Source organism: Streptomyces sp. BHT-5-2, from assembly GCF_019774615.1.
GTDB lineage: Bacteria > Actinomycetota > Actinomycetes > Streptomycetales > Streptomycetaceae > Streptomyces.
In genome coordinates this window covers 6,124,270-6,179,908 of sequence record NZ_CP081496.1, presented here as the reverse complement: position 1 = coordinate 6,179,908, position 55,639 = coordinate 6,124,270, and the positions used below count along the sequence as shown (strand labels likewise).

Sequence of the window (55,639 nt, the reverse complement as noted above, 5' to 3'; positions counted from 1 at the left end):
GCACAGATCGTCATGGGGGTGCCACCTCCAGTGGAGGGACGTTAGTTTTCGCACTTCCGGCCGATCAACGAGAGTTGCCGGTCTTCACGCATAAGGGTGGCCGTTGTCCGATTCGCCGGTGTGGGCAGGGGCGGCTGTGCTGCGAGTTTCAAGGATGTTTAAAGTTAGGCGGACCTAAGTTGCCGTCGGGTGGCCGGGCGGCCCCTGCCTGCCCGGCGGCACCCGCGTTTCGACCTGGAGTGACGTGATGCCCCTTCGCCGCCGCGGCGCCGCCGCCATAGCCATCGCCGCCGCCGGCGCCGTCGCGCTCGCCGGGTGCGGTGCGTCCGGCGCGGACGGCGGCAGCGACCGCGGGGCCGGCTCGAAGTCCGTGGCCCAGGGCGGCAAGGACTTCGGCAGGGCCGCCGACGAGACCGCGAAGATGGGCACCGACGCCGAGCCGGGCCAGTTCCCGCGCAGCGTCAGGCACGCCATGGGGACCACCACGATCCCGGCCGCGCCCAAGCGCGTGGTCGTCCTCGACGTCGGCGAGCTGGACAACGTCGTCTCGCTCGGCGTCAAGCCGGTCGGCTACGCGCCCACCGAGGGCGACGCCGCCGTCCCGGACTACCTGGCGAAGAACGCCGGCCACCCCAAGAGCGTCGGCACCGTCAACGGCCTCAACCTGGAGGCCATCCACGCCCTCAAGCCCGACCTCATCCTGGGCAGCAAGCTGCGCGCCGAGAAGCAGTACCAGCAGCTCAGCAAGATCGCTCCGACCGTCTTCTCGATCCGCCCCGGCTTCACCTGGAAGCAGAACTACCTGCTCAACGCCGCAGCCCTCGACAAGACCGCGGCGGCCGAGCACGAACTGGCCGACTACCAGGCCAAGGCGAGGAAGCTCGGCGAGGACCTCGGCCCCCGGAAGCCGACCGTGACGATGCTGCGCTACATGCCGCAGTTCACCCGCCTCTACGCCCAGCGCTCCTTCATCGGCACCATCCTCAAGGACGTCGGCCTGCCGCGGCCGAAGAACCAGCAGGTGGACGACCTCGCCACCGAGGTCAGCCCGGAGAACATCAACCAGGCCGACGCCGACTGGATCTTCACCGGCGTCTACGGCGACCCCAGGTCCACCAAGCGCGACACCGCCGAGCAGAACCCGCTGTGGAAGAACCTCAAGGCGGTCAAGGACGGCCACGCCAGGAACGTGCAGGACGAGACCTGGTACCTCGGCCTCGGCGTCACCGCGGCCGACAGCGTCCTCGCCGAGCTACGGTCCTTCCTCGTGAAGTAGCCGTCCCGCGAACCGGCTCGCTCGCCAAGTGGCCGACGGCGGCGGCCGGGTGGCGAGCGCCGCGGCCGGCGGCCGGTGGCCGGAAACCCCCGGCGCGCACCGGCCCGCGGCCCCCGCGCGCACCGCGGCCCGGCGCGCGGGCGCGGGGGAGAGGTAACCTTCCCCCCGTGCCCGCACTGTCTGAAGTCCTCGCCGCGCTCGACGTCCTCTGGCCCCCCGAGCGGGCCGAAGGATGGGACGCCGTCGGCACTGTCTGCGGCGACCCCGACGCCGAGGTCGGCCGGGTGCTGTTCGCGGTCGACCCGGTCCAGGAGATCGCCGACGAGGCCGTGCGGCTCGGCGCCGACCTGCTCGTCACCCATCACCCGCTCTACCTGCGCGGGACGACGACGGTCGCCGCCGGCACCTTCAAGGGAAAGGTCGTGCACACGCTCATCAAGCACGACATCGCCCTGCACGTCGCGCACACCAACGCCGACACCGCCGACCCGGGCGTCTCCGACGCCCTGGCCGGCGCGCTGGACCTGCGGATCCTGCGCCCCCTGGTGCCGGACCCGAGCGATCCGGCCGGCCGCCGCGGCCTGGGCCGGATCTGCGAACTCCCGCACCCGATGACGCTGGCCGAGCTGACCGCGTACGCCGCCGCCCGCCTGCCCGCCACCGCGCAGGGCATCCGGGCGGCCGGCGACCCGGACCGCGAGATCCGCACCCTGGCGGTCTCCGGCGGCTCCGGCGACAGCCTCTTCGACGACGTACGGGCGGCCGGCGTGGACGCGTTCCTCACCGCCGACCTGCGCCACCACCCGGCCTCCGAGGCCATGCAGACCACCGGGCGGAACAGCCCGTTGGCACTGCTGGACGCGGCCCACTGGGCCACCGAATGGCCGTGGTGCGAGCAGGCCGCGGCCCAGCTCGACGCGGTCTCCGACCGGCACGGCTGGGGACTGCGCACGCACGTCTCCCGCACGGTCACCGACCCCTGGACGGCCCACGCGGCGTCCGCCCCGCCCACCAGCCCCGCTGACAACTCGCACACCACAGGAGCCCCCCGCTGAACGCCGCGCCCGCCGACCAGATCCGCCTTCTGGACGTCCAGAACCTCGACGTCCGGCTCACCCAGCTCGCGCACCGGCGCAAGAACCTCCCCGAGCTGGCCGAGCTGCAGACCTTGGAGGCCGACCTCACCCAGCAGCGCGATCTGCTCGTCGCCGCGCAGACCGAGGAGAGCGACACCAGCCGCGAGCAGACCAAGGCGGAGCAGGACGTCGACCAGGTCCGCCAGCGCGCCGCCCGCGACCAGAAGCGCCTCGACTCCGGCGCCGTGACCTCCCCCAAGGACCTGGAGAGCCTCCAGCGCGAACTGGCCTCGCTGGCCAAGCGCCAGGGCGACCTGGAGGACGTCGTCCTGGAGGTCATGGAGCGCCGCGAGGCCGCCCAGGAGCGGGTCCGCGAGCTGACCGAGCGGGTCGAGGCCATCCAGGCCAAGGTCGACGACGCCACCGCCCGCCGGGACGCCGCCCACGCCGAGATCGACGCCGAGGTCGCCACGGTCGACAAGGAGCGCGAGCTCACCGTCGCCGACATCCCCGAGGCGCTGATCGCGCTCTACGACCGCATCCGCGCCAAGCAGGGCGGCGTCGGCGCCGCCCGCCTCTACCAGCGCCGCTGTGAGGGCTGCCGGCTGGAGCTGGACATCACCGAGCTCAACGACGTGCGCCGGGCCGCCGCCGACGCCGTCGTCCGGTGCGAGAACTGCAGCCGCATCCTGGTCCGCACGCCCGACTCGGGGCTGTAGGCCGTGGCGCGTGAGCTGATCGTCGAGGCGGACGGCGGGTCCCGGGGCAACCCGGGGCCGGCCGGCTACGGCGCGGTGGTCCTCGACCCGGCGAGCGGCGAGGCGCTGGCCGAGGCCGCCGAGTTCATCGGGACGGCGACCAACAACGTCGCCGAGTACAAGGGCCTGCTGGCCGGGCTGCGCGCCGCGCACGCCCTGGACCCGGAGGCCGCCGTCCACGTCCGGATGGACTCCAAGCTCGTCGTCGAGCAGATGTCCGGCCGCTGGAAGATCAAGCACCCGGACATGAAGCCGCTGGCCGCCGCGGCCGCGGAGATCTTCCCGTCCGGCCGGGTCACCTACGAGTGGATCCCGCGCTCCCGTAACAAGCACGCCGACCGGCTCGCCAACGAGGCGATGGACGCGGGCAAGCGCGGCAAGCAGTGGGAGCCGCGCGACTCCCGGGCGGCGCTCGCCGGCCCGGCCGACGCGGAACCCGCCCGCAGCGCCGCGGCCCGCGCGGCGGACGCGGCCGCCGACGAGGCGGAGAGCGGCCCGAGCACGGCCGCGCCGCCGGTCGGCTGGGGCGCGCCCGACCTCGGCGTCCCCGCGACGTTCGTCCTGCTGCGGCACGGCGAGACCGCGCTGACACCGGAGAAGCGCTTCTCCGGCAGCGGCGGCACCGACCCCGAGCTCTCGGCCGCCGGCCGTCGCCAGGCCGAGGCGACCGCCGCCGCGCTCGCCGCCCGCGGCACCGTCCAGGCCGTGGTGAGCTCGCCGCTGCGCCGCTGCCAGGAGACCGCCGGGACGATCGCCGCCCGGCTCGGCCTGGACGTCCGCGTCGAGGACGGGCTCCGCGAGACCGACTTCGGCGCCTGGGAGGGGCTGACCTTCGCCGAGGTCCGCGAGCGGTACCCGGACGATCTGGACGCCTGGCTCCGCTCCGCCAAGGCGGAGCCCACCGGGGGCGGCGAGTCCTTCGCGGCGGTCGCCCGCCGGGTCGCGGTCACCCGCGACAAGCTGATCGCCCGGTACGCGGGCCGGACGGTCCTCCTGGTCACCCACGTCACCCCGGTCAAGACGCTGGTCCGGCTGGCCCTGGGCGCTCCGCCGGAGTCCCTGTTCCGCATGGAGCTGTCCGCGGCGTCGCTCTCCGCGGTGGCGTACTACGCGGACGGGAACGCGTCCGTGCGGTTGCTGAACGACACTTCACATTTGCGGTAGCGGAGGGGGCGGGGCCCTGTGGCCCGCCCCTACCGTCTTTTTGCGGCCCTCCCCGGGTCTCGGCCGCGGCCCAGCGCTGCCGCCTCCCGTGCCAGATGCTCGATGCGCGGCCAGTCCCTGGCGGCCAGCGCGTCCCCGGGGAGCATCCAGGTGCCGCCCACGCAGCCGACGTTGGGCAGGGCCAGGTACGAGGGGGCCGTGGCCGGGCCGATGCCGCCGGTCGGGCAGAAGCGGGCCTGCGGGAGCGGGGCGGCCAGCGACCTGAGGTAGGCGGTGCCGCCCGCCGCCTCCGCCGGGAAGAACTTCATGGCGGTGATCCCCTCGTCCAGCAGGGTCACCACCTCCGAGGCCGTCGAGACGCCCGGAAGGAACGGCAGCCCGGAGTCCCGCAGCGCGCCCAGCAGCCGGGGCGAGCAGCCCGGGCTCACCAGGAACCGTGCTCCGGCCGCCCCGGCCGCCGTGGCCTGCGCCGGGTCCAGTACGGTCCCGGCGCCGACCACCGCGTCCGGGACCTCCTCGGCGACGGCCCGGATCGCGTCCAGCGCGGCGGGCGTGCGCAGGGTCACCTCGATCGCCGGCAGTCCGCCGGCGACCAGCGCCCGGGCGAGCGGCACGGCGTCCGCCGCGTCCCGCAGGACCACGACCGGGAGGACCGGGGCGAGCCCGAGTACGGCGGGGAAGGGCACGGCGGAGCAGGCGGCGTCAGGCACGCCGCCCATACTGCGCCGGTCGAATCACCGTCCGCAATGTTCGTTGCACATGCTGCAACAGGGATGGATGCGGGTCAGCGGGAAACGGAGCGGGAACGGAGCAGGAAGCGGGGCAGGGGGAACAGCCGCCCCTCACAGCTCCGTGACGATCACATCCAGTGCCCACGGCTTGCCGGCCTTCGCCGGGGCCTGCGCCTCGACCGCGTAGCCCAGTCCGCGCAGCGTCTCCACCAGCTCCGCCGGGTCCGCCGGTTCGGCCCCGGCCACCAGTAGGTCCCGGACCAGCCGTCCCTTGGTCGCCTTGTTGAAGTGGCTGACCACCGACCGCTTCTCGACCCCGTTCACGATCTTCGACTGGAGCACCCGCACCGTCGCGGTCCGCTCCGCAAGCTCACCCTTGGGCTTCCACGCCGTCGCATACGCCGCCGACCGCAGATCCAGCACCAGCCCACCCGTCGCCCGACCACCGCCCCTGCCGGAGGCGCTTCGCGCCGCCCCTCCTGATGCGGCCGCCTCCGGCAGCACCTCCGCCATCGGGCCCCGCCAGTACGCCCCCAGCGCGCCCAGCCCCGGCAGCTTCACCCCCATCGAGCAGCGGTACGAAGGAATCCGGTCGTCGATCCGCACGGCGCCCCACAGCCCCGAGAACACCAGCAGCGACCGGGCGGCCCGCTCGTGCGCCGCCGCGTCCAGCGACGCCAGCCCGAGGGCGTCGTAGAGCACCCCGGTGTAGATCTCCCCGGCCGGCCGGGTGCCCGCGGTGCGCAGCCCCGCGTTCTTGGCCACCTCGCCCTTCAGGCCCTCGCTCAGGCCCAGCACCTCCCGGGCCTTGACCGCGTCGGCCGAGCACAGCTCGACCAGCTCCGCCAGCACCTCCGCCCGCGCCGCGGTCAGCCCCGGCAACGACAGCGTCCCCAGATCCAGCGCACTCCGGGAGGCGCCCCCTCGCGCCGCCTCGATCGGATCGGCCTTCCCCTCGGACGGCGGCAACAGCACGAGCACGGTGTTTCTCCTTCACGGCGGTACGAGCAGGGGTGCGGCCCCGCCGAAAAGCTTAGAAGCCCGGCCATCCCGGCGCGGCGCCCGCCCGGTGCCCGCACGCCGCGCCGGGAGCGCCCGGCGGCCATACGCTCGGTTCCATGCCCCGTCGCCATATGCATGTGACCGACGCAGCGGAGGCGCCCCTCCGGGCCGCCCTCCACGAGCTGCGCGTGCGGCTGGACGTCCCCGACCACTTCCCGCCCACCGCCCAGGCCGAGGCGGACAGCGCCGCCCGCGCCCCGCGCATCCCGGCCGGCGACGGCGAGGTGGCCACCGAGCACACCCTGTACGACGCCACCGACCTTCCCCTCTTCACCCTCGACCCGCCCGGCGCCCGCGATCTGGACCGGGCGATGTTCCTCGCCCGCCGCCGAGAGGGCGGCTACCGCGTCCACTACGCCGTCGCCGACATCGCCTCCTTCGTCACCCCCGGCGGCGCCCTGGACGCCGAGGCCCACCACCGGGTGGCCACCCTTTACTTCCCCGACGAGCGGATCCCGCTGTACCCCACCGTCCTCAGCGAGGGCGCCGCCGGCCTGCTGCCCGACCAGGACCGCCCGGCCGTCCTGTGGCAGTTCGAGCTGGACGCCGACGGCGCGCTGACCGGCACCTCCGTCCGCCGCGCCCTGGTCCGCTCCCGCGCCCGCCTGGACTACCCGGGCGTCCAGCACGTCCTCGACGACGGCACCGCCGAGGAGCCGCTCGGCCTGCTCCGCGAGATCGGGCGGCTCCGCGCGGAACAGGAGGCCGCCCGCGGCGCGGTCTCCCTCACCGTCCCCGAGCAGGAGATCCTCGAACGCGACGGCCGCTACACCCTCGCCTACCGCGCCCCGCTCCCGGCCGCCGCCTGGAACGCCCAGCTCTCCCTGCTCACCGGCATGGCCGCGGCCGAGCTGATGCTCGCCGCCGGTACCGGCATCCTGCGCACCCTGCCTTCCCCCAAGCTCTCGACTTCCCCTCCACTCTCAACTTCGTCCGAGCGGCGGGACCCCCGTGCGCAGGGGGGACCCCCCTCCCCGACCGGCTCGGTCGCCCGGCTCCGCCGCACCGCCCAGGCACTCGGTGTCGACTGGCCCCACCACACCTCGTACGCGGCGCTGATCCGCACCCTCGACCCGCACCGCGCCGCCCACGCCGCGTTCCTCCAGGAGTGCACCGCCCTGCTCCGCGGCGCCGGCTACACGGTCTTCGACGGCACCGCCCCACCGGCCGGCACCGTCGTGCACGCCGCGGTCGCCGCGCCCTACGCACATGCCACCGCGCCGCTGCGCCGGCTCGTCGACCGCTACACCTCCGAGCTGTGCCTGGCCGCCGCGGCCGGCCACGCCCCGCCCGCCTGGGTCCGCGCCGCCCTCCCCGCCCTCCCGCGCGACATGGAGACCGGCACCCAGCGCGCCAACCGGATCGAGCGGGCCTGCGTCGACCTCGTCGAGGCGGCCCTGCTGCGCGACCGCGTCGGCGAGACCTTCGAGGCCGTGGTCGTCGACCGCAACCACGACGACCCCAACCGGGGCACCGTCCACCTCCGTGAACCGGCCGTCATCGCCCCGGTCCGCACCGTCCCCACCGGCCCCCCACTACCCCTCGGCGGCTACCTCAGGGTCCGCCTCACCACCGCCGACCCCGGCCACGAACCGGTCCTCTTCACCCCGGCGTGACCGGTGTGCCCGGCGTGCCCGGCGTGACCGACTCCCCGTCGCCCACCCCAGCTGTTACCGCATCCACCGCATCCACCGCATCCATGGCCTCCCGTACGGCGCGTACCGCGCCCCGCGCGTCATCGGCATGGAACCGCACCGTCCGCACCGTCTCCCGTCGCCCCAGCAGCCGCACCGCGACGACCGGTTCGGCCAGCTCCAACGTCACCGACGTCTGCCCGCCGACGGCCAGCTCCAGCATCCCGTCGTCCTCCGCCCCGTCGTCCCCCGCTCCGGCCGCCCGCGCGCTCCGCCCGAACCGCAGGTCGTACCGCACCGACGCGATCCGCTCCAACGGAATCCGCACCGTCATCCGGGCACCGTCCCGCAGCACCACCCCGTCCGCCCCCACCACATGCGGCCGGGTCACCGCCGCGGCCTGGCTCCCCAGCACCATCAGCACGGTGTAGACGTCGACCACCAGCATCACCGCGTGCAGCCCCGGGGTGTCCCGCAGCAGCACGCTCACCCCGACCGTCTCCACCGCGAACACGAACGTCAGGCCGTACAGCAGCGCCGCCTGCGCCCCCGCGTACGGCAGCGCCCGCGCCCCCGCGGGCACCCCGACCCGCCGCCGCGCCACCCACCACACCAGACTCGCCAGCCACCGCCCTTCATGCCGAAGCAGCGACCGTACCCGCACCCCGACCCCGCGCCCGCTCATCCCTTTCCGCGCTCCCCGTCCCCTCATCGCTCCCCCTCCGCGATCATCCGCATGGCCATCCGCATCGCCTCCGCCTGCGCCGGCGCCAGCTCCATCACCAGCAGCTCCGCCCAGACCTCGGCCCCGCGCCCCGAGCCCTCCACGGCCCCGGCCGCGATCGCCGCCACCACCTCCTCGGGCACGCACTCCACCATCGCCCGCGCGGCCTCGGCCACCCGCGGATCGTCCACCGCCGCCCCCGCCAGCGCGTCCAGCAGCCCGTACGCCGCATACGCCCGCTCCATCGAGCCCGGCTCCGTGAACATCTCCCGCAGCGCCGCCGCCATCGCTCCCCGCGCCCGGCCGTCGCCCGACGCCTCCAGCAGCGCCAGGATCTCCCGCTCCCGCACCGCCATCGCCGGCTCCGGCCCGGGCAGCGCCGCCGACGTCCGCGCCATCTCCGCGAAGAGTTCCGCCAGTTGCTCCGACACCGGCCCCTCCTCCGGCAGCCCGCCCGGCTCCTCGGTACGCCGCAGCAGCTCCGCCAGCCGCGCCCGCCGGGCCCGCAGCGCCTCCTCCTGCCGCGCCAGGTCCGCGTCCAGCTCCGCCAGCACCTCCCGCAGCTCCCGACCGGCGTCGTCCGCCAGCACGTCCCGGACCTCCTCCAGCCCGAGCCCGAGCTCCGTCAGTCGCCGCACCCGCGCCAGCGCCACCGCGTCACGCAGCCCGTACTCCCGGTAGCCGTTCGCCCGCCGCTCCGGCTCCGGGAGCAGCCCGAGATGGTGGTAGTGCCGAATGGTCCGCGTGCTGACGCCGGCCATCCCGGCGAGTTCCCCGATACGCATGCGGCCAGTAGAAACGTTGCCGCAACGGCAAGGTCAAGCCGCCGGAATCCGCCAGGTAGCATGGTCGGCACGGCGGACGAGCCGGCCGGGCGGTCGCGTGGGGATCATCGATCCCCCCGAGGAACGTCCGGGCTCCACAGGGCAGGGTGGTGGGTAACGCCCACCCGGGGTGACCCGCGGGACAGTGCCACAGAAAGCAAACCGCCGGGGACCTCGGTCCTCGGTAAGGGTGAAACGGTGGTGTAAGAGACCACCAGTGCCCAGGGCGACCTGGGCAGCTAGGTAAACCCCACCCGGAGCAAGGTCAAGAGGGGCCATCGGCTGATGGCCCTGCGCGGACGATCGAGGGCTGCCCGCCCGAGTCCGCGGGTAGACCGCACGAGGCTGCCGGCAACGACAGCCCTAGATGGATGGCCGCCTCCCGGCCGACCGCAAGGTCGCCCGGAGACAAAACCCGGCGTATAGGCCGACTCGTCCGCCCCACCTTATTCCCGCAGGTCAGAGGGTATCTTCTCGGCTTGAACAACCTGTCGGGGTCGAATCCGGGGCGATTTCGGGGCGTGCAGGTGGCCGACATCGTGGACGTGTACGCCGAGTTTTGTCGTCCGCGTCCGGCCATGCGGGCCGGACGCAAGGCATTTCGGGCGTTTTCAGGGCTGGTGCACAGGCGTGCGCTGCGCCAACGGCGGCCAGGGCGGTGAGGGCAGGGCTGGCCAGTCCGGCACCGGCTCGCCCGACCACATCCCCGGTCGCGGCGGACACACGGGCCGCTTCCACAACAACTACGGCAGGCCCGGCGACGGCGGAACCCGGCCGGGCCCCGGCGCACTAACACTCCCCGACGGCACCGTCCTCACCGTCCCGGCCGGCATCGCCACCGGCGGTACCGGAGGAAAGGGCGGAGCGTGCGGAAACGGCGGAGGAGGCGCGGAGGGCTGGTCCAGCGGCTGGAACGCCAACGCCGGCATGGACGGCACCTCCGGCAGCAACGGTGGAGGCGGCCTGATGATCATCGCCTGGTGACACCAACTGACACACCACCAGTCCTGGTGGCGCCGGGAACCCCCAGCAACAGGGACTCGGCGTCACCAGCACCTCGGAGGCAAACAGGCTGATGACCTCGGCGAAAGGCTGGGCATCGCCGAGCACCGCTCCGCCGTCCTCGCCCGCCAGGGAGGCGGCGCTTACTGCCGCGCAACTCGGAACTCCTGATACAGCTCGGGAAGATGTCGCTCGCGGCGTACACGCCCCCCATCAGCTTCACCGCCCGCACCACCCGGCTCGCTCCGGAACCCGGCCCACCACGCGTCAGCGATGCCCCGCAACCGGTCCGCCTCGGCAGCAGAGGCAGGACGGACCGGGGCTCTGGCAGCCGTCACACGGCCGACTCCCCAAGGAGCGAGGGAAGTCGGGCGGCTAGTGTGGCTGGGGAGGGCTGACCCGTGATGTCCTCCCGCAAGAGGCCGGCCTGCTCGGCGAAGCGGGGTTCCCCGACGATGCGGGCGCAGGCGGCGGCCACGTCTTCCGGGCCCGTGCCGCCCTGGTCGAGGCGGATGCCCACGCCCGCTCGGGCCACGTGTGCCGCGTTGCTGAACTGATCGGTCGCGTAAGGGGTGACGACCTGCGGTACGCCCGCGCACATCGCCGTGAGGGAACTGCCAGACCCGCCGTGGTGGACCAGCACGTCGCACGCGGGCAGGACACCGTGCAGCGGGAGCCAGCCGATGTGCCGTACATCGGGACACAGCGTGCGGATGTGGGGGGCGAGCTCGTCGCCGACCGCGAGCACCACGTCGTTCCCTGCGGAGAGAAGAGTCGAAGCCAGCTCTGCGATGGACTCGGCGGCTCCTGGGTAGACACCGATCATGGTGCCGAAGGTGACACACACCCTCGGTCGTGCCGCCCGCGTCCGCACCCACGTGGGCAACCGTCCGCCGCCGTTGAACGGCGTGTACCGCATGTTCAGGTAGCGCTGGCTGTCTGTACGCGCTCCGGAGAGGGAGGGCGGGCACACGTCGATGTGCAGGCGCGGGTCGGGCGGTGCGGTGAGATCCAAGTCTGCGAGTTCGGGCTCGAGTTCGGCCGTCAGTCCGTCCATCATGCGCCCGGGTACGGGAAGTCCCCACTCGTGCACGATATGAGGGAGGCCGGCGGCGAACGCCGCGAGCCGTCCCGCGAAGTCGGTAGGTTCGCTCATCACTACGTCGGGTGAGAAGTCGTGCGTCAGCTCCCGTACGGCAGGGAGCGTCGCGACATTGGCTCTGGCGAATCCGCGGCCGCTGCGGTGCAGTTTGCCCTCGATATCGTTAGGGTCGGGCACCGGCCGACCCTGACGATCCTCGCCGATCATGCGGCGCATGTCGATGTCGGCGACCGTCTCGAGTGCGCAGAGCCCGGACGCGGTCACCGCGGCCGAAAAGCTGGCGGTGGTCGCGACAGCCACCTCGTGCCCGTCGGCCTGCAGGGCCCATGCCAGTGGCACCAGGGGGTAGAAGTGCCCACGGGACGGCAGGGTGCTGAAGAGTATGCGCATGCGGCTTCCTTTGACGGTACGGCCGGAGGTTTCTTCAGGAGAAAGCGACGCCTGCGGAGGTCTTCTCCAGGACGAGTGCCTGCGTCATGACCGGGTAGTGCCGGCCCACCAGGAGCTCCGGCAGCAGGCGCACCACCCTCTCCCGGTCGAACTCCGGGAAGCCCAGCAGCTCCTGCCGGTCCCCTTCCTTCAGCGTGAGGGGGAGACCGGCGAGCAGCTGGTGGACGTCGTGGCTGCGTCCCCAGACGTTCTCCTTCAGTACGCCGAACGGTTCCAGGTCGAGGAAGAGGTCCACCGTCAGCAGCAGCAGGCCACCGGGGGCGAGACGGTCGACCATCGACGTGACCATCTCGCGCGCCTCGGCCGGACCGACGTGTTCCAGCACGGACAGGCACACCACCCGGTCGAATACGCCGGAGGGCCCGTCCCAGTGCTGGATCTCATCGGCGACGAGTTCCACCTCGGTGCCGAACAGCTCGTTGATCCGCGCGTGATCGGCCGGCTTCAGCGCCATCCAGTAGCCCGGAGAGAACCGGGCTCCCGCCTCTCCGGCTTCCTCCGCGCAGGGCGACTGGCGCGCCGCCGGGTCAACGGTGGTCACCTTGCAGCCGCGCTGGGCCAGCAGGAACTGGAGTCCGGACAGACCGCCGCCGACGTCCAGGACCCGCAGCCCCTGCCCCGCGTCGATGCGGGTGGCGGCGAACGGGTACTCGAAGGTACGGGTGTCGCTGGGAACCTGGAAGCCGAAGAAGCCGAACGTCCGAGGGTCAGGGGCCGCCAGCCGCTGCTGGGGCGTGAGGCCGTCCTGGGACATGTGCCGACCGGGAGCGCCGGTGCTCTTGTTGAAGTCGGCGTACGGTGCTGGAAGTGTCTTACGGGCGATCATGTTCTGTTCCTCCTGGCCTGCTGGGCTGTGGTGTGTGGCGGCGGCGTGGGGGCGGGGGCGGTTCACCAGGACACGGGGAGCGAGGCCAGCCCGTGCATGATCGTCCCCGTCTTCCAGCGTGGTTCGGCCTCGATCCGCAGTCCGGGGAAGGCGCCGGGCAGCGCGGTGAACGCCTCCTGCAACTCGACCCGGGCGAGTTGCGCACCGATGCAGCGGTGCGGTCCGTATCCGAAGGCGATATGAGGGTTGGTCGCGCGCGTCAGGTCGAGATGGTGCGGCTCGGCGAAGACGGAAGCATCGCGGTTGGCGGAGCCGAGTACGGGCACGACCGTCTCGCCGGCCCGTACCAGGACACCGCTCAGCTCGATGTCTTCCGTCGCGACCCGGGTGAACCCCCCGATGTCCAGCGACGGCACATAGCGCAGCAGTTCCTCGACCACCGTCTCCACCTGCTCCGCTCCCGCGCTCAGCTTTTTCCAGCGCTCGGGGTCGCGCAGCAGCAGGCAGGTGAAGTTGGCGAGCTGGCTCGCGCTGGTTTCGTAGCCGGCCACTAGGAGCCCACCGGAGAAGACGACGAGTTCTTCCTCCGTGAGGCGATCGTCCTCCACCTGGGCCTTGACGAGCCCGCTGAGCAGGTCGTCGGCGGGGTCCCGGCGCCTCTGCGCCACCAACGAGGAGAGATAGCCGAAGAGTTGGCCGCGGGAGGAGTGGATCTGCTCCTCAGTCATGGACGTCGTCGACAGCAGCGCGTCGCACCACTGCCGGAAGCGAGTCCTGTCGCCCTCGGGTACACCGAACAGGTCGCAGATCACCGCGACCGGCAGCGGAAGAGCGAAGTCCGTCACGAGATCAGTGGGCGGACCGGCCTCCTCCATCCGCGTGATCAGCGCTTGTACGGACGCCCGGACCCCAGGTCGCAAGGCTTCGACCCGGCGACGCGTGAAGGCCGTGGCCACCAGGGAACGGAGCCGGGTGTGCTCCGGGGGGTCGGAGACGAATACCCCGACGGGAGGCGGTGGTACGGGTTCGAAACGTGGAGCCTCCGGCCGCGACGCCGCGGTGCGACTGAAGCGCGGGTCGGCCAGCACGGTTCGGACGTCCGCGTACCGGGTCACCAGCCATGCCTGCCCCCCGTACGGCAGCTCGACCCGATGCACCGGATCGTTCTCCCGCAGGTCGGCATACGTATCCGGTGCCGGGGCCGTCAGCTGCGGTGGCACGTTGAAGGGGAAGCGCCGCACGGCTGGCTGCGCCGCTCCTCCGGCGGCGACCGTCACCTCGTCGTGGTCGGTCATGTGGTGGAGGTTCCTCTCGGGTGGCGTCCGGCCATCAGCCCGCGGTGGCTTCGAACAGCGCTATGCAGCCCCGGACGCGGATCACGACATCGGTGAGGTGCTCGTGCAATACCCACTGGAGATCCGCAAGGCTGTCACCGGCGTTCTGGAGAATGCCCCGCTCGTTGTGGTTGCGCAGCATCGCCCGCGCGGCCGGATTCACCTCGACGCCCTCGGCCAGGATCGTGCTGCCAAAGACGCGGCCGCCTTTGCGGGCAGCGGTCGCCGCGTTCTTCACCACGGACTCCTTGGCCCGCAGACTGCCTCCGGGGAGGCAGTGCAGCAGCAGGTTCATGCCGACGGAGTCGAACGTCCCATCCGGCACCGGCAGCGGCTCGAGGACGTTGGCGCGGTGCACCCCGGGGCGGTAGCGGGCCAGCCGGCGTGCGGCGTGGGCCAGCGCATCCGGGTTGAGGTCCACCAGGTCGATGGCGGGCCGTGGTACGGGGAACCGTCCCCGATCGAGAAAGTACCCCGTACCGACACCCAGCTCGAGGTGGCGCTCGCCCAGATTCCGCTCATGCAGGCGGGCCATGACACCTGGAGGACACCGCCACACGAAACTGCTGGTGAGACGGAGCACCAGAAGGTCATAGAACTTCAAGACGCGTTCCGAGTAGACCTCCTGGCCTGCCATCACCTCGGCGTCGTCGTCCATCGTGACCGTCCTTCTTCTTCGGGGGGCGGGACCGTCCGGTTGTCGTGACCTGCGGGTCAGGAGGGCTTACGGGCAACGATGATGGTGTCCGTGACGGCGAGTGGCCGGACGTCGACGACCTGGAACCCGGCTTCCTCCAGCCATGACCGGCAGTCGGACGGCGTGTACTCGCTGCCGATGCGGGACACCAGGGCCATTCCCAGGCTGCCCAGCAGGCTGAGGACCTTGGTGTCCCGGTTGTCGTCGATCATGCGGTCGTAGATGAACAGGCTGCCGCCCGGGTTGAGTCCGGCATAGGCCCTGGCGACGAGGTCGCGTCGCTGGTCAAGGTCCCGGCCGTGAAGGATGTGGCCGAAGATGTAGGCGTCCGACGCTGGCAGCGCGTCGGACACGAAGTCGGCACTGTGGAAGGTGACCCGGTCCGCCACGCCTGCCTCCCGCACCCGCTCATCGAAGAGGGCGCGTACGCCGGGCAGGTCCATGCAGACCGCGGAGAGCTGCGGATATGCGGTGACCAGCCGTGCGGCCAGGTCACCCCGGGCGCCCCCGACATCGGTCAGGGTGGCGTAGGACTCCCAGTCAGCCAGTTCGTCCAGCGTGGCGGCGATGTCGGCGTTGAAGGCGTCCATGGCGTCCATGAACTTCCGTGCGGCGTCCGGGCGCCGGTACAGGCCCTCGAAGAAGTTGCTGTCCTCCGGGATCTGCGGGTCGCCGGTGCGCAGGGTGTCGGTCAGCTTGCCCCACAGCGGGTACAGCGAGGCGCTGCCCATCTCGGCGAAGCCGCCGACGTAGGGGTCCGTGCCGCGCACCAGGAAGCGCTGGGCGAGAGCCGAGTTGGCGTACTCGCCACCCTCGCGGGTCAGCAGTCCCAGGGCCACCAGGGAGTCGAGGAAGTCCCGCGAGGTGCGGGAGTGCAGCCCCAGCTTCTCCTCCAGGACGGTACGGTCCACGGCACCCTCCGCCAGCGCGGTGAAGACCCCCAGTTCGAGCGCGCTCATCAAGGCGCGGGAGCCGTAGAAAGCCATCGCCAGTTCGAGGACGGGGAGCGGGTCTTTCCCCACCGTGGCCGTGCTCGCGGAGCTTGTGGACATGGCAGACCTCCGAGGTCGGCGAAGAATGGTTGGGCGGTGCGAATTAATTGCCCCGGGCTTCATCTCATCCGGTGCTGTGCGCATTTGACGCCGAGTGCATTGGCGGTGCATTGGCGGTGCATTGGCGCTGTGCGCATTGGCACTCTGCAATTTCCCGTCGAGCACTGTCAATCGCTTCTGCGCCGCTACGAATCACCTGGGCGACAATCTGATGGGGAACCGCCGTGCCGTTGCGGATAACCCGCACGTGAGCGCGGTACAACCCGCTCCCGCCAATATGCGTTCCGGCAATTTCATGCTGTGGCGAAGGGAATGACAGCGCATTAGGAGAGTGATATCGATGGCCACCACCGCGAAGAAACTGTGGGATGCGGTCTGGACAGCGGTGGAGGCGGGGAGCCTCGACCAGCTGGACGAACTCTTCGCATCCGACGCGGTGTTCCGTACCTCCACCACCGAAGGTACCGGCAGCGACTATGCGAAGGGTGTGCTCACCAGGCACGTTGCCGCCTATCCCGACCTCCGCCGCGAGGTGGTCTCCGAGGTGGAATCCGCCGACGGCTCCGCCATCGCCGTGGAGCTCTTCTTCGCCGGGACCCACAGCGGTGCGCTGGTCCACCCCAACGGGCAGCGGATTGAGCCGACGGGCAAGAAGCTGCGCTGGCGGGCCGTGGACAAGGTTGAGGTCCGAGACGGGCGGATCGTGAGCTGGAGTGCGGTTTTCGACCGGCTGAGCCTGATGCAGCAGCTCGGCCTGCAGCCCTGAGCCAGAAGATTCCCACCTCCGGAAGGAGTACGCGACGATGCGCATAGGCCTGGCGCTGCCGCAGTACGGACCGTTTGCCGATGCCCTCCACCTGACGCGACTGGCGTGTGCCGCCGAGCGGGCCGGATTCGACAGCCTCTGGGTGGGCGACCGGGCGTTGGTCCCGGTCGAACCGCGGAGCCTGTACTCGACTCCCGAGGGCCCCGGGCCCATACCGCGGGAGTACCGGGCCTTCCTCGACCCGGTCAGTGTCCTCGGAGCCGTGGCGGCGGTCACCGAGCGCGTCCGCCTGGGCACCAACGTCCTTGTCGCGCCCTGGTATCCGCCGGTTCTGCTTGCACGGACACTGGCTTCCGTGGACCGGCTCAGCGGCGGCCGGCTCGATGTGGGGCTCGGTCTGGGCTGGTCGCGGGATGAGTACCAGGCCATCGGAGTTCCCTACGAGGGCCGGGGCGAGCGGGTCGAGGAGGTCCTCGATGTCCTGGATGCGCTCTGGGCCGAGGACGGTCCGGCGCAGCACAAGGGGCGGCTGTGGAGCGTCCCGCCGTCCCACGTCGAGCTGGGGCCGGTGCAGCGTCCTCGCCCGCCCGTCTACCTGGCGGCCTTCCACCCGTCGGCGCTGGCGCGGGTGGGGCGGCGGGCCGACGGCTGGCTGCCGGCGGATCTGCCCGTTCCGGTGCTGGGACACATGTGGTCCGCGGTGCGGCGGGCTGCCGCCGAGGCCGGCCGTGATCCCGAGGCCCTTCGGATGGTCTTGCGGACCAACCCGGTGCTCGGACCCGCCTCCGCCCCGCGCCATCCGGCCGGGAACACCGTGGAGTCCGTGGCCGCATATCTGCGCGCCGGCGCCGAGGCGGGCGCGGAGGAGGCCCTCATCGATCTGCAGATGACCGTGAGGTCGCCCGAGGAGTTCCTGGACGTGGCCGGAAGTCTGCTCGATCGGCTGCGAGCCGACTGACCCGTCGGCGCGGAGGGGAGAACATCACCGTGCGCGTACTCTTCGCCGTCTCGGCCTGGCCGGGACACTACGATCCCATGGTCCCGCTGGGGCGGGCCCTGGAGCGGTCCGGGCACTGCGTCCGGGTCCTGTGCGACGCGTCGCAGGCTGCCGCGCTCGCCCGAGCGGGTCTGCGGGCTGTCCCCGTCCTCTCCTCGATGGACATGCTCGTCAAGGCCCGCTTGGGCAACCTGCTCAGCGCGTACGAAGGTGCCTGGCCGTACGCGTCGCCGCCGCTGCACCCCGACACCGGGGAGCCCCTTGCGGACCCCGAGCGGTTCGACTTCCCCCAGTGGTGGGGCGCGACCGAGCCCGCCCTGACCGAGCTGCACCGGGCGAGTACCGACGCGACGGCGGACTTCGTCCGGGACTGGGTCCCGGACGTGGTCGTCCACGATCTACTGAGCGCGGAGGGGCCGTTCGCAGCGCGCCTCACAGGTGTGCCCGCCGTCATGCACCTGTGGGGCCCCGTCGGCCCTGCGGACCGGTGGGGCCCGATCGGTTGTGCTCCGGAGCGCCGCAGCCGGGACTTCCTTCCGCGGGACTTGAGCGGGGCGTTCGCCCGGCACGGCCTGCACGGGACCGGCGGCGCCGTCGGCGACTCGGCACGCCGGGCCGTCGTCATCGACCCCTGCCCCGAGCCGCTCGCCCAGGCTGCTGTGCCCGGCGTCCTCCGGCTCCCGGCTCGGTACGCGCCGTACAACGGGCCGGGGGACGTGAATGACCTGCCGGCCCGATCGGCCCGGCCACGTATCTGCGTGGTGTGGGGACGTTCGGTGTATCGCGCTTTCGGGCCGGACTCCCTGCGGGTGCCGGCCGTGCTGCAGGCGGCGGACGAACTGGGGGTGGAGGTGCTGCTGCTCATCGGCCGGCAGGAGTTGGCGCACTGCGGTGAACTGCCACCTTCCGTAATACCGTTGGTGGGTGCTCCGCTGCATCGCGTCCTCGACGGCTGTGCCGCCGTGGTCCATTACTCGGGTGGCGGCAGCGCAATGACCGCCGTGGCCGCCGGTGTCCCCCAGTTGTGCCTGCCGTGCGGCTTTGACCAGCCGCTGATCGCGGAGCGCCTCGTGGCGGCCGGAATCGCGGTCGCCGTGGAGAACCACGCCGCCACCGTGGACTCCGTACGCGCGGCGCTCGAGACGTTGCTCTCGCAGGCGTCTTACCGCGCCGCCGCGCTCAGGCTCCGACAGCGCAACGATGCCCTCCCGCCGCCCGAATCGCTCGTGGCGCAACTCGCCGGCCTGGCGCCGGACGCCGGCCACCCGGCGCCCGGCAGCCCGCGGCCCACGCCGTGATGCGGGCCGCACGGCCGCCCTCAGCCCAGGGCGCGCCGCCGGAACCCCCGGATCCCCAGGGCCGTCAGGGCGATGTCCATGACCAGCAGAACACCCAGGCTCACACTGAGCGGGATGTGGTCGACGGACGGCACGAGAGCGGCGCGCAGTCCTTCGCTCTGGTACGTCATGGGATTGAGCGCCGTCACCACCTGGAACCACCGCATGCCGTCCAGCGACGGCCATGGGTACTGGATCCCTCCGGTGAACATGAGCGGCGTGAGGATCAAGGCGAACATGATGTTCACCCGCTGCGGTGGGAGCGCGGTGCCCAGGATCAGGCCGATGGCTCCGCCGGCCCAGCCGCCGAGCACGAGGCAGAGCAGCATCCAAGGCAGGCCGGCCGCCCGCCAGGGAGCGGAGCCGGCGACCAGCGCGCTGAGCGGATACATGAGGAGAGCGGCGAACACGGCACGGAGCGTTGCCATCACCATCTTCTCCACCGCCAGCAGGCGGAGCGGGATGGGTGCCAGCAGCCGGTCCTCGATCTCCTTCGTGTAGCCGAACTCCATGATGAGAGGGAGGGCAACCGTCTGGAAGGCGGCGACGAAGCCGGCCATGGAGATGACCCCGGGCAGCAGCACATCGCCAAAGTCCTTGCCGACGTAGCTCATGCCACTCAGGACCTTGACGAACACGAACAGCATGAACAGCGGCTGCACTGTGACCTGGCTGAGGAACACGCCCAGTTCCCGGCGAGTGGTGACGAATACATCGCGACTGAGCACGGCCAGGAAGACCGTGCCTGCCCGCGGGCTCTTGCGGCCGGCCGGTACCGCTGCGGGGTGCACGGCGGTCATCGCAGTCCCCTTCCGGTGAGCTGAATGAAGACGTCCTCAAGGGTGGGCCTGCCGACGCGGACGCCGGACAGCGGCGTTCCGCTGTCGGCCAGCATCCGGGTCACCGGGACGAGCACCGCGGCAGGGTCCTGTGTGGTGTACAGGCGCAGATCCGTGGCGGTGGCGGAGGCGTCCGTGCATTCGACGCGCTGCACGCTGTCCAGGTCGCAGAGGCTGGTCAGAAGACCGTCGGGGATGCCGTTCTGGGGGACGTTCACCGTGATGTCCAGGACGGCTTGGCCGCCCAGGGTGCGGGCGAGCTCCTCGGGTGTGTTCAGGGCGAGGATCCTGCCGTGGTCCACGATGGCGACCCGGTCGGACAGTTCCGCGGCTTCCTCCATGTCATGCGTGGTCAGCACGATGGTCACGCCCCGGCTGCGCAGTTCCTCGACACGGTCCCAGACGAAGAGGCGGGCCTGCGGGTCGAGCCCGGTGGACGGTTCGTCAAGGAAGAGAACCTCGGGTTCGTGGATGAGGGCACGGGCGATCATCAGGCGCTGCACCATGCCGCCGGAGAACGAGTCGACGCGGTCCTCCGCCCGGTCGCCGAGCCCGAACACGTCCAGCAGCTCATCGGCGCGCGCGAGGCGCACCTTACGGGGCACACCGTGGTACGCCGCGTGGAAGAGGAGGTTGTGCCGGGCGGAGAGCGAGCGGTCGAGGTTGTTATGTTGCGGTACGACGCCGAGTCGGCAGCGCGCCTCGACGGACGACGAGGATACGTCGACGCCGCCGATGAACACCGCGCCGCTCGTGGGGACGATCCGGGTCGTCAGTATGCCCAGCGTCGTGCTCTTTCCTGCGCCGTTCGGGCCGAGCAGGCCGAACACCTCTCCGGGCGCCACGGTGAACGACAGTCCGTCGACTGCGTTGACGGCGCGTTTCGGGTACTTCTTCACCAGGTCGCGCACCTCGACCGCGGCGCGCGCCGGGGCGGCTGCCGCTGTCTGTGGTGGGACGCGGAGTTCTTGGGTCAACGGCCCTGCTCCTCCCTGTAGTTCTTCGTGATCAGTTCGATCAGAAAGGCACGCACGATGGCTACCGACGCTTCGTCCTGCTCGATGTCGGTCGGCGGGAATTCGGCGCGGATCTCCTCGCCGATGTCTCTTATGGTCTTCTCGCCCTGCGGGGTCAGCGTCAGCTGCACCTGGCGCCGGTCCTGCTCCGAGCGGTGACGGCTGACGAGTCCGTCCCGTTCCAGGGTGTCCACGACTCCGGTGAGGGTCGACGGGTGCACCCAGCAGCGGCGGGCGATTCCCCGATGCGTCGCCTCGCCCCGGGTGAGGACGAGCAGGACGTTCACCCCGGCTGCGGAGACGCCGTGCTGACGGCTGGCCAGGCGGTCCCATTTGCGACTGACCACGTGTCCGGCGAGGGAGACCAGGTGTGGCAGTGCCGCTTGCTCAAGGTCGGCGTGGAGTTCGTCGCGGAGTGGCATGGTGGAAGCATAGGGGCCAAACAATCAAGGTGCAAATGATTTGGTGCCTGATGATTAGCCTGTGAAAGGAAGTGGGATGATTCTGGTAGTGGGAGCCACGGGGAACGTCGGCCGGGCGCTGGTCCCGGAGCTGGTGCAGCGCGGTGTGCCGGTCCGCGCGCTGAGCAGGCAACCGGATGCGCTGCTGGGCCTCGACGGCGTGCAGCCGGTCGCGGGGGACCTGGATTTGCCCGATTCACTGGAGGCCGCGCTGCGGGGGGTGGATAGCGTCTTCGTGGCGACCCGGGCCTCCCGGATGCCCGATCACGTGGCCGGACTCGTCACTGCGGCCGAACAGGCCGGCGTCCGGCGGCTGGTGCTGCTGTCCTCGCTGAGCGTGGAAGGCGAGCCGCTCGAGACCATCGGGCGCTGGCACGCCGCCGGCGAGCGGATAGTGCGGGAGAGCCGGCTGTCCTGGACGTTCTTGCGTGCAGGTGCCTTCGCGTCGAATGCTCTGGAGTGGGCGGATGGCATCCGGACCGACGGTGTGGTCCGGGCCCTGTACGGCAATGTCGTCACGGCACCCGTAGCCCCGGAAGACCTTGCCGAGGTGGCCGCGCGCGCCCTGACGGAGCCCCGCCACGAAGGCCGGGTGCTCCGCGTCACCGGCGCCCAACGGATCAGTGCCGCGGAACAGGCCCGGCTCATCGGCGGGGCGCTCGGCCGTCCGCTGCGCTTCGAGGAGGTACCGCAGGAGACGGCACTGCGGTACTTCGCGTGGTGCGGTCCCGATGCCGCGGCCACACTGGACGCACTGAGGGACAGTCAGGCACCGTGGTCACAGGCCGGGAACGCCGTACGGGAACTGACCGGTCGTCCCGCGCTCAGCTTCGAGGACTGGCTGGCGGACCACGTCGACGACTTCCGGTGATCGGGTGGCGGCGGTTCCCACCGGGCCCACCGGTGGGAACCGCCGCCACCCCCGGGTCACCACCTGACCGGCAGCTCTTCCACGCCGTACACGACGGCGTCCTCGCGGAACCGCAGCCGCTCCGCGGGAGCGGCAAGGGCCAGCTTCGGGAATCGCCGGACCAACGCGCCTAGGGCGACGGCGAGTTCGACCCTGGCGAACTGCAGGCCGACGCATTGATGCACCCCGTGGCCGAAGGCGAGGTGCCTCCCGCGCCGCCGCGCCGGATCGAAAACGTCCGGGTCGGGGAACCGGTCGGCGTCGCGGTTGGCCGGCGCCAGGGAGGCCACCACCGTCTCCCCCTTCCGGATCGCCGCGCCCGAAAGCTCCATGTCCTCCTGAGCGGTGCGGAACAGCCCGAACTGAAATACCGTCAGATATCGCAGGAGTTCGTCAACGACGCGTTCGGCACCGTCCGGATCGGCCTGCAGTGCGGCGAGCCACTTTGGGTGCTCCAGCAGGGTCAGCACGCCGAGCGACAGCATGCTCGCCGTGCTCTCGTGCCCGGCCACCAGCAGCAGCGTGCCCATGCCGACCAGTTCCTCGTCGGTCAACGGCGGCTGTGTCCCGCCCGCCGTGATCAGCTCGCTGAGGAGGTCATCCGCCGGCCGGTCGCGCTTGGCGACCACGAGGCGGTGGATGAACTGGCACACCGCGTCCCGCGCCGCATCGACCTCGGCATCGCCCTCCAGCGACAGCAGCGTCGACGACGTGCGCTGGAATTCGGCGACATCCTCGTACGGCACTCCCAGCAGCTCGCAGACGACAAGGGACGGAATCGGCAGCGCGAACTCGCGGACCAGGTCCACCGGACCGTCGCCCAGGCGCTCCATCGCCGCTAGACGGTCCTCGACGATCTGCTCGATCCTCGGCTTCAGCTTCCGGATACGGCGCGCGGAGAACCCCTCGTTCAGTAGCCGGCGGTAGCGGGTGTGCTCCGGGGGATCCATCAGGATGAACATGCCGGGAGGTATCCAGGCGGGCCCATCACCCTCCGCTGGCGCCACCCCGTGCGTACGCGAACTCAGCCGCGTATCCGCCAGGACCGCGCGCACATCGGCGTACCGCGTGACCAGCCAGCCTTCCTGGCCCCCTGGTAGTTTCACCCGGCACGGCGCACCCTCCTTGCGGATGCGGCGGTACTCCTCGGGTGGATCCAGCGGGCAACGCCGCCTGGTCGGCAGGAATGCCACGTCCGTTTCCGGTGCATCCGTTTCGGCCTCAGACACTGTCAGCTCCCTTGCGTCGCCTTCGGGACAGTCCGAACCTGTGTCGCAGACTATGACCCGGCACGAGCGCATCCGGCCGGAATGCAACCGTGGTGCGGGAACCCGATACACACTGCGCGGGATTGCCGCAGGAATTGCCGGCGCCGCTTGACCCGGTCTGTTCGGCGGCCGAAGAATCGCAAGGGCCGACCCGTCATATTGCCAAGGCAGGGAACATGAACGCCATCAGCAGCTCCGGGCAGGAAATTCGTGACTACTATTTCCAGGCTTACGAAAACACGGACCCGTCCGAACAGCAGTGGACAACGGCTACGGCCGCTCCGGAACTCGTGGAGTTGGTGCGGTCCGGCGCCCTCCCGCAGGGCGGCTCCGTACTGGACATAGGGTGCGGCGTCGGTTCGGAATCGGTGTACCTCGCCGGCGCGGGCTTCGACGTGACTGCCGTCGATATCGCGCCGCGGGCCGTCGAGCGTGGCCGGGCGCTCGCCGAGGTGTACGGGTACACCGTTGACTGGCACGTCGCCGACGTCCTAGAACTCCCCTTTGAAGACCGCCAGTTCGACGCCGTAACCGACCGAGGCTGCTTCCACTGCCTGCGCGCGCCCGAGCGTGCACGGTTCGCGGAGGGCATCGCGCGGGTGCTGCGCCCCAATGGCCTCTACGTCCTGCGCTGCGTCTCCAGCCAGCGCCTCGGGCAGCTGGAGGCGGACGCGGCGAGTCACTTCGTGCGGACGTTCGGGGTCTCCAGCACCGACCTGTGGGAAGCCTTCGGCTCCCAATTTCAGGTGGAGCACATGGAGCTCGGCAGTGCGGCTCCGGACAAGGACGCCGCCACACCCTACGGCTGGTACTGCCTGTGGCGCCGTCGCGCCGAGTGATCAGCGATGCACGTTCCCCAGAGCTCAGGAGCTCCCCATGCACTGGAAGCAGGAGTTGTACGTGGCCGCGGTCGGTACGGCGCTTGCGTCCCCGGCCTCCGCGGAGTCCGACGTGGCGGCCGGCCGCATGACGGCCGAGCGCCGGGCCCAGCTCGACTACGTCTCGGTACGCGTCTCATCCGATGAAGCGGCGGCCGACCTCGCGGTCCGCGCGGGGCGGGCGGCAGTACGCCAATCCGGCCTGGATCCCCAGGACATCCGCCTAGTGCTGCACAGCAGACTGTGGTTCCAGGGCCTGGACATGTGGGTCGCGGCCAGTTATGTGGCGGCCGGCGCGGTCGGCGCCCACCCCGTTGCCTTCGACGTCCAGCAGCGGTCCAACCCCCGTCTCGGCACCCTGGAGATGGCCGCGGCATGTCTCACCGCAGGCCCTTCGGCAGTCACTACAGCGCTGCTCACCACCGGCGACCGGTTCGCCGCTCCCGCCATCGACCGATGGAACTCCCAGGAGGTGTGCGCCTACGGCGAGGGCGAAACGGCACTGCTGTTGTCGAGCCGCGCGAGGTTCGCGCGCCTCCTGGCCACGGTGACCCTCGCCGACAACACACTGGGGCCGGCCGGCCGGGGCAACGAACTGTTCGCCGACGCACCCGGCGGCAAGGTCCCCGTTCCCCTGCTCCAGCGGGCCGAGGACTACGCCTCGTCGCCCGCCTCCGACGGTTCGGACGACCGGCTGCTGAGCCGTAGTGCCGACAGTGCGTTGGCGGACGCGGACACGTCCGTGGACGACCACGCCTGTGCGGTACTGCCGGCCACCCACCGGGGGAACGGCCGTTATGAGTTCCACCACCTGCTCGGCCTGCCCGAGGAGCGCACGACCTGGGACTTCGGCCGGCGCACCGGACACCTGGGAACGGGGGACCAGTTCGGGGGCCTGGCCCACCTCCTGGAGGAGGGGAATCTCGCGCCGGGGGGTCGGGTACTGCCCTACGCTGGTGGAGCCGGTTACACCTGCACCGCTGCCGTCATCGAAATGACCGGGACGGTCCGGGCACCGTGGGAGTGGCAGGTATGAAAGCACTGGTCCTGGCGGGCGGCGCAGGCACACGCCTGAGGCCGATCACCCACACATCCGCCAAACAGCTCGTTCCCGTGGCCAACAAACCGGTTCTTTTCTACGGTCTCGAAGCAATCGCCGCGGCCGGCATCACGGATGTCGGCGTCATCGTCGGCGACACCGCCGGGGACATCCGCAAGGCGGTGGGTGACGGTTCGCGGTTCGGGCTGCAGATCACCTACATCCCCCAGGACCGCCCCGGGGGCCTGGCACACGCGGTGCTGGTGGCCCGTGCCTTCCTCGCCGACCAGGACTTCCTGATGTACCTCGGTGACACCTTTGTCGACGGTGGTGTCCCCGAACTCGTCGACGCCTTCCGCCGGGAACGCCCCGACGCCATGCTGCTGCTCGCGCGCGTGGAGGACCCCAGCGCCTTCGGCGTGGCCGTGGTCGACGACCGGACCGGGCGGGTCCACGGACTGGAGGAGAAACCGGCCGTCCCCAAGAGCGACCAGGCGATCGCTGGCGTCTACGCTTTCACGCCGGCCATTCACCGGGCGGTCGACTCGATCGTCCCGTCGGCACGGGGCGAGCTGGAGATCACCGGGGCCATCCAGTGGCTGATCGACGAAGGCCGGCAGGTCGGCTCGCTACCGGTCCGCGGTTTCTGGAAGGACACCGGCAACATCTTCGACATCCTGGAGGCCAACCGCCTTGCCCTGGAGGGCCTTCAGCCGTGCATCGACGGTGCGGTCGACGCCGAGAGCCAGATCGTCGGCCGGGTACACATCGAGGCTGGCGCGACGGTGTGCCGCTCCCGGATCGTGGGCCCGGCCGTGATCGGCCGTGACGCCGCGGTCATCGACTCCTACGTCGGTCCGTACACCAGCCTCGCGGAGCAGAGCAGTGTCGTCGGCAGCGGCATCGAATACTCGATCATGCTGAGGGGCGCCTCGCTGGAAGGGGTACACCGCATCGAAGGATCCCTCATCGGACACGAGGTCGAGGTCAGACCGGCGCCCCGGATGCCCGCAGCCCACCGTCTCTTCCTCGGCGACCACAGCAAGGTGCAGATCTCCTCATGACCACCATGACCACGCAGCACATTCTCGTCACGGGCGGGGCCGGATTCATCGGCTCGCACTATGCGCGCACCCTGCTCGCCCCCGGCAGCTCGTCCCGGATCCGGCTGACCGTGCTGGACAAGCTGACGTACGCGGGTGACCCGGCACGCCTGGCGCCGGTATGCGACGACCCGCGCTTCACCTTCGTCCAGGGCGACGTGGGCGACGCACCGCTGGTGGACGAACTCCTGCGCACTCACGATCAGGTCGTGCACTTTGCGGCAGAGTCACATGTCGACCGTTCCATCAGCTCTGCCGAGGCGTTCGTCCGCACCAATGTGCTGGGGACCCACACCCTGCTCGATGCGGCACTGCGACACGGCACCCGGACGTTCGTCCAGGTGTCCACGGATGAGGTCTACGGATCCACGGAGTCCGCCTCCTGCACGGAGGAAGCACCGCTGGCGCCGTCGTCGCCCTACGCCGCCTCCAAGGCCGCCGGCGACCTGCTGGCCCTCTCCTACCACCGCACGCACGGCCTGGACGTACGCATCACCAGGGGATCGAACACCTACGGACCGTGGCAGCACCCGGAGAAGGCGGTCCCCCGCTTCGTCACGGAACTCCTCGCCGGGCGCAAGGTCCCCCTCTACGGGGACGGGCTGCACGTCCGCAACTGGCTTCACCTGGACGACCACGTCCAGGGCATCGAACTGGCCCGCACCTGTGGCCGCGCAGGTCAGTGCTACAACGTGGGCGGCGGCACCGACCTGAGCAACCTGCGGCTCGCCGAGCTTCTGGTGGCGCTGTGCGAAGCGGCGCCGGACATGATCGAGCACGTCGCCGACCGGCCCGGACACGACCGGCGTTACGCCATCGACATCACCAAAATCCGCACGGAACTGGGCTACCAGCCGCGCCGCCGGATCGAGGAAGGGCTGGCCGAGACCGTCGCCTGGCACCGGGACATCCAGCGGGGAATCCGGAGACAGGACGACGGCCCGGACGGACGCGCACCCGGCCAAAGAGCTGGTGGCTACGAGGAGTTGGCCGTCAGCGGTCAGTGACCTGGCCGGTCTGCTCGTGGGACTCGCAGAGCCGGGACGCGTTGGCCTGTACGCGGCGCAGCATGTCGCGTAGCTGGTCACGTTCACCGGAGGACATGCCGGCGAGCAGTTCCTCCTCCACCCGCTCCTGGGACGACCACATCGCCGCCAGCGCCTGCTCACCGACCGCGGTGATAGACACGGCGTCGGCCGATTCCGAGACGAGGTAGCCGCGGTCCAGAAGCGGACGCAGCACCTCGGTCAATTCCTCAGTATCCGCGCCGATGTCGCGGCGCAACTCGGCCAGGGGGGTGGAACGTTCGCATGCCACGACCATGAGTGCCACCATCTGCCGGCTGTCGAGATCACCGATCTTGCGCAACTCGGTGTCGAGGGCGGCCCGCACCAGGCGGGCGGTGACGTTCAGCTCGCGGCCGAGCGTGCCGCGGATGTGTTCCGTAAGCATGGTGAGGATCATTTTGGCCCGCAATTCATAGATGCTGATACCGGCTGCCACGCCGACGTTGAGCGATTCGACGCCGCCGGCCATGGGAATCTGCACGATCAGATCGGCGGCGTCGAGCGTTTCCTCGCTCACCCCCGCGGACTCATTGCCTATGACGAGCGCGACAGGTCCATTGCGCAGCGGGGCCATGGTCTGCAGATGGGTGCCCCGGGGGCTGGTGGCGACGACTTGATAGCCGGCCGCCTTGAGCTGCTTCACGGCAGCGGCAGGGGTGGTGAAACGGCGTATCCGGCTGGTCAGCACTGAACCCCGGGCCGCATCCAGTACCCTACGGGAGCCGAGGTCTGTCTGATCGTCGGTCAGGACCACGTCTCGCACCCCGAGTGCTCGTGCGGAGCGCACCAGCGTCCCCAGGTTGCCGGGGTCGGCGATCCCCTCACAGACCAGGGCGAAATCGCTGCACTCGCTGTCCGCCGCGACCTCCGCGGGCAAGTCGGCGAGGGCGACCCAGGAAACCGGCTTGGACCCGCCCACTGCCTTCGGCAGCAGACCGTTGCGCACCTCATGGACGGGAACGCTGGCGGTAGCGAGTGCGGACTCGAGCTCGGGGTCCGTCGCATCGATGGCACGCATGACGTACCGCAGTCGTGCCCCGCCGACCAGGGCCTGCTGGATGAGGCTTGCGCCTTCCAGCAGGCATCGTCCAGCGGCGAGGCGACCGGCCCGGGTCAGCAGTGTTCTCGCTTCTGCGATGCGCGGATCCTTGATTGATTGAATGGTGGGGAAGCTCACATCGAGATCCTTTCACATCCGCAGTGTGGCGAGCGGCCACTTGTCCGCGGTGGGCCGATCGTCACAGTACTTCCATGAGATTGACCAATTTTGCCTCACGGGCGAAAGCACTCAATTGGCTGCGGTCGCGCAGCCCGGTCTTCGTTTTGATGCTCGCCCTATGGGCTTCCACCGTCCGGAGGCTGACGTGGATGCGTCGGGCAATCTGCATGTTCGTCAGGCCGGCGCCGATCAGCGCGAGAACTTTCTGCTCGCGTGCGGTCAGCGAGGACACGACTCCCTTTTCCTTCCCCGACAGGACCGTCTTTCCGACGGCCGAATCAAGGTACATCCCGCCTGTCATCACCGTACCGACCGCGGACGAGAGCTGCGTCAGCGGCGCGCCCTTTCTGATGTAGCCGTGTACTCCGGCCTGCATCACTTTCTGGGCGATGGTGGAATCCAGGCATTCCGTGAGCACCAGGATTCGGGAGTTCGGGAATGACAAGGAGATGTCGGCGACTTCGGTGATGATCCACCGGTCCTGGAGGCTCAGGTCTGCCACCAGCAGGCTTGGCCGCCATAGTTGCACCGTCTGTCGAAGCTCGTCGGCATTGGCCGCCTCAGCGGTCACGACCAGGCCGCACTTCTCAAGTACGGACCGGACGCCGTGACGCACCACGGGGTGATCGTCTGCCACAACGGCAGCCTGCGTCGACGGAGCGATTGCCTCGGTGGTCATCCACTATCCCCCATATTCTTCCGGCCAAGCGCGTGGAGAAGACGCAACTTGGAAAGCAGGAAGCGGGGGAGTATTGGCGGGGAGAGCCCAAAACAGGCTCCGGACGGTCAGTCCCGGTGCGCGCAGTGCATGTCGACTGCGCCTGTCCTCGCGGTCGCAAGATGTCTTTGTCCCCCGTACCTGAAGAGCGGCGGCAGAGGTTGTCACCGCTGGTTCTCGATATCGAACACTAACATTAAATTATGACTGGGAGGATGTGACGAGGGGATAATTTCCGGACACTGATTGAATGTTCACTTGCCCAAGCGGCCAGTGTCGGGCTCGTAACTTTCCGTATAGGCGTCCAGTAGTCGCTCCGTATAGTCGGGTCCAAAGCTGAACGGCCACACGGGGAGCAGTCGCCGGAGTTTGTCGATGGAGACCGATGTTCCGGACGGAGGGGCCTGAATCAGGTTTTTGTGGACGGTGACGCGGAGACGTGACTCAATACCAGCCACAACCTTTTCCATCGGATACAGAATCCCTGAAGCAACATTGACGACCTCATTGCGATTTTTTTGCCGCAGCAGTGAGTCCAGTGCGGTGCGCACGTCCGTCACATCGATGAGATCCCGGCTCGCCCCCAGGTGGAGGGACACGCTGCCCGACCGCATCTGCCGCAACAGTGAGGGGAACAGCTGGTGCTCACGCTGGCCGACACCGACCACGTGGCTGAGGCGGAGAATCAGCCAGTCGGCTCCTGCGGTCCGCACTTCTTCTTCCAAGGACAGCTTGTGCTGCCCGTACCCGTCGAGCGGGTGCGGCTCGGCATCCTCCCGGGCCGGCTCGTTGCGCACGCCGTACAAGGACGACGAGGCCGTGGAGAGGAAGACCACCATGCCTCCGCGGTCCGCAGCGCGGGCCAGTTCGCCCTTGACCAGTGCGGCCTCCCTGGCGAATTCGGCCGGATCGGTGACACGGGTGCTGGAGACTCCGGCGGCGAGCAGGGTGACGTGTGGATGGCGGTCGCCCACCGCCGTCATGTGCCGGGCGATGAACCCCCGTCCGATGATGCGCATCAGAGCTCTTCCCGCCGTGCGTGCCGCCGGATCGCGTCGACGATCTCCAACGTGCGGACGGCATCGGCGCCCCAGCCCGCCCGTTCCTCCCCCTGCGCCATCCCCTGCACCGCCGAGGCGAAGGAGCCGACGGCGTTGGCGAACTGATCGTCCGCCGGCAGCGGCAGTTCCTCGGCTTCGGGCGGGGACGCGAGCCGCAGGGACGGTGTCCACGTCCCCGGCGGCGTGAAGGCTCGCGACAGCTCGGCGCGGGCGGCGCTGCCCCACAGCCGGTAGCCGGAGCCGTAGGCATGTCTGATCCCGAACGTCAGGGTCGCCGCGATGCCCTGCACAGACCGCAGCAGGGCCGTGCCTCCCACGTCCACACCCAGCGTGCGGTCATACCGCAGCACGGCGCCGATCAGCTCGAGATCATTGCCCAGAAACATCTGGGCCGCGCGGACGGGATACACGCCAGTGTCCAGCAGGGCGCCTCCCGCCAGATCGGCGCGATGGCGGATGTTCCCCTCCTCGAGCGGCGGGATGCAGAACGCCGAGTGGAACTCCTCAAGTTGTCCGATCCGGCCCTCGGCGAGCAGCGAGCGCACCGTGCGGTGCTGCCGGTGGTGGAGGAAGGCGAAGTTCTCTCGGATCGCCAGATCGCGTTCACGGGCCATGGCGACCAGATCGGCGGCCTCGTCGGCCGTGGCGGCCATCGGCTTCTCCACGAGAACGTGCTTGCCCGCCTGCAGGGCGGCGGCGGCCCACGGGTGATGCAGACCGGTGGGCAGGGGGATGTAGACGGCGTCGACGTCATCGCGGGAGAGCAGCGCTTCGTACGTCGGCGCGGTGGCGCACCGCCACTCCTGGGCGAAGCGGTCCGCCTTCCGCGGGTCCCGGCCGGCCACGGCTGTCACCGAGCAGCCGGGGTGGCGGAGTACGGCGGGCACCGTACGCCGCCGGGCGATGTCGGCCGTGCCGAGCACTCCGAACCGAACCATGCGATCAGTGACCTCCCGCACCGGTGCGGACCGTGCCGTCCGCCGCGTTCACCGTCAGGCTGTGCAAACAGGCCGCCAGACTGCGTGCTTGCACATTCACGTAGTTGCTGTGCCGCAGCAGCTCGCCCAGCTGGGCAAGGGTCACCCAGACGAAGCCCGCAGGTTCCTCAAGCGGCCACCGTTCATCGGCCTCCACTACGAGGTGTCTGGTCCTCGCGTGCAGGAACCGCCCCCCTTCCTCGGACAGCACGGTGTCGAACCGGATCCGCTCGGGCGAGGCGGCCAGGACGTCGCGCAGGAACGGCGGTTGCTTCTCCGCCGCCGAACCCATCTCGTCCTCCACCGGAAAGCACTGGACCGTCGGGCTCAGTTCCGCGAGGTCGGGGGAGCCGGGCTCCACGCCGACCCTGGCCAGCGCGTGGAGCACCCCGTTGAACCGCCGTATGACGAACGCGGCCAGTCCGGTGCCGCGGGGCGCGACCATGGGCTGGCGCCAGGCGGCAACTTCCCGACCGGGGGCGGTGACGTCCACACCGACGACATCGAAGCCACCGGTTCCGGCGGCCGGTGAGAGGGACCAGCCGTCGCGCTGCCAACCGCCCACCGCGGCAAGCGGTACGAGACGGGACCGCACCGCCCCCTCGGCCCGGTACCTGGTGATCCGGTGCAGGACCTCGCCGGTGGTGTGAAGTCCCCTACCGGTGGGAGCGAGTCCGCAGGACAGCAGGCATGCCAGTACGGACCTGGTGTCCATCTGGACGAGGTCGTCCTCCCTGAGGAGGCGGTGCAGTTCCGCGAGCGACAGCCAGCGGAACCCGTCGGCCGCCTCGCAGGACCCGGAGACACGGACGACCATGTTGCGGTTGCGCTTGCGGAAGCACCACGCCCCGTGCTCGGACTGCAGGACGTCCACCAGGACGTCGCGCGGTCCGGCCCGTAGGAAGTGGTCCAGGTACGGAACGGCGGAACCGCCGTGCACTCCGGTGAAGTTGCTCCGAGTGGCCTGTACCGTGGGGGACAGCTGCACACCGTTACAGTTGCCCGGCTCCGTCTTGGCTTGTACCAGGAAGTACGGCTCTCCGGCGAACTGCCGGGTCAACAGGCCCAGGAGGCCGACCTCAGGCTGGTGGATGACCGGCTGGGTCCACCGGGCGGTCAGGCCGTCCCGGTGGGATACCTCCAGGCCCTCGATCGTGAAGAAGCGGCCGCTTTCGTGCTGGAGGTTTCCCGTTCGTGCGTCGGTCCGCCATTTGGTCATCCGGTCCAGGGGGATCCGCTGGACCCGGTGGGTGTCCCCGCGCCGTTGCTCGTCCAGCCAGTGGCGGAACCCGGGAAGCGGCGAAGGGGCGGGGTCAGGGCGCTGGGGCTCCGGGGTCGACACGGCCGTTCTCCTCTCCCTGTGAGAAGGCATCATGAGCTGGCGTCTTTTAGAGGTCCCGTCACTTCGGGAGGACGTCATTACGAAAGCGCGGCTTGCTCCTCCACGAATTCGACGGTCGCCCGCAATGCCTTTTCGGTGCCCTGCCGGATGATCCGCGCCATGGTCGGGCCGTCGACGGTCGAGGCGTCGGTCAGTTCGAAGTCCTGTACGCAGCGGATGCTGGAACCGCGAGGCTCCTCGCGGTAGATCCAGATCAGGTGGGCGTACCGGAAATTGGGGTTCCCCCAGCGCCGTGCGTACACCGTGTAGTCCTCGGGGCGCATGACCCGCTCGACGAAATAGGACCAGGAACGGCCCTCGTGGTCGGGCAGGGTCTGCACTTTGAGTACCTGCGAGCGGCGCTCGTCGTCCTTGGCCACCAGACGGTGACCGTCCGAAGAGTGTCGGCGGTCGTTCTCCATCGAGTTCGCCAGCGTCCACAGGGTATCCAGAGGTGCCTTGACGAAGACCTTGCTGTCGATGTGTTCGGCCATGGATTCTTGCCTTTCCTCTCATCACGTCAGTTCGTTGTCCCAGCCGCGCTGCCGGTGGTGGCGAAGGCGCAGACCATCAGCGCACCTGGCCGCAGAGGCCACGCCCGCGCTGCCCACCGCTCGATGCCGAGTCGGGCGGCCCGGTTCCGGGCGGCGCCGTGCAGCGCAACGCCGACCTCCCGCACGGCCCACCCGTCGTCCCCGACCTCCCCGTCCGCATCGCCCGCGATGACGGACTCGACGCCGGCTTCGATATCGGTCCAGGCGAGGCCGGCCAGCCCGGTACCCAGGGCCTTTCCGCATGCCTCCTTGGTGCCGAAGCTGATGCCCAACCGGACGGCCGGGGAGGGGGAACACCGCACCTGTGCGAGTTCGGCGCCGCCCAGGATCATCCGCAGGGAGCGGTCCGGGTACCGGTGCAGGAAGCGCGCCATGCGCGTGAGATCGACGATGTCGACGCCGATGCCCACGACCCGTGCTTCAGCCGGCCTGCTGCCCGGCATCGCTCGTCGTCTGTCCGGCCTCTTCCACGATGCGGCAGACGTCCGCGATGGTGAGGTCGTCCGCCAGCTCGAGCTTCACTTCGATGCCGAGGTCCCGCTGGAGTTGCAGGGACACCTCGACCAGCTCCGTGGAGTCCAGTTCGAGGTCTCCGCGCAGCCGTGCTTCGGGCAGGATCTGGTCATCCTCAAAACCCAGCGCGGAAATTGCTCCGCGCACTGCGGTGTAGTACGTCATGCGACCCTCCGGTCGTGTCGGTCCGGAGCCGTCAGCACCATCGCCACGTTCGTCCCTTCCCGGGAACGGGAGTGGACGACGGTGGTGCTGACGGCCCGGGGGCGAGTCTCGGTCACCAGGTCGACGGCGCACCGCTCGTCGACCGTTCGAGTGCCCGGTGTGGGCGGGAGGGCTCCGTCCCTGAGGGACAGAGCCGCACAGACGAGTTCCGTCGCGGCGCTGGCTCCGTACTGATGGCCGTAACCAGCCTTGGGAACCGTCACCGGTACGCAACCCTCACCGAATACCCGGGCCAGGGCACGGGCCTCGGTGGCGTCGCTCTCGGCGGAGCCGGCGCCCTCGGCGAAGACGACGTCGACGTCCTGGGGTGCCCGGTCCGCCGCATGCAGCGCTGCGGTGAGCGCGGCGGCCGCTCCGTCCGGTTCGTCCGGAGCGGCCGTGCGCTGTTCGGCGGAGGCGAGTTCACCGAGCACCCGGGCCCCGCGGCGAAGCGCGTGCTCGCGTTCCTCCAAGACCAGGACGGTGGCGCCCTCGCCCAGGACCAGTCCGGCGCGCTCGCCGTCGAAGGGCAGGTAGCCGTCCTCCGCGGCCGAGGCGCGGCTCAGGTCACCGGTGGTGACATGGGCCGCCATGCCCAGACGGGTCAGTGGTGCTTCTGCGCCGCCCGCCAGCACGACGTCGTTGCGCCCTCTCAGGATGCTTCGCATGCCGTGCAGCAGGCCGCAGGCGCCGCTGGCGCGGTCCGCCGCGAAGCTCTTGCTGAAGCCGCGGATGCCGTAACGGATACTCACGAACCCCTGGGCGGCGGTGGGGAACCACGCGGTCGCCTGCCAGGGATTGATCATGGTCGGATGCTGCTGGTAGTACTCGCGGAAGCCGCGTTCGCACAGCTCCCACCCACCGCTGTTGTTGCCGAAGCTGATGCCCGTGCGGAACGGATCGAACGGCTCGGTGTCGAAGCTGGCGTCGGCCAGCGCTTGCCCGGCGGCCGCCATGGCGTAGTGCGCGAAGAGGTCGCTCTTGACCACCAGCCGACGGGGCACATGGTCGGTAGCCCGGAAGCCGGCCACTTCGGCGGACAGATGGACTGGCAGCCCGTCGGCATCGAAACGGCTGATCGCGCCGATCGCGGTCTTCTTGGCGAGGACGGCCTCCCAGAAGGGCTCCGTGCCGGTGGCGAGCGGATTGACGACACCGATGCCGGTGACAACGACGCGTCGGGCACGGGGGGACGGGCCGCCGCTGTTGTTGCTCATGATCCTCCTGTCTTGCCGGGCTCACCCAGCGGCTGGGCCCAGAACGGGTGCGTCCGTGGCATCACCGTGGCGGTCCGAGCGGGAGCGGATCGCCGGTGAGCTCGCCCAGAGCCACGCGCAGATTCAAGGACGTCCGCTGCGGCTCACCCCATTCCGCGACCGGCCCGGCATCGAAGTTGTCAGCCACCGCCGCCGTGTCAGCCGCGGTGGCTCCTTCCTCGACCGCCCGGCACGCTGCCGACCACAGCCTCTGGAGGTAGTCGCGCAGTACGTGGAGGACGTGCGGGCCGGTCACCTCGCCGTGCCCCGGGACGACGACGGACGGTTCCAGGTCGATCAGCCGGTCGAGTGCGCCGATCCACCCGGCGACGCTGCCGTGCCGGGCGAGCGGGGTGACCCCGTGGAAGCAGAGGTCGCCGGCCACCAGCAACCGCTGTCCGGGAAGCCAGACGGCGAGGTCCACGATGCTGTGCGCGTTCTCGAAGACCAGGGCCCGTGCCTCGTGCGGAAGCACCAGGGCTTCGGGGTCCACCGGTTCCGGGAGCCGCAGTTCGAGGTCCGTCAGCTCGGGCGCGAAGGCGGGCATCAAGCGGGGCAGGAAGGCGGTGTCCTCGGCCATTCGGCGCAGCGCCGCCGCGGCCCCTTCGGGCGCCACCGCTCGCACTCCGGGGAATGCGCCGTTGCCTCCCATGTGGTCGACGTGCTGATGGGTGTTGAGGATCAGCTCGGCGGTGGTGTTCCTGGCCCGCAGTTCCTCGCGCGTGCGGGCGTTCATGCGCGGGAGCAGCATGGTGTCGATCACCACGGCCCGTCCGTCGTCCACCAGGACCGTCGAGTTGGACAGTCCCATCCCGCCGTCGCCGTTGACCACCGCGAAGGCCCCGTCGCCGAGGTCAACCGTCCGCTGCGCGTCCACGGCACGGCCCGTGGCCGGGCCGCTCACTGCCGGCCGCCGGCGCGCGCCTCGATGTATTCCTTGTGGCGCACGAGTTCGCGCTGGCAGTTCTTGTTGATGCGGTTGGCGAACCACGCGTCGTCGTACGGCACTTCCGGCAGCACCTCGAAGTCCTGGACCCAGCGGACCTTGGTGCTGCCGCCGGGCAGCGTCTCGAAGGACTGGAATATGTGCATGTAGAGGAACGGCCCGTTCTCGATCCTCCGGGCACTGACCGTGCCCTCGTCCCGGTCCATGACGCGCTCCGAGACCCAGCTGTACTGCTTGCCGTCGTCCTCGGGCTCGGTGGTCAGGCGAAAGGTCAACCGCCTCTCGTCACCCTGCAGGATCTCAGCCGAGGCGTAAGCGCCGTCGAAGAGGTCCGGCCAGTTCGTCACATCGTTGGCGATGCTCCAGACGGTGGTGAAGGGGGCGTCGATCACAATCTCGTTGTCAGTGTGCGCGGCCATCGCACGTGCCTTCCGGTCGGTGGTGGGTTCAGGGAGTGGTGGAGTCGGCGTCTTGAGGCACCCCGGGGGCGGGCAGCACCTGCTCGCGTGCCTGTTCGGCCAGGGCGACCCGGTCGATCTTTCCGACCGCGGTCACCGGCAGCCGCTCGCAGAGGACGAGGTGTTCGGGAAGCTTGTAGCGGGCGATGCCCCGGCTGAGCATGAAGTCCCGCACCGTGTGGAGGTCGACGGCGGTTCCGGAGGCCGGCACCGCCGCCACGCAGACGACCTCTCCGTGCAGATCGTCGGGCACGGGGACGACCGCGGAGGCGGCCAGCGCGCCGCAGTCGGCCAGGACCGTTTCCAGCTCGGACGCGGACACCTTCTCGCCGCCGCGGTTCACAAAGTCCTTGCGGCGCCCGACGACCACGAAGTTGCCCGACTCGTGTAGGCGGACGATATCGCCGGTGCGGTAGAAGCCGTCGGCGGTGAAGGAGGACCGGTTCACCTCCTCTGGCGCGAGGTAGCCGCCGATCGTGTACGGGCCCCTGACAAGCAGTTCACCCTCCTGCCCGGCCGGCAGCGGGCTTCCGGACCCATCGGCGAGGAACCATTCGTCGGCGGAGGAGGCGGGCCTGCCCTGGGTCGTCGCCACGACGTCGTCCGGGTCGTCGAGCCGCGTGAAATTGAGCAGTCCTTCCGCCATGCCGAACACCTGCTGGAGACGTCCCGGCAGGGCACTGATGAGGCGGCGCGCATCCGGTTCGTAGAGCCGGGCCCCGCCCACCTGGAGTACCTCCAGGCTGGAGAGGTCGGTGGCGTGCTCCGGCAGGAGCCGTGCCAGGCCGGGGACAAGCGCGGTGATGGTGACGCGCTCCTGCTCGATGTCCCGCACCACACGTCCGAGCGAGGGAGAACCCAGGACGACGGTGCCGCCGGCGGCAAGCGTTCCCAGGACACCGGGGCAGCCGAGAACGAAGTTGTGGGCGGTGGGCAGCGCGGCCAGATACGTGCTCCTGGGGCCGAGTTCCGTGAGACGGGCACTGACCTCGAGGTTGCAGACGTAGTCCCGGTGCGTACGGGGAATCGCCTTGGGGAGCCCGGTGCTGCCCCCAGACAGCAGATAGAAGGCCACGTCCGCGCTCTCGCGGACCGTCGCCGATGCCAGCGTCCGGGTACCCGCTGGCTCCCCGCCCACCAGCACGGCGTCCAGCAGGAGGACGCCTTCGGGTGGTGTGCGATGCCGAGCCAGGTGCCCCTCGGCGGCCAGGCACACCAGGACATCCGGGTGGTCCTCCGCCATATGGCGCACCAGCGCACGGCTCTCCGCGCCGCTGCCGACGTCACGGTTGACCAGGGCGCGGGCGCGCGTCGTGCGCACCACATGGTCCACTTCCCGGATCCCGAGACCCGGCGGCATCAGGACGGGGGTCATCCCGCCACGCACCAGGCCCAGGAAGGCCAGAAGCATGTCCAGGGTGTTCCCCAGCCGTACGGCCACACGGTCCCCGGGCCTGAGACCGAGGGAGCGGAAGCCCGACGCCGCCCGGTCCACCGCCGTTGCCAGTTCGCGGTAGCCGATCCGCCGCTCGCGGGTGACGACCGCGACACGGTCCCCCCGGGCCACCGGGTCGCCGAGGACGGCCTCATCGAGCAGGACGTCGCGCCAGCAGCCCAGTTCGGCGTAACGGCGTTCCCGCTCGGACCGGGAGACGGCCAGGTCACCGTTCATGGCCGTCCTCCGGAAGCGGCGAGCCCGGCGACGTACTCGGCCAGCATGGCCGCGACCCGATCCGGGTCCTCCAAGTGCACGTAATGGTCGGCATGTTCGATGGTGAGGGCGCTCCCGCGGGGCGCCGCGTGGGCCAGGGCCCGGCTGCGGCGGGGGGAGACCACCCGGTCCGCGCCGGCGATGAGGCTCAGCACCGGAGCCTGCGGGAGAGGAGACCGCAGCCCCCCGGTCAGCCCCCAGACGTCGATGTCGGCGCGCGGCAGCCGCAGGGCATCGAACCCGTCGGCCACCACCTCCACCGTGGTCCTTCCGGCGCGGAGCGGGTGATCCGGACGGCGCAGGCACCCGGCCAGGAACGCGCGGTCCCAGCTGCCGGAGAGCGCCTGCGCCACGAGGTCCGGGTGCAGCCGGATGCGTTCGGCGGAACCGATGACGGCCGCGCCCCGTACCCGGTCCGGCTCCGCCCCGGCCAGGTCCAGCGCGACCAGACCGCCGAGGGAGTGCCCGACCGGCACCACGGGGCCGGTGACGCCGAGGCGCTCCAAGGCGTCGACGAGGCAGGCCCGGACAGCCGACAGCGGGGTGTCCACCGGCATGCGGTGCGTGCCGTGCCCCGGCAGGTCCAGTGCGACTGCGTGAAACCGGGGAGGCAGCGCCCCCATCAGCGGCTCCCAGTGCGCGGCGGTTCCGCCGAAACCGTGGATCAGGAGAAGGGTCGGCGTCTCGGCCGAGGCGGTGCCGCGCACCAGCGTGGTCGACGCGGTGACGGGCAGGGAGCGCCGGGTGGGGGCGGTAGGAGCGGCGCTGCCCTCGCCGGGTGCGGCGGACGGGAGGCGGGCCGGCCGGTCCTGGTCGGACCTCCTCAGCACCGCGCAGGAATGGATGCCGCCGAAACCGCTGGCGCTGACCAGTGCGGTACGTGCGTCATGGACGCGTGGCTTGTTGGGCACGTAATCCAGGTCGCAAGCCGGGTCCGGTACCTCGTAGTTGGCGGTCGGGGGAACGACCGAATGCCGCAGGGCACCGATGGTGGCGATGACCCCGACCATGCTCGCCGACGACAGCGAATGCCCGATCATGGACTTGGTGGAGCTGATGGGAGTACGTGCCGCGTGCGCTTGGCCCAGCGCCGTCTTGAGGGCCTGCGTCTCGAAGACATCGTTCTGCGGTGTGGAACTTCCGTGCGCGTTGACGTAGTCGATGTCCTCCGGAGACACCTGAGCGTCATCGAGCGCGCCGCTCAGCACGGTGGCCATGGCCGCTCCGTCCGATGCCAGGTCGCTCATATGGAACGCGTTGTTGGCGCTGGAGAACCCGAGCACTTCGGCATAGACGGTGGCGCCGCGGGCGACGGCGTGCTCGTACTCCTCGACCACGAGGGCCGCGGCCGCCTCGCCGAGGACGAACCCTCCCCGCCGGGCGTCGAAGGGGCGGGAAGCGGTCTCCGGCGGACCGTTGACGACGGCGAGGGAGCCGATGACGTCGAGGGTCGCGTAGGCCAGTCCCGACAACGGAGCCTCGCCGGACGCCGCCAGGACGATGTCGGCGTCGCCCCAGCGGACCTGGTCGAAGGCCAGCCCCAGGGCATCGATACCGGCGGTGCATCCGGTGGTGAGGGTGCTGCACGGGCCGTGCAGCTTGTAGCGTTCACTGAGCCAGGACGGTGCGTAGTTGAGGAAGACCGAGTCGTAGAAGGGATGAGCTTCCGGGAACGGCACCAGCGGCTGGGTGCCGTCGTTGCTGTACTGCTCGTACGCCACCTGGAATTCCGGTGTCCCGCCGATGGCCGACGAGAACACCACCCCCGCACGTTCGGGGCGGAACGTCGCGCCCTCCAGGCCCCCGTCGCGTGCCGCCATGGCGCCGGCCGAGACGGAGAGCTGCACGAAGCGGCTCAGCTGCGACAGGGTCCGCACATCGTCCTCGGTGTGGTGCGCGGCGAGGTCGAAATCCTGGATGGGGGCGTGGGAGCTGCCCTTCATGCCGAGCCGGGCCATGGCCGGTTCGTGGCGCACAAACGTCGTGCCCGCGGTGTTGTGGTGCCAGAATTCCCGGGCACCGCTTCCGCTGGGGCAGATGATGCCGATGCCGGTGATGACAACCCGTTTCATTGCCGTACCTACCTGCCGATCGCTGGAGCAGACAAGGACACTTCGGGAGCGGGCGCCGCGGATCCGGCGGGCACCAGCCAGCGAGAGATGGAGCGGAGCTTCTCGCAGGTCTCCTCGAACTCTCGGTCGGGCGTGGACTGCTCGACGATTCCGGCACCGGCCCGCAGCCAGGCCCGGCCACGCCGCTGGTAGACGGTCCGCAGCGTGAGGGCGGTATCCATGTCGCCATTCGCGTCGACGGTCATCACCACCCCGCTGTAGAGACCGCGGGGCTGCGTCTCAAGGCGCCGGATGCAGGTGTACGCGGCGGCCTTCGGTATGCCGGAGGCGGTCACGGCGGGGAAGCAGGCCCGCAGCGCGTCCCACGCATCGTGGCCCGTGGCGAGGCGCCCCGACACGGAGGAGGCGAGGTGCTGGACGCTGCCGCGCTCCTTGACGGACATGAAGTCCTCCACACGTACCGTTCCTGGCCTGCTGACCGTGCGCAGTTCGTTGACCGAGGTCTGCACGGAAATGGCGTGCTCGTAGACCTCCTTGGGGTCGGTCAGGAGCGCCTCGCGCAGCCTGCGGTCCCGCTCGGCCTCTCCGGAGAGCGCCCGCGTGCCAGCCAGCGGTTGGGTGGCGACATGGTCGTCGCGCACTTCGGTCACGGTTTCGGGGCTGAATCCGGCCGCGGCCAGTTCTCCGAAGGACAGGAGGAACGAACGGGCCGGCCGGTTGTGCTGCCGTCCGTACGCATAGGTGGAGACCAGGTCGACCGGGAAGCCGACCGGCACGACACGGGACAGGATGACCTTCTGCAGCTTGCCCGCGCGAATGTCCCGCACGGCCGAGGCAACCGCCTCCCGGTAGCCGTCGTCCGCCGTGACATCGACGGGCAGGGGCCGGGGCCCTTCGGCCTCGGCCGGCCCCGAGTCCGGTCCGCCGGCCACCATCGCGCGCAGCTCCGCGGGAACGGGTCCCACCGTACGCATCAGCGCCGCACCGCCGGTGAGCCTGACCTCCGTCGCGGGAACCATCAGCTGGAGCAGCGGGGTGTCGTCGTCCTCGAGGTCCAGGCCGGCCAGCGCGTAGCTCGCCTCGAACGCCGCCCAGCCGTAGGCGCGCCAGCCGCGGAACGGCAGTGCGGACAGATGCCGCGCGACCTTGCGCAGCACCTGTTCGCGGGCGGCCGTATCGTGCAGTGCCTCCTCCGCCACGGTCGCGCCGTCGAAGAGGACGTGCAGGCGGTTGCGGTAGACGCTGATCTCGGCAAGGACGCCGCCCGCGAACGAGTAGGTCTCCCCGTCCTCGTACACCATGTACTGGTCGAAGTGGCCAGAGGCAGCCAGCCGGGTCACGGTCCGCAGTGGGTCGTCCACTACCGCCAGCCGGTGCTCCTCGTATTCACCGATCCTCGTCACCGTTCACCTCCGGTTTCGCGGGGGAATCGGCACGGGGCTTTCGCATGTCTCCGGCTCAACCACCCGGTGTCTGCGCCCCCGGCGTCCCGCCGCGCACTGTCGCTCTGTCTGACCTGCACGGTCACCACACTCGGCCGTCACGCTGGCAGTTACCTCCGATGAATTCCGCAGCTGCCCCCCGGAGGACCCGTCGCGGCGTTGCGGGAAGTCTGCGAAGTTCGCCGCCCGCGCCGCGATGGCCTACCGGCCGGGCGCCCTTCGTGGTTACGGTGCGAGGTATCGGTGCGTCGGCGGGGCATACCCCCGGCGGCCTACCAGAACCTTCTGGGCACTCGCGCGTCCACCAAGCGGTAAAACCGCATGCTGCAGGGAGAGATTGTGGAGAATTCCGTGCCAGCCCTGTCCCTCGACCGTGGCGATCCGCTCGATCCGCCCGGCCCCTGCGCGCACTACCGCGAGGCCGGGATCCACAAGGTACGCATTCCCACCGGCTACGACGCCTGGCTGGTGTCCCGGCACGACGACATCCGCTCGGTCGCCGCGGACAAGCGCATCAGCTCGTTCCTGCACGGCCTGGGCACCGTGAGCCATGAGCGGCTGCCCCGGCGCGGGGACGCCGACGTACCGCACATCACCAACCTCGACGGTGCCGATCACCTACGTCTGCGGATGCCGGTCGCCCGGCACTTCACTGCGCGCAGGGTGCGCCAACTGGAGGAGGCGATAACCGCGATGACACACGAGTGCCTGGTGGACCTGGAACGCTCCGGGCCCGGTACGGACTTGGTCCGCACGGTGGGCATGCGGGTCCCGTCGTTCACCATCTGTGCGCTCTTCGGACTGCCGCGTGCGGACCAGGAAATGTTCGAACGCCTGGCGATGACTGCGCTCGGCGGATTCGCGGACAGCCGGGCGGAACAACAGCGTGCGGCACCCGAGTTGTTCACCTACCTGGCCGAGGTCGTCGAGCGGAAGAAGCAGGCCCCCGACGACGCGCTATTCAGTGACCTCGTCCATGGCGGTCACGGCCTCTCGGACCAGGAAATACTCACCCTCATCGGCACCTTGCTCGTCGCTGGCTACGACACCACGGCCCACATGATCTCGCTGGGCGTCTACGCGATGTTGCGCGACCGCCCCCAATGGGAAGCCCTGGTCCAGGACCCGGCCCTGGCGGACCTAGCCGTCGAGGAGCTGCTGCGCTACCTGACGGTGATGCAGCGCGGCTTGCTGCGCCGCGCGAACGAGGACCTGACCTTCGACGGCGTGGACATCCGCAAGGACGATCTCGTCCTGCTGCACCTGCCCGCGGGAAACCACGACCCCGACTTCGTCCCGCTCCCGGATCAGCTGGACATCACCCGCCCGCCCGGCCGCCACCTGGCCTTCGGATACGGCCCGCACCAGTGCATAGGCCAGCAGCTGGCACGGATGGAGCTGCGCGTGGTCTACCGCGAACTCGCCGTGCGCTTCCCGACGCTGCGGATGGCACATGCCGAGGAGGAGACATCCTTCCGGAGCGAGCATGTCGTGTACGGGCTGGAGAAGCTCCCTGTGACGTGGTGAAGCGCCTGCTGGCCTTCCCGCCCCGGCGCATTGGGGGACAGATGCATGTGCTGGCGCACGCGCGCGTGGAGGGCGGCTTCCTGGACACCTTGGAGCTGGGGCCCACGATGCAGTCCGCACCGGACAATTACGCCGATGCGGCACCTGTCGACCGCCCCCGCCATCTTGATGCGGTGCTGAATGCCGATCCGGCGTGGATCCGCTACGAGGCGCTGGACTCCGAGGACGGCGGCCGCTTCCTCAACGCGGTGATCCGCTACCTGAACGTCGAAGCGCCCGACGAGGTGCCGTTGGACCCTGGGGACGACTACCGGTGGGTGACACCGGGGCAGTTGTCGTCGCTGTTCCGGCACGGGTTCTGTCTCAACTTTCAGGGGCGGACGGTGCTGACGTGCCTCAACGCGCTGGATGTGCACGGCGATGACTGACCCACTGCGTGTAGGCGTACTCGGATGTGCCGACATCGCACGGCGCAAGATGCTGCCCGCGATGGCCCGCGAACCCGGGGTCGAGCTGGTCGCGGTGGCCAGTCGCGACACGGGGCGGGCTGCGCGGACGGCGGCGGAGTACGGCTGCCGCCCGGTGCATGGTTATGCCGAGCTCCTCGACCTGCCCGAGGTCGACGCGGTGTATGTGCCCTTGCCCACCGCCCTGCACGCCCCGTGGACCCGGCGGGCGCTGGGCGCGGGTAAGCACCTCCTGTCGGAGAAGCCGCTGGCCACGAACGCCGCCGAGGCCCGGGAACTGCTCGCCGCCGCGCGCGGTGCTGGCCGCGTCCTGATGGAGAACGTGATGTTCGTCCACCACCGGCAGCACGCGGTGGTGCAGAAGCTGGTCGCCGATGGCGCGATCGGCATGCTGCAGTCGTTCACCGCCACCTTCACCGTGCCCCGGCGGCCCGCCGATGACATACGGTACCGGGCGGACCTGGGCGGCGGGGCCCTGCTTGACATGGGGATCTACCCGGTACGAGCCGCCCAGCTCTTAGTGGGTAGCCGGCTGAGTGTCGCCGGGGCGGTGCTCCACCGGGACGGGAGCGGTGAGGTGGACGTGGCGGGGGCGGCGCTGCTGTACGCCACCCCCGCGGGTGTCACGGTCCAGCTCGACTTCGGCATGGACCATGCCTACCGCTCGGCCTACGAGCTGTGCGGCAGTGAGGGTCGCGTCCGGGTGGACCGCGCCTTCACCCCGGCGGCGGAAGAACACCCCCTCCTGCAGGTGGTACGCGCTGGCGGCCCGGGCGGGGTGACCCTTGAACCGCACGACCAAGTAGCGGCCACCGTAAGCTCCTTCGTCTGCGCCTGCCGGGGCGAGGTCGGTACCGACGGCCGTGCCTGTCTGCACCAGGCGGCTCTCCTCGACGAGATCAGGCGGGTCGCTGAGGGCAGATGAAGCCGCCCGGGCTCAGGGCCCGCCGAAGGAAGCTCCGGATTCTCGTGTCTCGTGAAGGAGTCCTTCGCCGGTGCGATAAGAACCTCGGCGAAGACCTTGAACGCGCCGTCCGGGCACAGCCGCGCCTCCAGGCTGCCGCCGACCGCACGCACGCGGCGAGGTTTCCCAGCCTGCTGCCGCCGTGCGGGATCGGTTGGTCAGAATGCGGCAGCACGCCGTTGTTCGTGATGGTCAGACGCACCCGGCCCGCCGAGTGCGTCACGTCGATGGAGCGCCATCAGGACGCCGACCTCGTCGTCGTGTTCCTCCACATGGCCTCCACCACCCACGGAGGCGACGTGAAGGGAGTGATCTTTCACAGCAACCGTGGCAGCGAGCACGCCTCCCGCCGCTTCCATCGCGCCTGCCGGCGCCTGGGCGTGACCCAGTCCATGGGCCGAGTCGGATCATGCATCGACAACGCCGTCAGCGAGGCGTTCAACAGCGTGCTCAAGGTCGAGTACGTCCACCGGCACACCTTCGCATCCGCACCGAGGCGCGTCTGAGGATCGGGACCTGGATCAGCGGCTTCTACAAGGCCATCCAACTACACAGTGTGTGCGGACACCAGAGTCCGATCGACTACGAACACGACCACCGAGCCAACCCTGCCTTGAGGCTGGCCGCATAGAAGATCTCCGCAGTTCGAGGGAATTGACAAGTTCGGGTTTCTCTCGACTCATAAGATCACGAAGGCTCTTTCGGGAATTCCGGTGCGCTGCCAGGGGAGTGCACCGAAGCCCCGACACGGGTGCCCGACCGCTCGTGGCCGACCAGGTAAAAAATATCCACTATCTCATATGTGACCGATATACTTGCCGCGTGACTCAACAGATCGGATTGCGGGAACACAAGAAGCTTCGGACCAGGCAGACCCTGCTTCACACAGCGCTGGAACTTTTCACTCAACGGGGATTTGACAATGTCACGGTTGCAGAGATTGCGGCAGCCGCCGAAGTGTCCACGATGACGGTGTTCAACTACTTTCCGACCAAGGAAGACTTGATAACGGCGCCGATGGAACAGCACGTCGGAGACCTTGCGTCTATCGTGAGCGTGCGATCCGAAGGGGAGTCCGCAGTGGCTGCCCTGCGCCGCTTCTTCCTAGACGGGTTGGCCGACCGCGATCCGGTCACTGGCCTGAACGACGACGAAGAAGTTCTCACCCTGCAGCGACTGTTGCAAGCCACGCCGTCGCTCACCCAACGCGTCTATGCCTTCGGTATGCGTGGACGAGAGCTGCTCGCCGAGGCACTGACTGATCCTTCATGCACGGACGGACCTGAGGGGCACGCGGCGCGTATCGCCGCTGGCCAAATAGTAGGTGTCCGGGAAATTCTGGTCATGGAGAACCAGCAACTCCTTCTGGGCGGGGCGACTGCCGACGCCGCGTATGCGGACGCGGTGGCTCGCGCCGAACATGCCTTTGACCTTCTCGAATCCGGTCTACGCGACTTCGGCATCCGCCGCGCCTGAAGTGTCGATCCCCTCTGAGTGTGACGGGTTTCGTTAAGCAGCTTGGGGCTGTTGTTCTGTGACGATGTGCCTGTTCTCGTAGTCGATGGGTGACAGCCAGTCGCAGGCGGAGTGTCGGCGATGGGGGGCGTACCAGTCGGTGATCCAGGTGGCGAGGTAGAGCTTGCCCTCGCCGGTTTCGACCTCGGTCATGTCCGCACCACCCGACGTCCGGAGCATCTGCGGTGAAGTTCTGCTTGACCAGGTCCGGGCGACCGGGCGCTTGCCCTGCCGGGTCAAGGACCGGCGGCGGCGCTTCGTGGGCGACCAGGCTGAGCTCGGCCATCAGTTTGGCGATGATGTTCTTCGACACCCGCCAGCCCTTTGTCGCCAGTTCGATGTGGACGCGCGGGGATCCGTAGGTGCCGCCGGAGCGGGCGAAATCTTCACGGACGGCTGCCACGAGCTCGGCCTGGTGCTCATCACGCGCGGCGGGCGGACGGTTCAACCACTTGTAGAACCAGGACTGCGAGACTTCAAGAGCCCAGCACGAGACGGCGTGCGGCTCGTGGAGGCTGCTCCTCTGGTCGGCCATGAAGTCTGCAACTGTCGCTTCGTCGCCTCCTTGGCCCACAGGACCACCGATCGCTTGAGCACATCACGCTCCGTCCGCAGCTCGTGGTTCTCCTTGCGCAACCGCGCGAGTTCGGCCCGCTCATCCTGGTCCAAGCTGGCCCGCAACGCCTCCTTCTCCCGGGAGGCCCATGTGGCCAACGTGCCCTCGTCGATGCCCAGGTCCCTCGTTTACTTTCCCTCGCAGCGTGGAGAAATCCGCTATACGGAAGTTCTCTCACAGGGATACGCAAGAAGTGCGACGCGGAGTTGCGGTCGACGCGGTCCGGATCGTCCCCAGCCATCGGATCGTGAGAGGGTCAGCATTTCGGCCCTCGTCGCGACCCTCCGGTCGCGACGTCTGAAGCCGGAGCGTTCGGCCTCGTGGCGCGCTGGCCAAAGATCGCAGCGACACTTCAGTGGGACGCCGCAGCACGCACTCGTACTGCACGACGTCAGCGGCTCTTCACCCTCGTAGGGAGGGTGAAGAAGCAGCAGTACCCGCCTGAGTTCAGGACGGACGCGGTTGGGGCTGTACCTGTCGCGGCCCGGGGCGACGATCAAGTCGGGCGCCGCCGATTCGGGGTCAAGCTCCCTCCAAGGGAAGCTGATTACCTGGCTGACCTCCGAAGTGTGGAACGGTCGGGCCGCAGCCTTGGATTGGCCCTCGTGTCCGAAGTCGGAGATTCAGTCGTGAGAGTGGGGAGCCTGCAAGCGTTCGACGATGCGCTTCAGCACTCTGACGACTGCCTCGCGCGCGCTTGTCGCCTTGAAGCTGTACGGACCGGCGTATTCGGCACCGCTCAGGTCCCTTTCGAGAGACCCGGCCCGAGCGAGGATTCCCAGGAAGAACTCCTGGGCGTGGTCGCTGTTCGAGGCGTTGTCTTTGACAGTGCTCTCAATGTGGTTCTCGATCGGGACCACCTTTGGCCCCGTTGCCGTCCCGCGATCGTCTGCAAAATTTTGCAGATTTGAAGCTGGGGCGAGTGCTCGCGGTTGCTGCTGGACGCTGGCGGTGGGAAGCGCGGCGCGCTGCTTGGAGTCGGGGCTCGTCTTCAGCGGAAGCTCACCGGCGCTCATGAGTTGCCGCGCGGTCTCTATGAACTGTTCCTCCTCGGCGTCCTTGCCCGCGGCCTTCAGGACAGCCTTCACGATCTTGGTGGTGATAGCGGCCGTGAGCCGTATCCCTTCCTTGTCTGCACGGTCCCCTAATTGCTGGTACATGTCGGCTGCGACGTCGAGTCCATACCGGGCGGCGATCGGCAATAAAGCGCGAGTGTGCGACGCGATAGGAGGTTTGCCCAACGCCGTGTTGAGATGTTCCGTCAGGGCCCATTCCTCGATCATCTGGTAGGCAGCGCGCACGCTGATCTCCCAGCGCTCCTGGACGTACTCCTCGAAGGTGTCGTGGGTCTTGCGGTAAAGCCGGCGGTCACGGATGGATTGCAGCGCCTTGCCGGCAAGCCAAAAGGCAGTGCCCAGATTCTCAACAACACGCTCGCACGCCCCAAGTTGATCGATCTCATCGTGAGTGAGGTCTCCCGATGCTGAGACTGTTACCGGGATGGGGATCACGTCGGAGGTGACGACAAGGTCAGCTGGACGCCCGGAGCCGTGATGCGAGGCGGGCTGACTACCGGTCGCGAGGGTCTGTCGCTGTGCGCGTCGGGCGCGCAGGGCGGCGGCGTCGTCGCTATTGCTCATTCCTGGTCTCCCGCCTTGGGCAGGAGGCCGCGGTCGATCATCTCGGTGACCAACTCGTCATAGGCAGATCCACGCGCGGTGACCGGTTTCAGAACCGACCGCGCGTACATCGTCCGGTGGGGGATGGTGGTGGTGAAGACGTTCCACCCGTCCTCTTCGAGATACTTCCGCCACTGCCGGGTCGCCTTGGCACGAGCGACCGTTCGGTTGAGCAGTACCCATGTAGGAGGCGGAGTGCCCTCCGGGCGGAGTACCGCGACATCGTCGATCAGTTCGCGCATCGGGAGGCGTTCGATGCGGTCGATGCCCGCCGCCGTCGGAGCGGTGTTGAGGATGGCGAGGTCGGCGACGCGCAAGACGCTCTTCACGATGCTGCCGTGATCCTCGGCGTGACCGCAGTCGACGACACCGATCTGGTCAGGGGCCATCATCGGGGGAACGTTCTTGTAGAACATCGGTGTGGCTTGCTGTTGGATCGGGAAAGGGAAGCCGTCGGCCCGGTCGTCCCACTCCGCCAACTGCCGGCTGTAGTCGGCCTCGAAGGCGATGACCGGGAACCCGCGCTCATGGAGAGCGTGTGCATACCACCCGACAGAGGTGGTCTTTCCGGCGGTACGCGGACTGATGTGACCGTGGATTTTGGCCACGATATTGCTCCTACGGATTTGTGCACTGGTCTGGACGACTGAACAGGTGCGGGTCTGAGGTGGAATGGGCGAACCCCCGGAGTCCGGAGCCGTGCTGGCTTCGTGGACGAGAGCTAGGGCGAGGGGCCCGGCGTACGGGAAGGAGGCCGGTGACGCAGCCGCTTCGCCGCCCCGGCCTCGCGGGGAAGCCGGTAGACCGTGCTGTCCGAGCAGCCGTACTCGATAGCGAGGACGGACACCTTCTCGCCCTCGTCGTAACGGGACATAAGTTCGACCATGGGCTGTTGGCGAGCCGCCGATTGGCGAGCTGCCGATTGCTGGAGTTGACGGGTCTCACGTGGGGAGCGCATGACGGTTCCCGCTTCGATGAGCAGGCGACGCACCGTGCGTGCGGAGCGCCCGCATTCGGCAGCCAGAGCGTCGACCTTCAGCCCACTCTCGTAGCGAATGCGCAGCAAGGCGGCGAGACGACGTCGAGCTTCAACTTGCCCGACATCCGAGCGGAGTTGCCGGGTCTCGCTCGGGGTTCGCATGGTGGTGCCGGCTGCTCGCAATCGGCTCACCACGGTGCCGTGGGACAGCCCCGTGCGCTCCTGCAGCTCGCTCACCGTCGCGCCGGCGTCGTAGTAAGTACGGAGATCCAGCGCCTGCCTTTTACGCGCTTCGGCACTGAGACGAGGTGGCTTGGTTCTCATGCGGCGGCATTCCCTTCAAAAACGGCTGCGGCGTGTGCAGCGACCAGCTCGTCATGGGAGCGCCGGTCGGCAGGGGTGATGAGGATGAGCCGGCCGTCGGTCGCGACCCTCCATTCGGGGTCGATGCGGCCGGTTGTCGGGTCGAGGACTGCTCCACCGGGCCCCCGCCACTCGGCCGGGATCTCCTCGGCACGTGGTGCGGGCACCAGGACGTACTGACCGCCACGCACGACGACCGTGGCCTTGCTGCGGTGTTCGGCGAGCTGCTCCAGCGCTGCCCGATAGGCTGTGCGCTCAGAGGCGTGGAGTGCCTTGCGGTGCGCTGCGATGCCCGTGGTGCCGTAGCGATGGGAGATGTCGTTCCAGCCCTGCGATGGCACAACCTCGGTAACAGCTTCCCCGGAGGGCTGCCCGATCCCGAAGCCTTCCAGCGCGTGAGGAGCCAATGCCCAGACCTGGTCGGTTCGCAATACGAGCCCGTTGGCCGCGAGACGGTGCAAAGTCCGGTACGCGGTCGCCCGTGACACGGAGGCCGTGGCGGCGAGTTCGGTGACGGTCTGGTCAGGGCGTGCATGCAGTGCACCGATGACCATCAGGGCGGAACTACCGAGCCCGTGATGAGCGAAGGCATCGTGGGCCATGAGACGGCTGATGACAGTCGAGTCGACGTCGGCCGTCGCCGATGTCTCATCGTTGGACCACTCCCCAAGGGTTCGGTCGGGGGGCACTGAGTGGTACGGATGCGAGACAACGAGGTGGTAGGACGAGCGGGGCCATCGCCGAGGTACCAGGTGGAGCCCTCCGTACAGTGGCCGACGCTCAGTCGCCGAAGCCATCCGCTCGGCTTGAGGACTGCCTCGTACACGCATCGCAGGGTCTGCCGAGAGACCCCCGCCTCCTCTGCAGTCTGCCGTTCGCTGGCGGCGTGTTGACGGCCGCCGGCTTTCTCAGCGAAGTTCAAGTGCGCCCGGAGTATCCGCAGAGCGGTGTGAAGTCGTCTACCGATCCACGGGGTGGTCTCTATGCGGCTGCGCAGTGCGGCGAGATCTTCGTGCGCGTGCTGTCGGGATTCCACTGCCGCGGTGCTGCTGATCGTCGCGCAGGCATTGGCCCAGACGCGATGGACGTAGTCGTGCGCTCGGGCCTGCCCGGAGCGCAGCGCGATCGTCTGGACGAGCTGGCCACCTTCGTGGTCGGGGTGCATCAGCAGACGCATCAGCTGATCGACCGTGCCGCCGAGACGCGCGACGTGGCAGGCAATGGCCGCGGTGATCCGGTGGCCGTGATCGGCCACGCCCTGCCGGTCCTGGCGCTGGACAAGGGTTCGGCGGTCGGGGCCGAGCTTGCTGTAGCTGCCGGACGCGTATCGGCCGGTCAGATCTCCGTGGAGGACCAGGTCGGCAGCAGCCGTGGGGAGTTGATGAAGTCCCAGGGGTGTGAGCTGAGTGGCTGTGGCTGCCTCTGGTTGGGTTTTTGCTGGAGTAGAAGCTTTGTCTGGGCAGTGCGTAAAGGGGGAGCTGTGTGGCATCCTGACGTCGTCTCGCAAGGACGTGGACGTCACCGTGGCCCGCTACAACCAGCGGTGGTGTCCGGAACCGACCTCCAATCGGTGCCAGCGAAGCCTCCAGGATTGCCGTCCTGGAGGCTTTCGTATGCCTGGCTCCTGTTGGAGGCAGGCGTCCCCATCCTCACTCGGCCGAGGGCAAACCGGAGTGCTGCCGGAGGGCTCCCTCTGATTCGTGCCGACCGACCTGGGCGGGACTCGGAGACAGAAAACAGAGGGGATGCCTCTGACTGCCTCCGAGCGGCCCGGGTCGAATCGGGGTCGAATCAGAGCGATTACCTCCGACTGCCTTCGATCGCCTCTGCAACCCGTCCTAGCAGGTCACAGCCGTTTCGACTCCCATAGGCGCTGGTCAGAGAGGTGAGGCGGAAGAACCCGGCGTATAGGCCGACTCGTCCGCTTTTCCCGCCCTGACCAGCGAAGACGCCCCGGTCGGGGCCTTTGTGCACCCTGCCGCGCTGCCCTCCCTGACCTGCGGTTTCCCGCGAGTTCCCGCGCGAATGTGCACTGGTTGTGCACTGGGGTGTGTACGCGCGCCAGGCCCGACAGGGGTACGTCCGCAGGGGATCGCTGGCGCAGCGGTGTGGCCAAGACCGATGTGGAACACGGACCCGGCGCGATGCCGCACCCGACCGGAGGCGAGCACGTCCGTCGTGAGCACGTGAGCAACGGAGGCCGCGACGCAGAACCTGTCACAAGGGGCCGCAGGTTCGAGCCCCCTGGGCAAGTGTCCTGGTCGGACCAGATACGCGCTCGGATGCGCGGAAGCGCCACAGGCATTTGCCGTCTCTACCGCTGGACCCCCGAAGGCCGTCTCGCCGCCCGGCGGAACCCGGACGGCACCGAGGAAGCCTGGACACATGACGGCGAAGGCAATTGCAGTAGCTACACCGACCCCCTGGGTCAGGTCACCACGTTCGAGTACGGTCACTTCGAACAGCTGACGGCGCGCACCGACCCCGACGGAACACGGCACGAGTTCCTCCACGACACCGAACTCCGGCTGCAGAAGGTCACCAACCCGCAGGGCCTCACCTGGTGCTACACATACGACGCAGCCGGCCGCCTGGTCTCCGAGACCGACTTCGACAAACGCGTCCTCACCTACACCTACGATGGCGCCGGCCAGCTCGCCACCCGTACGAACGCACTTGGCGAGACGATCGCCTTCACACGTGATGCCGCCGGCCGTATCACCGAGAAGAACGCGGCCGGGTACCTCACCAGCTATCACCACGACGCAGCCGGCAACCTCCTGCAGGCCGTCGGCCCCGACGCGACCGTCACGCTCGTGCGTGACGCCTTGGGCCGGGTTACCGCGGAAACCGTCAACGGCCGCACGATCAGCACAACCTACGACGCCCTCGGCCGACAGACCAGCCGAACCACTCCGGCCGGCCATACGACCACCTACAGCTATGACGCGGCCGGCAACCGTACCGTCCTCAACTCCGCCGGCCGCGTCCTGACCAGCATCCACGACGCCGCGGGCCGCGAAACCACCCGCTCCTTCGGTGACACTTTTACGCTGGCCAACGTCTGGGATCCCACCGGCCGCCTCAGCGCCCAGACCCTGACCAGCGCCATAAGCCCTTCGCGTCCGCTCCAGCAACGCGGCTACACCTACCGGGACGACGGCAACCTCACCGCTCTCCACGACCAACTCAGCGGGATCACCCGCGCGTTCACTCTCGATCCCCTGGGCCGCGTCACCGCGGTTCAGGCGGGCGATTGGACCGAGTCCTACGCCTATGACGAGGCCGGCAACCAAACCCACGCCGAATGGCCTGACGGACACCCTGGCTCGGCTGCCTGCGGGGAACGCACCTACACCGGTACCCGCGTCACCCGTGCCGGAAGGATCCGCTACGAACACGATGCGCTCGGCCGCACCACCCTCCGCCAAAAGGTCCGGCTTTCCCGCTCATCCGAAAGCTGGCACTACACCTGGGATACCGAGGACCGCCTCACCGGCGTCACCACCCCGGACGGGACGCAGTGGCGGTACCGCTATGACCCGCTCGGGCGCCGGATCGCCAAGGAGAGGCTAGGGCCGGACAACCGGACAGTGGCTGAGCGAACGGACTTCACCTGGGACGGTACCGTCCTTGCCGAACAGGTCAGCTACGCTCCGGCAGCCACTGAGGCCATCGCGCTCACCTGGGACCACTTCGGATGGGCACCGGTCGCACAGACCGAACGCAAACTGGTAGCAGCACGATGTCCAGAGGCCGGGACGGAGACCGGCGGCGGTGCCGGTCCCGTCCCTGACGCGGCGTCCGGTACCGTCCCCGGCTGCTGGCCATCCGACCTGTCCCAAGCGCCCCAGTCCGTGATCGACGAGCGTTTCTTCCTCATCGCCACCGACCTCGCAGGCACTCCCACCGAACTCGTCTCCGAAACCGGCGAGATCGCCTGGCGCACCCGCACCACCCTCTGGGGCACCCTCACCTGGAACCGCACCGCCACCGCGTACACACCGCTGCGGTTCCCAGGGCAGTATTTCGACGACGAAACGGCCCTCCATTACAACTACTTCCGGCACTACGATCCGGAGACCGGGCGATACCTGTCGGCCGATCCACTGGGACTGGAGCCAGCAGACAATCCTGTCGCGTATGTTTCCAACCCGCTCATGTGGATCGACCCACAGGGGCTCTCTCCCTATCCGAACAAGAAGGCGGAGGACAAGCCCGCCCCGACGGTTAGGATGAGGCACTACACGAACTCCCGTGGAAAACAAGGAATCCTTGACAGTGGCGTCATCAGAGCAAGCGACCAGAACAAGGTCTTCATGGTTCCCGCCAAGGGGAAACTGATGAGTCCGCGCGACGCCGAAGCGAAACTCGGAATCGGCCGCGGTCGAGGGAACAACGTCGTTGAGTTCGACGCGCCCGCGGATCGCGTCTCGTCCAGGTATAATTCAAAATTTGGCTTTACGGAATGGGTCGCCGACGGGGACCTGGAAGTCACGAACATTCGGGTGGCCCGATGAACACGCCAAGCGGAAACCTGCCACTGCCGGTCGACGACGCAGCGTTGGCCTTCCAAGACCTCGAAGAATTCGTGGTGTCCCTCGACCGCATCCTGTCCCGGATCGGGGCAGGCGCGGACCCCGTGATCCTGGTCGACTACCTCGCCGAGCGCAGGGTCCCAGCCAGACTTGCCCATTTGCGAGGGCTTTTCGGCGACCTGCTCGAATCGGCCATCGGCGCTGAAGCGGTGGAGGAAATGGCGGAGGAAGGATTCGTGTACTCCGACGATGCGGGTCACGACAGACACCACCGCCGCCAGGACTGACCGCCCACCATGTCGCGGTGAACCTCAGCGCTGCGCACAAATCACCTGCCTAAGAAGTCGTCTCAACTGGTGCGTCTGCGGTAGCAGATGAGGGTGCAGGCGATGGCGGTGAAGGCGAGGAAGTGTTCGGCCTTGCGCTCGTAGCGGCGGTGCAGGCGGCGGCAGGTCTCGGCGTACGACGTACGCCACGTCGATGCCCGCTTGGCGCGGAGTGCCGCGTCCGCCAGCGGGTTGGGCGTGCGGGCCTCCGGCAGCTCCCACTTGTCGTTCATGTCGGCCATGGGCAACAGCACCGGAGTGTGTGGCCGCCTGCTTCCGGAGCCGTTCCACCAGGCCCTCCGTGTACGGCACGTCCAGGAGCATCCCGCGACGCTCCATGGCCGGGCAGATGCTCATGAGCTGGTGCTCGTACCCCACCAGAGTGTCCGGGATGCCGTGACGGACCAGCTCACGTTCCAGGTGGGGGCGTAGACGGGCGGCCAAAAGCACGTCCAGGCCGGCGTAGCGCTGGTAGACCTCGTCTTGGTAGGGGACCTGAGCCCAGCCGGTTTCCTTGTCCTGCCGGCTATCGGAGAGGTGGGCCAGGATCTTGGTGTCCCGTACGCGCGGCGCGACGGCCTCCAGCGACGCGACGCCGTGCCGGTCCAGGACCAACAGGTTGTAGGCGGCGTTGTGGATCACCAGCTCCGGGCCCCGGGCCACCACCGTGCGGGCCAGCTCCGTGAAGGCGGGCCCGCGTTCGACGGCGACGACGAACGCGGTATCTGACGAACGCGGTATCTGGGGTGCCGTATTGGAC

Annotated in this window: 54 protein-coding genes, 1 other RNA gene and 3 pseudogenes (1 of these 58 cut by a window edge); 23 read left to right on the top strand and 35 right to left on the bottom strand. The window is 69.3% G+C overall.

The genetic code is table 11. The features are described 5' to 3' along the window. Positions 1-14 carry the 5' portion of a hypothetical protein gene (locus K2224_RS41745; RefSeq protein ID WP_221909239.1) on the bottom strand. It extends 1,588 nt beyond the left edge of the window, so the window shows 14 of its 1,602 coding nt (coding positions 1-14); its start codon is at positions 12-14; the stop codon falls past the left edge of the window. Between the two features lie 233 nt (positions 15-247). Here K2224_RS41745 and K2224_RS27355 point away from each other — a divergent pair, with 233 nt between their 5' ends. The 4 genes from K2224_RS27355 (at position 248) to K2224_RS27340 (ending at position 4,274) form a co-directional block, all read left to right on the top strand. Then, positions 248-1,276 carry an ABC transporter substrate-binding protein gene (locus tag K2224_RS27355; protein WP_221909238.1) on the top strand — a complete coding sequence of 343 codons (1,029 nt, stop codon included), beginning with the start codon at positions 248-250 and terminating at the stop codon, positions 1,274-1,276. A 167-nt stretch (positions 1,277-1,443) separates the two neighbouring features. Next, positions 1,444-2,331, top strand: a complete 888-nt coding sequence (locus K2224_RS27350) for a Nif3-like dinuclear metal center hexameric protein (protein ID WP_221909237.1) — start codon at positions 1,444-1,446, stop codon at positions 2,329-2,331. After that, a complete protein-coding gene (locus K2224_RS27345; RefSeq protein WP_221909956.1) occupies positions 2,328-3,071 on the top strand; it encodes a zinc ribbon domain-containing protein in 744 nt (247 codons plus the stop codon). Before K2224_RS27350 ends, K2224_RS27345 begins: the two co-directional genes overlap by 4 nt. A 3-nt stretch (positions 3,072-3,074) precedes the next feature. Then, positions 3,075-4,274 carry a bifunctional RNase H/acid phosphatase gene (locus tag K2224_RS27340; protein WP_221909236.1) on the top strand — a complete coding sequence of 400 codons (1,200 nt, stop codon included), beginning with the start codon at positions 3,075-3,077 and terminating at the stop codon, positions 4,272-4,274. A gap of 29 nt (positions 4,275-4,303) precedes the next feature. Here the strand turns inward: K2224_RS27340 and eda are convergent, their stop codons facing one another. Further along, positions 4,304-4,993, bottom strand: a complete 690-nt coding sequence (eda, locus tag K2224_RS27335) for a bifunctional 4-hydroxy-2-oxoglutarate aldolase/2-dehydro-3-deoxy-phosphogluconate aldolase (RefSeq protein ID WP_221909235.1) — start codon at positions 4,991-4,993, stop codon at positions 4,304-4,306. A gap of 123 nt (positions 4,994-5,116) precedes the next feature. Further along, positions 5,117-5,986 carry a peroxide stress protein YaaA gene (yaaA, locus tag K2224_RS27330; RefSeq protein WP_221909234.1) on the bottom strand — a complete coding sequence of 290 codons (870 nt, stop codon included), beginning with the start codon at positions 5,984-5,986 and terminating at the stop codon, positions 5,117-5,119. A gap of 137 nt (positions 5,987-6,123) precedes the next feature. On the opposite strand from yaaA, the gene K2224_RS27325 reads away from it, so the two are divergent. Continuing rightward, on the top strand, positions 6,124-7,683 hold the full coding sequence (locus tag K2224_RS27325) for an RNB domain-containing ribonuclease (protein ID WP_221909233.1): 1,560 nt from the start codon (positions 6,124-6,126) through the stop codon (positions 7,681-7,683). On the opposite strand, the gene K2224_RS27320 is transcribed toward K2224_RS27325, so the two are convergent. Together K2224_RS27320 and K2224_RS27315 are read right to left on the bottom strand one after the other, a co-directional pair. Further along, positions 7,670-8,386, bottom strand: coding sequence for a hypothetical protein (locus K2224_RS27320; protein WP_260693373.1), 717 nt, complete (start codon positions 8,384-8,386; stop codon positions 7,670-7,672). The genes K2224_RS27325 and K2224_RS27320 overlap by 14 nt on opposite strands. A gap of 23 nt (positions 8,387-8,409) precedes the next feature. Beyond that, positions 8,410-9,210, bottom strand: coding sequence for a MerR family transcriptional regulator (locus tag K2224_RS27315; protein ID WP_221909232.1), 801 nt, complete (start codon positions 9,208-9,210; stop codon positions 8,410-8,412). Positions 9,211-9,287: 77 nt separating this feature from the next. Between K2224_RS27315 and rnpB the strand changes: the two genes are divergently transcribed. Further along, positions 9,288-9,688: RNase P RNA component class A (rnpB, locus tag K2224_RS27310), an RNA gene on the top strand. Positions 9,689-9,879: 191 nt separating this feature from the next. After that, positions 9,880-10,233, top strand: a complete 354-nt coding sequence (locus tag K2224_RS27305) for a hypothetical protein (protein WP_221909231.1) — start codon at positions 9,880-9,882, stop codon at positions 10,231-10,233. A 352-nt stretch (positions 10,234-10,585) separates the two neighbouring features. Here K2224_RS27305 and K2224_RS27300 read toward each other — a convergent pair whose 3' ends face one another. The 5 genes from K2224_RS27300 to K2224_RS27280 all read right to left on the bottom strand — a co-directional run bounded on the left by K2224_RS27300 (position 10,586) and on the right by K2224_RS27280 (position 15,712). Further along, the gene (locus K2224_RS27300; RefSeq protein WP_221909230.1) at positions 10,586-11,743 is read right to left on the bottom strand and encodes a nucleotide disphospho-sugar-binding domain-containing protein; all 1,158 of its coding nucleotides are present in this window, start codon (positions 11,741-11,743) and stop codon (positions 10,586-10,588) included. 34 nt (positions 11,744-11,777) lie between these two features. Then, positions 11,778-12,629 carry a bifunctional 2-polyprenyl-6-hydroxyphenol methylase/3-demethylubiquinol 3-O-methyltransferase UbiG gene (locus K2224_RS27295; protein WP_221909229.1) on the bottom strand — a complete coding sequence of 284 codons (852 nt, stop codon included), beginning with the start codon at positions 12,627-12,629 and terminating at the stop codon, positions 11,778-11,780. 62 nt (positions 12,630-12,691) lie between these two features. Next, entirely contained in the window at positions 12,692-13,924 is a 1,233-nt protein-coding gene (locus tag K2224_RS27290) for a cytochrome P450 (RefSeq protein ID WP_221909228.1), read from the bottom strand. 34 nt (positions 13,925-13,958) lie between these two features. Beyond that, on the bottom strand, positions 13,959-14,621 hold the full coding sequence (locus K2224_RS27285; protein WP_221909227.1) for a methyltransferase: 663 nt from the start codon (positions 14,619-14,621) through the stop codon (positions 13,959-13,961). A 56-nt stretch (positions 14,622-14,677) separates the two neighbouring features. After that, positions 14,678-15,712 (bottom strand): methyltransferase, encoded by a 1,035-nt coding sequence (locus K2224_RS27280; RefSeq protein WP_221909226.1) that lies wholly within the window; start codon positions 15,710-15,712, stop codon positions 14,678-14,680. A 340-nt stretch (positions 15,713-16,052) separates the two neighbouring features. Between K2224_RS27280 and K2224_RS27275 the strand changes: the two genes are divergently transcribed. From K2224_RS27275 to K2224_RS27265, 3 genes are read left to right on the top strand one after another with little or no spacing between them, the layout of a single operon-like run. Next, positions 16,053-16,478, top strand: coding sequence for an ester cyclase (locus K2224_RS27275; protein WP_221909225.1), 426 nt, complete (start codon positions 16,053-16,055; stop codon positions 16,476-16,478). Between the two features lie 37 nt (positions 16,479-16,515). Next, positions 16,516-17,436: a TIGR03619 family F420-dependent LLM class oxidoreductase gene (locus tag K2224_RS27270; RefSeq protein ID WP_221909224.1), complete on the top strand. Its 921-nt coding sequence runs from the start codon at positions 16,516-16,518 to the stop codon at positions 17,434-17,436. Between the two features lie 29 nt (positions 17,437-17,465). Further along, positions 17,466-18,773, top strand: coding sequence for a glycosyltransferase (locus tag K2224_RS27265; RefSeq protein WP_221909223.1), 1,308 nt, complete (start codon positions 17,466-17,468; stop codon positions 18,771-18,773). 20 nt (positions 18,774-18,793) lie between these two features. Here the strand turns inward: K2224_RS27265 and K2224_RS27260 are convergent, their stop codons facing one another. From K2224_RS27260 to K2224_RS27250, 3 genes are read right to left on the bottom strand one after another with little or no spacing between them, the layout of a single operon-like run. Further along, positions 18,794-19,612, bottom strand: coding sequence for an ABC transporter permease (locus K2224_RS27260; RefSeq protein ID WP_221909222.1), 819 nt, complete (start codon positions 19,610-19,612; stop codon positions 18,794-18,796). Further along, entirely contained in the window at positions 19,609-20,628 is a 1,020-nt protein-coding gene (locus K2224_RS27255; RefSeq protein ID WP_221909221.1) for an ABC transporter ATP-binding protein, read from the bottom strand. Before K2224_RS27255 ends, K2224_RS27260 begins: the two co-directional genes overlap by 4 nt. After that, positions 20,625-21,089, bottom strand: coding sequence for a MarR family winged helix-turn-helix transcriptional regulator (locus tag K2224_RS27250; protein WP_221909220.1), 465 nt, complete (start codon positions 21,087-21,089; stop codon positions 20,625-20,627). The genes K2224_RS27255 and K2224_RS27250 overlap by 4 nt, the downstream gene beginning before the upstream one ends. Before the next feature lie 76 nt (positions 21,090-21,165). Here K2224_RS27250 and K2224_RS27245 point away from each other — a divergent pair, with 76 nt between their 5' ends. Further along, positions 21,166-21,999 carry an SDR family oxidoreductase gene (locus K2224_RS27245; RefSeq protein ID WP_221909219.1) on the top strand — a complete coding sequence of 278 codons (834 nt, stop codon included), beginning with the start codon at positions 21,166-21,168 and terminating at the stop codon, positions 21,997-21,999. 56 nt (positions 22,000-22,055) lie between these two features. Here K2224_RS27245 and K2224_RS27240 read toward each other — a convergent pair whose 3' ends face one another. Further along, positions 22,056-23,267, bottom strand: a complete 1,212-nt coding sequence (locus K2224_RS27240) for a cytochrome P450 (protein ID WP_260693372.1) — start codon at positions 23,265-23,267, stop codon at positions 22,056-22,058. A gap of 215 nt (positions 23,268-23,482) precedes the next feature. On the opposite strand from K2224_RS27240, the gene K2224_RS27235 reads away from it, so the two are divergent. Genes K2224_RS27235 through rfbB form a run of 4 tightly spaced genes read left to right on the top strand, consistent with a single transcriptional unit; the run spans position 23,483 to position 27,333 of the window. Continuing rightward, a complete protein-coding gene (locus K2224_RS27235) occupies positions 23,483-24,145 on the top strand; it encodes a class I SAM-dependent methyltransferase (protein WP_221909218.1) in 663 nt (220 codons plus the stop codon). 37 nt (positions 24,146-24,182) lie between these two features. Further along, positions 24,183-25,220, top strand: coding sequence for a ketoacyl-ACP synthase III family protein (locus tag K2224_RS27230; RefSeq protein ID WP_221909217.1), 1,038 nt, complete (start codon positions 24,183-24,185; stop codon positions 25,218-25,220). Next, on the top strand, positions 25,217-26,287 hold the full coding sequence (locus K2224_RS27225; RefSeq protein ID WP_221909216.1) for a glucose-1-phosphate thymidylyltransferase: 1,071 nt from the start codon (positions 25,217-25,219) through the stop codon (positions 26,285-26,287). Before K2224_RS27230 ends, K2224_RS27225 begins: the two co-directional genes overlap by 4 nt. A gap of 5 nt (positions 26,288-26,292) precedes the next feature. Then, positions 26,293-27,333, top strand: a complete 1,041-nt coding sequence (gene rfbB / locus K2224_RS27220; RefSeq protein WP_221909954.1) for a dTDP-glucose 4,6-dehydratase — start codon at positions 26,293-26,295, stop codon at positions 27,331-27,333. On the opposite strand, the gene K2224_RS27215 is transcribed toward rfbB, so the two are convergent. The 14 genes from K2224_RS27215 to K2224_RS27150 form a co-directional block, all read right to left on the bottom strand. Then, entirely contained in the window at positions 27,320-28,570 is a 1,251-nt protein-coding gene (locus K2224_RS27215) for a TrmH family RNA methyltransferase (protein WP_221909215.1), read from the bottom strand. The two genes, rfbB and K2224_RS27215, sit on opposite strands and share 14 nt — an antisense overlap. Positions 28,571-28,631: 61 nt before the next feature. Then, positions 28,632-29,291 carry a response regulator transcription factor gene (locus tag K2224_RS27210; RefSeq protein ID WP_221909214.1) on the bottom strand — a complete coding sequence of 220 codons (660 nt, stop codon included), beginning with the start codon at positions 29,289-29,291 and terminating at the stop codon, positions 28,632-28,634. Positions 29,292-29,584: 293 nt separating this feature from the next. After that, the gene (locus K2224_RS27205) at positions 29,585-30,349 is read right to left on the bottom strand and encodes an NAD(P)-dependent oxidoreductase (RefSeq protein ID WP_221909213.1); all 765 of its coding nucleotides are present in this window, start codon (positions 30,347-30,349) and stop codon (positions 29,585-29,587) included. Beyond that, positions 30,349-31,329, bottom strand: coding sequence for a Gfo/Idh/MocA family protein (locus K2224_RS27200; protein WP_221909212.1), 981 nt, complete (start codon positions 31,327-31,329; stop codon positions 30,349-30,351). The genes K2224_RS27205 and K2224_RS27200 overlap by 1 nt, the downstream gene beginning before the upstream one ends. A gap of 4 nt (positions 31,330-31,333) precedes the next feature. Then, complete coding sequence (locus K2224_RS27195) at positions 31,334-32,710, bottom strand: NDP-hexose 2,3-dehydratase family protein (protein WP_221909211.1); 1,377 nt, start codon at positions 32,708-32,710, stop codon at positions 31,334-31,336. Positions 32,711-32,787: 77 nt separating this feature from the next. Then, positions 32,788-33,243: a hypothetical protein gene (locus K2224_RS27190; RefSeq protein WP_221909210.1), complete on the bottom strand. Its 456-nt coding sequence runs from the start codon at positions 33,241-33,243 to the stop codon at positions 32,788-32,790. 26 nt (positions 33,244-33,269) lie between these two features. Continuing rightward, the gene (locus tag K2224_RS27185; RefSeq protein ID WP_221909209.1) at positions 33,270-33,746 is read right to left on the bottom strand and encodes a holo-ACP synthase; all 477 of its coding nucleotides are present in this window, start codon (positions 33,744-33,746) and stop codon (positions 33,270-33,272) included. Continuing rightward, a complete protein-coding gene (locus K2224_RS27180; RefSeq protein WP_221909208.1) occupies positions 33,724-33,981 on the bottom strand; it encodes an acyl carrier protein in 258 nt (85 codons plus the stop codon). The genes K2224_RS27185 and K2224_RS27180 overlap by 23 nt, the downstream gene beginning before the upstream one ends. Further along, positions 33,978-35,237 carry a beta-ketoacyl synthase N-terminal-like domain-containing protein gene (locus tag K2224_RS27175; protein WP_221909207.1) on the bottom strand — a complete coding sequence of 420 codons (1,260 nt, stop codon included), beginning with the start codon at positions 35,235-35,237 and terminating at the stop codon, positions 33,978-33,980. The genes K2224_RS27180 and K2224_RS27175 overlap by 4 nt, the downstream gene beginning before the upstream one ends. Before the next feature lie 61 nt (positions 35,238-35,298). Beyond that, positions 35,299-36,153 carry an MBL fold metallo-hydrolase gene (locus tag K2224_RS27170; RefSeq protein WP_221909206.1) on the bottom strand — a complete coding sequence of 285 codons (855 nt, stop codon included), beginning with the start codon at positions 36,151-36,153 and terminating at the stop codon, positions 35,299-35,301. A 23-nt stretch (positions 36,154-36,176) separates the two neighbouring features. Next, positions 36,177-36,641 (bottom strand): SRPBCC family protein, encoded by a 465-nt coding sequence (locus tag K2224_RS27165; protein ID WP_221909205.1) that lies wholly within the window; start codon positions 36,639-36,641, stop codon positions 36,177-36,179. A gap of 28 nt (positions 36,642-36,669) precedes the next feature. Continuing rightward, positions 36,670-38,352 carry a (2,3-dihydroxybenzoyl)adenylate synthase gene (locus K2224_RS27160; protein ID WP_221909204.1) on the bottom strand — a complete coding sequence of 561 codons (1,683 nt, stop codon included), beginning with the start codon at positions 38,350-38,352 and terminating at the stop codon, positions 36,670-36,672. Next, positions 38,349-40,463 carry an alpha/beta fold hydrolase gene (locus K2224_RS27155; RefSeq protein WP_221909203.1) on the bottom strand — a complete coding sequence of 705 codons (2,115 nt, stop codon included), beginning with the start codon at positions 40,461-40,463 and terminating at the stop codon, positions 38,349-38,351. The genes K2224_RS27160 and K2224_RS27155 overlap by 4 nt, the downstream gene beginning before the upstream one ends. 8 nt (positions 40,464-40,471) lie before the next feature. Then, positions 40,472-41,866, bottom strand: a complete 1,395-nt coding sequence (locus tag K2224_RS27150; RefSeq protein WP_260693371.1) for a salicylate synthase — start codon at positions 41,864-41,866, stop codon at positions 40,472-40,474. Between the two features lie 390 nt (positions 41,867-42,256). On the opposite strand from K2224_RS27150, the gene K2224_RS27145 reads away from it, so the two are divergent. The 5 genes from K2224_RS27145 to K2224_RS27125 all read left to right on the top strand — a co-directional run bounded on the left by K2224_RS27145 (position 42,257) and on the right by K2224_RS27125 (position 46,339). After that, positions 42,257-43,432 carry a cytochrome P450 gene (locus K2224_RS27145; protein ID WP_221909202.1) on the top strand — a complete coding sequence of 392 codons (1,176 nt, stop codon included), beginning with the start codon at positions 42,257-42,259 and terminating at the stop codon, positions 43,430-43,432. Next, positions 43,426-43,860, top strand: coding sequence for an NDP-hexose 2,3-dehydratase family protein (locus K2224_RS27140; RefSeq protein ID WP_260693370.1), 435 nt, complete (start codon positions 43,426-43,428; stop codon positions 43,858-43,860). The genes K2224_RS27145 and K2224_RS27140 overlap by 7 nt, the downstream gene beginning before the upstream one ends. Next, on the top strand, positions 43,853-44,824 hold the full coding sequence (locus K2224_RS27135) for a Gfo/Idh/MocA family protein (protein WP_221909201.1): 972 nt from the start codon (positions 43,853-43,855) through the stop codon (positions 44,822-44,824). Before K2224_RS27140 ends, K2224_RS27135 begins: the two co-directional genes overlap by 8 nt. Before the next feature lie 44 nt (positions 44,825-44,868). Further along, positions 44,869-45,369 (top strand): DDE-type integrase/transposase/recombinase, encoded by a 501-nt coding sequence (locus K2224_RS27130; RefSeq protein ID WP_221909200.1) that lies wholly within the window; start codon positions 44,869-44,871, stop codon positions 45,367-45,369. Positions 45,370-45,685: 316 nt separating this feature from the next. Further along, positions 45,686-46,339, top strand: a complete 654-nt coding sequence (locus K2224_RS27125; RefSeq protein ID WP_221909199.1) for a TetR/AcrR family transcriptional regulator — start codon at positions 45,686-45,688, stop codon at positions 46,337-46,339. Between the two features lie 33 nt (positions 46,340-46,372). Here K2224_RS27125 and K2224_RS27120 read toward each other — a convergent pair whose 3' ends face one another. The 6 genes and pseudogenes from K2224_RS27120 to K2224_RS40840 all read right to left on the bottom strand — a co-directional run bounded on the left by K2224_RS27120 (position 46,373) and on the right by K2224_RS40840 (position 50,617). Next, positions 46,373-46,531 carry a hypothetical protein gene (locus tag K2224_RS27120; RefSeq protein WP_221909198.1) on the bottom strand — a complete coding sequence of 53 codons (159 nt, stop codon included), beginning with the start codon at positions 46,529-46,531 and terminating at the stop codon, positions 46,373-46,375. Positions 46,532-46,652: 121 nt separating this feature from the next. Next, positions 46,653-46,913, bottom strand: a pseudogene (locus K2224_RS41740) (IS3 family transposase); the annotation flags it as partial. A 704-nt stretch (positions 46,914-47,617) separates the two neighbouring features. Then, positions 47,618-48,634 carry a hypothetical protein gene (locus K2224_RS27110; protein ID WP_221909197.1) on the bottom strand — a complete coding sequence of 339 codons (1,017 nt, stop codon included), beginning with the start codon at positions 48,632-48,634 and terminating at the stop codon, positions 47,618-47,620. Further along, on the bottom strand, positions 48,631-49,281 hold the full coding sequence (locus tag K2224_RS27105) for a plasmid partition protein (RefSeq protein WP_221909196.1): 651 nt from the start codon (positions 49,279-49,281) through the stop codon (positions 48,631-48,633). The genes K2224_RS27110 and K2224_RS27105 overlap by 4 nt, the downstream gene beginning before the upstream one ends. 113 nt (positions 49,282-49,394) lie before the next feature. Next, a complete protein-coding gene (locus K2224_RS27100; RefSeq protein WP_221909195.1) occupies positions 49,395-49,976 on the bottom strand; it encodes a helix-turn-helix domain-containing protein in 582 nt (193 codons plus the stop codon). Then, on the bottom strand, positions 49,973-50,617 hold the full coding sequence (locus K2224_RS40840; RefSeq protein ID WP_260693362.1) for a MarR family transcriptional regulator: 645 nt from the start codon (positions 50,615-50,617) through the stop codon (positions 49,973-49,975). Before K2224_RS40840 ends, K2224_RS27100 begins: the two co-directional genes overlap by 4 nt. A gap of 1,719 nt (positions 50,618-52,336) precedes the next feature. Here K2224_RS40840 and K2224_RS27090 point away from each other — a divergent pair. The 3 genes and pseudogenes from K2224_RS27090 to K2224_RS27085 form a co-directional block, all read left to right on the top strand. Then, positions 52,337-54,206: pseudogene (locus K2224_RS27090) on the top strand (RHS repeat-associated core domain-containing protein); the annotation flags it as partial. Positions 54,207-54,250: 44 nt separating this feature from the next. Further along, on the top strand, positions 54,251-54,535 hold the full coding sequence (locus tag K2224_RS41735) for an HYD1 signature containing ADP-ribosyltransferase family protein (RefSeq protein WP_399020145.1): 285 nt from the start codon (positions 54,251-54,253) through the stop codon (positions 54,533-54,535). Beyond that, on the top strand, positions 54,532-54,840 hold the full coding sequence (locus tag K2224_RS27085) for a hypothetical protein (RefSeq protein WP_221909194.1): 309 nt from the start codon (positions 54,532-54,534) through the stop codon (positions 54,838-54,840). Before K2224_RS41735 ends, K2224_RS27085 begins: the two co-directional genes overlap by 4 nt. A gap of 62 nt (positions 54,841-54,902) precedes the next feature. Here K2224_RS27085 and K2224_RS27080 read toward each other — a convergent pair. After that, positions 54,903-55,019, bottom strand: a pseudogene (locus K2224_RS27080) (IS5/IS1182 family transposase); the annotation flags it as partial. Positions 55,020-55,639: the final 620 nt, after the last annotated feature.

What these genes read in the sequence shown, in the direction of transcription:
- K2224_RS27355 (WP_221909238.1), top strand. Translation starts at nt 248, where the DNA reads ATGCCCCTTCGCCGCCGCGGCGCCGCCGCCATAGCCATCGCCGCCGCC.
- eda (WP_221909235.1), bottom strand. Translation starts at nt 4,993, where the DNA reads ATGGGCGGCGTGCCTGACGCCGCCTGCTCCGCCGTGCCCTTCCCCGCC.
- K2224_RS27325 (WP_221909233.1), top strand. Translation starts at nt 6,124, where the DNA reads ATGCCCCGTCGCCATATGCATGTGACCGACGCAGCGGAGGCGCCCCTC.
- K2224_RS27320 (WP_260693373.1), bottom strand. Translation starts at nt 8,386, where the DNA reads ATGAGCGGGCGCGGGGTCGGGGTGCGGGTACGGTCGCTGCTTCGGCAT.
- K2224_RS27315 (WP_221909232.1), bottom strand. Translation starts at nt 9,210, where the DNA reads ATGCGTATCGGGGAACTCGCCGGGATGGCCGGCGTCAGCACGCGGACC.
- K2224_RS27300 (WP_221909230.1), bottom strand. Translation starts at nt 11,743, where the DNA reads ATGCGCATACTCTTCAGCACCCTGCCGTCCCGTGGGCACTTCTACCCC.
- K2224_RS27295 (WP_221909229.1), bottom strand. Translation starts at nt 12,629, where the DNA reads ATGATCGCCCGTAAGACACTTCCAGCACCGTACGCCGACTTCAACAAG.
- K2224_RS27290 (WP_221909228.1), bottom strand. Translation starts at nt 13,924, where the DNA reads ATGACCGACCACGACGAGGTGACGGTCGCCGCCGGAGGAGCGGCGCAG.
- K2224_RS27285 (WP_221909227.1), bottom strand. Translation starts at nt 14,621, where the DNA reads ATGGACGACGACGCCGAGGTGATGGCAGGCCAGGAGGTCTACTCGGAA.
- K2224_RS27280 (WP_221909226.1), bottom strand. Translation starts at nt 15,712, where the DNA reads ATGTCCACAAGCTCCGCGAGCACGGCCACGGTGGGGAAAGACCCGCTC.
- K2224_RS27275 (WP_221909225.1), top strand. Translation starts at nt 16,053, where the DNA reads ATGGCCACCACCGCGAAGAAACTGTGGGATGCGGTCTGGACAGCGGTG.
- K2224_RS27270 (WP_221909224.1), top strand. Translation starts at nt 16,516, where the DNA reads ATGCGCATAGGCCTGGCGCTGCCGCAGTACGGACCGTTTGCCGATGCC.
- K2224_RS27260 (WP_221909222.1), bottom strand. Translation starts at nt 19,612, where the DNA reads ATGACCGCCGTGCACCCCGCAGCGGTACCGGCCGGCCGCAAGAGCCCG.
- K2224_RS27250 (WP_221909220.1), bottom strand. Translation starts at nt 21,089, where the DNA reads ATGCCACTCCGCGACGAACTCCACGCCGACCTTGAGCAAGCGGCACTG.
- K2224_RS27245 (WP_221909219.1), top strand. Translation starts at nt 21,166, where the DNA reads ATGATTCTGGTAGTGGGAGCCACGGGGAACGTCGGCCGGGCGCTGGTC.
- K2224_RS27235 (WP_221909218.1), top strand. Translation starts at nt 23,483, where the DNA reads ATGAACGCCATCAGCAGCTCCGGGCAGGAAATTCGTGACTACTATTTC.
- K2224_RS27230 (WP_221909217.1), top strand. Translation starts at nt 24,183, where the DNA reads ATGCACTGGAAGCAGGAGTTGTACGTGGCCGCGGTCGGTACGGCGCTT.
- K2224_RS27225 (WP_221909216.1), top strand. Translation starts at nt 25,217, where the DNA reads ATGAAAGCACTGGTCCTGGCGGGCGGCGCAGGCACACGCCTGAGGCCG.
- rfbB (WP_221909954.1), top strand. Translation starts at nt 26,293, where the DNA reads ATGACCACGCAGCACATTCTCGTCACGGGCGGGGCCGGATTCATCGGC.
- K2224_RS27210 (WP_221909214.1), bottom strand. Translation starts at nt 29,291, where the DNA reads ATGACCACCGAGGCAATCGCTCCGTCGACGCAGGCTGCCGTTGTGGCA.
- K2224_RS27205 (WP_221909213.1), bottom strand. Translation starts at nt 30,349, where the DNA reads ATGCGCATCATCGGACGGGGGTTCATCGCCCGGCACATGACGGCGGTG.
- K2224_RS27200 (WP_221909212.1), bottom strand. Translation starts at nt 31,329, where the DNA reads ATGGTTCGGTTCGGAGTGCTCGGCACGGCCGACATCGCCCGGCGGCGT.
- K2224_RS27190 (WP_221909210.1), bottom strand. Translation starts at nt 33,243, where the DNA reads ATGGCCGAACACATCGACAGCAAGGTCTTCGTCAAGGCACCTCTGGAT.
- K2224_RS27185 (WP_221909209.1), bottom strand. Translation starts at nt 33,746, where the DNA reads ATGCCGGGCAGCAGGCCGGCTGAAGCACGGGTCGTGGGCATCGGCGTC.
- K2224_RS27180 (WP_221909208.1), bottom strand. Translation starts at nt 33,981, where the DNA reads ATGACGTACTACACCGCAGTGCGCGGAGCAATTTCCGCGCTGGGTTTT.
- K2224_RS27175 (WP_221909207.1), bottom strand. Translation starts at nt 35,237, where the DNA reads ATGAGCAACAACAGCGGCGGCCCGTCCCCCCGTGCCCGACGCGTCGTT.
- K2224_RS27165 (WP_221909205.1), bottom strand. Translation starts at nt 36,641, where the DNA reads ATGGCCGCGCACACTGACAACGAGATTGTGATCGACGCCCCCTTCACC.
- K2224_RS27160 (WP_221909204.1), bottom strand. Translation starts at nt 38,352, where the DNA reads ATGAACGGTGACCTGGCCGTCTCCCGGTCCGAGCGGGAACGCCGTTAC.
- K2224_RS27155 (WP_221909203.1), bottom strand. Translation starts at nt 40,463, where the DNA reads ATGAAACGGGTTGTCATCACCGGCATCGGCATCATCTGCCCCAGCGGA.
- K2224_RS27135 (WP_221909201.1), top strand. Translation starts at nt 43,853, where the DNA reads ATGACTGACCCACTGCGTGTAGGCGTACTCGGATGTGCCGACATCGCA.
- K2224_RS27120 (WP_221909198.1), bottom strand. Translation starts at nt 46,531, where the DNA reads ATGACCGAGGTCGAAACCGGCGAGGGCAAGCTCTACCTCGCCACCTGG.
- K2224_RS27110 (WP_221909197.1), bottom strand. Translation starts at nt 48,634, where the DNA reads ATGAGCAATAGCGACGACGCCGCCGCCCTGCGCGCCCGACGCGCACAG.
- K2224_RS27100 (WP_221909195.1), bottom strand. Translation starts at nt 49,976, where the DNA reads ATGAGAACCAAGCCACCTCGTCTCAGTGCCGAAGCGCGTAAAAGGCAG.
- K2224_RS40840 (WP_260693362.1), bottom strand. Translation starts at nt 50,617, where the DNA reads ATGGCCCACGATGCCTTCGCTCATCACGGGCTCGGTAGTTCCGCCCTG.
- K2224_RS41735 (WP_399020145.1), top strand. Translation starts at nt 54,251, where the DNA reads ATGAGGCACTACACGAACTCCCGTGGAAAACAAGGAATCCTTGACAGT.
- K2224_RS27085 (WP_221909194.1), top strand. Translation starts at nt 54,532, where the DNA reads ATGAACACGCCAAGCGGAAACCTGCCACTGCCGGTCGACGACGCAGCG.